At 70.1% G+C, this 57,671-nt stretch carries 40 protein-coding genes and 3 pseudogenes (1 of these 43 running past the window's edge); 31 read left to right on the plus strand and 12 right to left on the minus strand.

Features of this window, described 5'->3' with window-relative positions; genetic code table 11:
* Window positions 1-25: 25 nt before the first annotated feature.
* From ACGF2Y_RS31995 to ACGF2Y_RS32020, 6 genes and pseudogenes are all read left to right on the plus strand, one after another.
* Window positions 26-406, plus strand: a pseudogene (locus tag ACGF2Y_RS31995) (hypothetical protein); the annotation flags it as partial.
* A gap of 238 nt (window positions 407-644) precedes the next feature.
* Complete coding sequence (locus ACGF2Y_RS32000; RefSeq protein WP_392954724.1) at window positions 645-1,499, plus strand: site-specific integrase; 855 nt, start codon at window positions 645-647, stop codon at window positions 1,497-1,499.
* Window position 1,500: 1 nt separating this feature from the next.
* Complete coding sequence (locus ACGF2Y_RS32005) at window positions 1,501-2,808, plus strand: alpha/beta fold hydrolase (protein WP_392954726.1); 1,308 nt, start codon at window positions 1,501-1,503, stop codon at window positions 2,806-2,808.
* A gap of 12 nt (window positions 2,809-2,820) precedes the next feature.
* Complete coding sequence (locus ACGF2Y_RS32010) at window positions 2,821-3,474, plus strand: MBL fold metallo-hydrolase (RefSeq protein WP_392954728.1); 654 nt, start codon at window positions 2,821-2,823, stop codon at window positions 3,472-3,474.
* 42 nt (window positions 3,475-3,516) lie between these two features.
* Window positions 3,517-4,296 (plus strand): exodeoxyribonuclease III, encoded by a 780-nt coding sequence (locus tag ACGF2Y_RS32015; protein WP_392954730.1) that lies wholly within the window; start codon window positions 3,517-3,519, stop codon window positions 4,294-4,296.
* 143 nt (window positions 4,297-4,439) lie between these two features.
* Window positions 4,440-5,186 (plus strand): Clp protease N-terminal domain-containing protein, encoded by a 747-nt coding sequence (locus ACGF2Y_RS32020; RefSeq protein WP_392954731.1) that lies wholly within the window; start codon window positions 4,440-4,442, stop codon window positions 5,184-5,186.
* A 73-nt stretch (window positions 5,187-5,259) separates the two neighbouring features.
* Here the strand turns inward: ACGF2Y_RS32020 and ACGF2Y_RS32025 are convergent, their stop codons facing one another.
* Entirely contained in the window at window positions 5,260-6,039 is a 780-nt protein-coding gene (locus ACGF2Y_RS32025; protein WP_392954733.1) for an SDR family NAD(P)-dependent oxidoreductase, read from the minus strand.
* 157 nt (window positions 6,040-6,196) lie between these two features.
* Complete coding sequence (locus ACGF2Y_RS32030) at window positions 6,197-6,439, minus strand: hypothetical protein (protein WP_392954790.1); 243 nt, start codon at window positions 6,437-6,439, stop codon at window positions 6,197-6,199.
* A 96-nt stretch (window positions 6,440-6,535) separates the two neighbouring features.
* Between ACGF2Y_RS32030 and ACGF2Y_RS32035 the strand changes: the two are divergent.
* A pseudogene (locus ACGF2Y_RS32035) lies at window positions 6,536-7,473 on the plus strand (tyrosine-type recombinase/integrase); the annotation flags it as partial.
* Window positions 7,474-7,613: 140 nt separating this feature from the next.
* On the opposite strand, the gene ACGF2Y_RS32040 reads toward ACGF2Y_RS32035, so the two are convergent.
* Together ACGF2Y_RS32040 and ACGF2Y_RS32045 are read right to left on the minus strand one after the other, a co-directional pair.
* Window positions 7,614-7,913, minus strand: coding sequence for a hypothetical protein (locus ACGF2Y_RS32040; protein ID WP_093761213.1), 300 nt, complete (start codon window positions 7,911-7,913; stop codon window positions 7,614-7,616).
* A gap of 2 nt (window positions 7,914-7,915) precedes the next feature.
* Window positions 7,916-15,724, minus strand: a complete 7,809-nt coding sequence (locus tag ACGF2Y_RS32045; protein ID WP_392954735.1) for a ricin-type beta-trefoil lectin domain protein — start codon at window positions 15,722-15,724, stop codon at window positions 7,916-7,918.
* 544 nt (window positions 15,725-16,268) lie between these two features.
* Here ACGF2Y_RS32045 and ACGF2Y_RS32050 point away from each other — a divergent pair.
* From ACGF2Y_RS32050 to ACGF2Y_RS32075, 6 genes are all read left to right on the plus strand, one after another.
* Window positions 16,269-19,463: a DNRLRE domain-containing protein gene (locus tag ACGF2Y_RS32050; RefSeq protein ID WP_392954737.1), complete on the plus strand. Its 3,195-nt coding sequence runs from the start codon at window positions 16,269-16,271 to the stop codon at window positions 19,461-19,463.
* Window positions 19,464-19,590: 127 nt separating this feature from the next.
* Window positions 19,591-20,031, plus strand: coding sequence for a DUF6278 family protein (locus tag ACGF2Y_RS32055; protein ID WP_392954739.1), 441 nt, complete (start codon window positions 19,591-19,593; stop codon window positions 20,029-20,031).
* Window positions 20,032-20,177: 146 nt separating this feature from the next.
* Window positions 20,178-20,921, plus strand: coding sequence for an amino acid ABC transporter ATP-binding protein (locus tag ACGF2Y_RS32060; protein ID WP_392954741.1), 744 nt, complete (start codon window positions 20,178-20,180; stop codon window positions 20,919-20,921).
* A gap of 10 nt (window positions 20,922-20,931) precedes the next feature.
* Complete coding sequence (locus ACGF2Y_RS32065) at window positions 20,932-21,861, plus strand: glutamate ABC transporter substrate-binding protein (protein WP_392954743.1); 930 nt, start codon at window positions 20,932-20,934, stop codon at window positions 21,859-21,861.
* A gap of 16 nt (window positions 21,862-21,877) precedes the next feature.
* Window positions 21,878-22,522, plus strand: coding sequence for an amino acid ABC transporter permease (locus ACGF2Y_RS32070; protein ID WP_392954745.1), 645 nt, complete (start codon window positions 21,878-21,880; stop codon window positions 22,520-22,522).
* Window positions 22,519-23,406: an amino acid ABC transporter permease gene (locus tag ACGF2Y_RS32075; RefSeq protein WP_392954747.1), complete on the plus strand. Its 888-nt coding sequence runs from the start codon at window positions 22,519-22,521 to the stop codon at window positions 23,404-23,406. Before ACGF2Y_RS32070 ends, ACGF2Y_RS32075 begins: the two co-directional genes overlap by 4 nt.
* Before the next feature lie 32 nt (window positions 23,407-23,438).
* Here ACGF2Y_RS32075 and ACGF2Y_RS32080 read toward each other — a convergent pair whose 3' ends face one another.
* Window positions 23,439-25,046 (minus strand): CocE/NonD family hydrolase, encoded by a 1,608-nt coding sequence (locus ACGF2Y_RS32080; RefSeq protein ID WP_392954749.1) that lies wholly within the window; start codon window positions 25,044-25,046, stop codon window positions 23,439-23,441.
* Window positions 25,047-25,196: 150 nt separating this feature from the next.
* On the minus strand, window positions 25,197-26,408 hold the full coding sequence (locus ACGF2Y_RS32085) for an Ig-like domain-containing protein (RefSeq protein WP_392954751.1): 1,212 nt from the start codon (window positions 26,406-26,408) through the stop codon (window positions 25,197-25,199).
* A 163-nt stretch (window positions 26,409-26,571) separates the two neighbouring features.
* On the opposite strand from ACGF2Y_RS32085, the gene murJ reads away from it, so the two are divergent.
* Entirely contained in the window at window positions 26,572-28,209 is a 1,638-nt protein-coding gene (gene murJ, locus ACGF2Y_RS32090) for a murein biosynthesis integral membrane protein MurJ (RefSeq protein ID WP_392954787.1), read from the plus strand.
* 12 nt (window positions 28,210-28,221) lie between these two features.
* Here murJ and ACGF2Y_RS32095 read toward each other — a convergent pair whose 3' ends face one another.
* Window positions 28,222-28,965 (minus strand): hypothetical protein, encoded by a 744-nt coding sequence (locus ACGF2Y_RS32095; protein WP_392954752.1) that lies wholly within the window; start codon window positions 28,963-28,965, stop codon window positions 28,222-28,224.
* Window positions 28,966-29,070: 105 nt separating this feature from the next.
* Between ACGF2Y_RS32095 and ggt the strand changes: the two genes are divergently transcribed.
* Window positions 29,071-30,885: a gamma-glutamyltransferase gene (ggt, locus tag ACGF2Y_RS32100; RefSeq protein ID WP_392954754.1), complete on the plus strand. Its 1,815-nt coding sequence runs from the start codon at window positions 29,071-29,073 to the stop codon at window positions 30,883-30,885.
* A 131-nt stretch (window positions 30,886-31,016) separates the two neighbouring features.
* Window positions 31,017-31,769 carry a glycoside hydrolase family 75 protein gene (locus ACGF2Y_RS32105; protein WP_392954756.1) on the plus strand — a complete coding sequence of 251 codons (753 nt, stop codon included), beginning with the start codon at window positions 31,017-31,019 and terminating at the stop codon, window positions 31,767-31,769.
* Window positions 31,770-31,789: 20 nt separating this feature from the next.
* Here the strand turns inward: ACGF2Y_RS32105 and map are convergent, their stop codons facing one another.
* Window positions 31,790-32,557, minus strand: a complete 768-nt coding sequence (gene map, locus ACGF2Y_RS32110; protein ID WP_392954758.1) for a type I methionyl aminopeptidase — start codon at window positions 32,555-32,557, stop codon at window positions 31,790-31,792.
* A 73-nt stretch (window positions 32,558-32,630) separates the two neighbouring features.
* Here map and ACGF2Y_RS32115 point away from each other — a divergent pair, with 73 nt between their 5' ends.
* The 8 genes from ACGF2Y_RS32115 (at window position 32,631) to ACGF2Y_RS32150 (ending at window position 40,379) form a co-directional block, all read left to right on the plus strand.
* On the plus strand, window positions 32,631-32,900 hold the full coding sequence (locus ACGF2Y_RS32115) for a helix-turn-helix domain-containing protein (RefSeq protein WP_392954760.1): 270 nt from the start codon (window positions 32,631-32,633) through the stop codon (window positions 32,898-32,900).
* A gap of 95 nt (window positions 32,901-32,995) precedes the next feature.
* On the plus strand, window positions 32,996-33,376 hold the full coding sequence (locus ACGF2Y_RS32120; protein ID WP_392954762.1) for a PPOX class F420-dependent oxidoreductase: 381 nt from the start codon (window positions 32,996-32,998) through the stop codon (window positions 33,374-33,376).
* A 176-nt stretch (window positions 33,377-33,552) separates the two neighbouring features.
* Window positions 33,553-35,166, plus strand: coding sequence for a hypothetical protein (locus ACGF2Y_RS32125; protein WP_392954763.1), 1,614 nt, complete (start codon window positions 33,553-33,555; stop codon window positions 35,164-35,166).
* 198 nt (window positions 35,167-35,364) lie between these two features.
* A complete protein-coding gene (locus ACGF2Y_RS32130) occupies window positions 35,365-36,207 on the plus strand; it encodes a nitrilase-related carbon-nitrogen hydrolase (protein WP_097866744.1) in 843 nt (280 codons plus the stop codon).
* Window positions 36,204-37,487: an aspartate aminotransferase family protein gene (locus ACGF2Y_RS32135; protein WP_392954764.1), complete on the plus strand. Its 1,284-nt coding sequence runs from the start codon at window positions 36,204-36,206 to the stop codon at window positions 37,485-37,487. Before ACGF2Y_RS32130 ends, ACGF2Y_RS32135 begins: the two co-directional genes overlap by 4 nt.
* A gap of 99 nt (window positions 37,488-37,586) precedes the next feature.
* Window positions 37,587-37,925 carry a hypothetical protein gene (locus tag ACGF2Y_RS32140; RefSeq protein WP_392954766.1) on the plus strand — a complete coding sequence of 113 codons (339 nt, stop codon included), beginning with the start codon at window positions 37,587-37,589 and terminating at the stop codon, window positions 37,923-37,925.
* On the plus strand, window positions 37,922-39,313 hold the full coding sequence (gene hydA, locus ACGF2Y_RS32145) for a dihydropyrimidinase (protein WP_392954767.1): 1,392 nt from the start codon (window positions 37,922-37,924) through the stop codon (window positions 39,311-39,313). The genes ACGF2Y_RS32140 and hydA overlap by 4 nt, the downstream gene beginning before the upstream one ends.
* 52 nt (window positions 39,314-39,365) lie before the next feature.
* Window positions 39,366-40,379: a TIGR03842 family LLM class F420-dependent oxidoreductase gene (locus tag ACGF2Y_RS32150; protein WP_392954769.1), complete on the plus strand. Its 1,014-nt coding sequence runs from the start codon at window positions 39,366-39,368 to the stop codon at window positions 40,377-40,379.
* 33 nt (window positions 40,380-40,412) lie between these two features.
* On the opposite strand, the pseudogene ACGF2Y_RS32155 reads toward ACGF2Y_RS32150, so the two are convergent.
* Together ACGF2Y_RS32155 and ACGF2Y_RS32160 are read right to left on the minus strand one after the other, a co-directional pair.
* Window positions 40,413-40,610: pseudogene (locus ACGF2Y_RS32155) on the minus strand (ATP-binding cassette domain-containing protein); the annotation flags it as partial.
* A gap of 354 nt (window positions 40,611-40,964) precedes the next feature.
* Window positions 40,965-41,666, minus strand: a complete 702-nt coding sequence (locus tag ACGF2Y_RS32160) for a hypothetical protein (protein WP_392954771.1) — start codon at window positions 41,664-41,666, stop codon at window positions 40,965-40,967.
* A 292-nt stretch (window positions 41,667-41,958) separates the two neighbouring features.
* Between ACGF2Y_RS32160 and ACGF2Y_RS32165 the strand changes: the two genes are divergently transcribed.
* From ACGF2Y_RS32165 to ACGF2Y_RS32175, 3 genes are read left to right on the plus strand one after another with little or no spacing between them, the layout of a single operon-like run.
* A complete protein-coding gene (locus tag ACGF2Y_RS32165) occupies window positions 41,959-43,446 on the plus strand; it encodes a DUF4331 domain-containing protein (RefSeq protein WP_392954773.1) in 1,488 nt (495 codons plus the stop codon).
* A gap of 17 nt (window positions 43,447-43,463) precedes the next feature.
* Window positions 43,464-44,711, plus strand: coding sequence for a tetratricopeptide repeat protein (locus tag ACGF2Y_RS32170; protein WP_392954775.1), 1,248 nt, complete (start codon window positions 43,464-43,466; stop codon window positions 44,709-44,711).
* Window positions 44,712-44,714: 3 nt separating this feature from the next.
* Complete coding sequence (locus ACGF2Y_RS32175; protein WP_392954777.1) at window positions 44,715-46,766, plus strand: hypothetical protein; 2,052 nt, start codon at window positions 44,715-44,717, stop codon at window positions 46,764-46,766.
* A gap of 134 nt (window positions 46,767-46,900) precedes the next feature.
* On the opposite strand, the gene ACGF2Y_RS32180 is transcribed toward ACGF2Y_RS32175, so the two are convergent.
* Both ACGF2Y_RS32180 and ACGF2Y_RS32185 read right to left on the minus strand, forming a co-directional pair.
* Complete coding sequence (locus ACGF2Y_RS32180) at window positions 46,901-47,662, minus strand: NUDIX domain-containing protein (RefSeq protein ID WP_392954779.1); 762 nt, start codon at window positions 47,660-47,662, stop codon at window positions 46,901-46,903.
* Window positions 47,663-47,687: 25 nt separating this feature from the next.
* Window positions 47,688-49,676 carry an ABC transporter ATP-binding protein gene (locus ACGF2Y_RS32185; RefSeq protein WP_392954781.1) on the minus strand — a complete coding sequence of 663 codons (1,989 nt, stop codon included), beginning with the start codon at window positions 49,674-49,676 and terminating at the stop codon, window positions 47,688-47,690.
* 1,646 nt (window positions 49,677-51,322) lie between these two features.
* On the opposite strand from ACGF2Y_RS32185, the gene ACGF2Y_RS32190 reads away from it, so the two are divergent.
* The 4 genes from ACGF2Y_RS32190 to ACGF2Y_RS32205 all read left to right on the plus strand — a co-directional run.
* Window positions 51,323-52,102 carry a thioesterase II family protein gene (locus ACGF2Y_RS32190; RefSeq protein WP_392954783.1) on the plus strand — a complete coding sequence of 260 codons (780 nt, stop codon included), beginning with the start codon at window positions 51,323-51,325 and terminating at the stop codon, window positions 52,100-52,102.
* 682 nt (window positions 52,103-52,784) lie between these two features.
* Window positions 52,785-54,992, plus strand: coding sequence for a BTAD domain-containing putative transcriptional regulator (locus ACGF2Y_RS32195; protein ID WP_392954784.1), 2,208 nt, complete (start codon window positions 52,785-52,787; stop codon window positions 54,990-54,992).
* Between the two features lie 220 nt (window positions 54,993-55,212).
* Window positions 55,213-56,805 (plus strand): aspartate aminotransferase family protein, encoded by a 1,593-nt coding sequence (locus ACGF2Y_RS32200; protein WP_392954786.1) that lies wholly within the window; start codon window positions 55,213-55,215, stop codon window positions 56,803-56,805.
* A 302-nt stretch (window positions 56,806-57,107) separates the two neighbouring features.
* Window positions 57,108-57,671 carry part of the coding region annotated (locus tag ACGF2Y_RS32205) for a type I polyketide synthase (protein ID WP_392954789.1) on the plus strand (this coding region is incomplete at its 3' end). 1,118 nt of the annotated region lie beyond the right edge of the window, so 564 of the 1,682 annotated nt are shown.

Raw genomic sequence — 57,671 nt, forward strand, 5'->3', positions numbered from 1 at the left:
CAGCCCGCCCCCTTGTGGATACCGCATGACTCCGGTGATACCGCAGCCACCGGCCAGCCGTCACCCCCTACGACACTACGAGTTCAGCCTCAGTAGCCAAACCGGCGATCGTGACGACGATGGGAGATGCTCGCGTTCGGCCGGGCAGCACCGAGGCCCTGCGATAGAGGCGACGCCGTCGGACTGTGGCGCGTTGCTGCGCGGCTATGCACGGGGAGGCGGCGTGGCCCGTGCCCGTGCCCGTGCCAGTGCCAGTGCCAGTGCGAGCATTCCGTGGCTCTCAAGGAGTGTGAAAGTCGTGTCTGTTCCGATCAAGAAGCTTTCCCCCAACGCGAAGGGGCAGGTCCGGTACCGGTTTGTGGTCGATGTAGGAGCTCATCCCTCGACTGGGAAGCGGAGGCAGGTGACCCGCACTTTCGGCACTCTGAGGGAAGCGAAGGCCGAGTACGCGCACATCACGCACCGCCGCTACGAGGCAGCGGCCGTGCCGTTCGATGTCAGGACACTGGACGAGTGGCTCGATGAATGGCTGGCCAGGAAGGCGGAGGACTTGGAGGAGAGCACTGTCTACAGCTACACCATGACTCTGGCGCGTCTTCGGGGAATGCTCGGGCACATCCGGCTACAGGACCTTGCCGAGGACGATGTCGAGGTGGATGAAGTGGGCGCTGCGCGAGGGCCGGGCGCGAGGTGGCAAGGCGGGTACGGGGCTGGGGGTCGCCTCGGTCGAGATGTCACTGGCGCGGTTGAAGGAGGCGCTCGACCGGGCGGTGGCTCGGCGCCTCGTTGAGGTGAACGTCGCCCGGGTGGTGAAGGTCCCTCGCAACTATCGGAAGGCGGAGCGGCGGGCGAAGACCGTGATTCCGCCCTGGAACCTTCAGGAGGTGCGCGCCTTCGTGGACGCGGTCATGGACGACCGTCTGTGTGCCGTCTTTCTCCTGTCCCTGATGGGTCTGCGGCCGGCGGAGATCTGCGGAATGCGCTGGAGCGACGTCGAACTGGGCGGGGCCACCCTGACCGTCAAACGGACTCGAACGCTGATGGGCAACAAGGTCGTGGTCGAAAAGGATACGAAGACGCTTGCCGGGCAGCGCAAGCTCCCCCTTCCCAATCTGGTGGGGGAGGCCCTCGCCGATTTGAAGGCCACGCAGATAGCGGAGAAGCTCGCGGCGGGGGAGAGGCACGAGGACACCGGATACGTGCTCGTGGACGGGGTCGGCAGGGCACTCAACGGGCGGCAGTTGCGTGAGAGGGCGTACAAGGTCATGGCGGAGAACGGGCTGCGCCGGGTCCGTTTGTACGACGCCCGCGCGAGCTGTTTCACGTACCTGGCGAACAAGGGGGTGCCGGACCATCTGCTTGCCCGCTGGGCAGGTCACACCGACGTCCGCACGACCAAGCGCTGGTACGTGAAGCCGGATGTGGAGGATCTACGGCCGACGGCGGCTACGTGGGGAGAACTGGCGAGTGCCCCGGACCCGCCCACGAAGCGAATGTGAGATGTGGGAGCGTGAGCGGGTGAGTGAGAAGAACGTTGAAACCCTGAAATACCGCTTTGACGGGCCAGAAGACGCCCCGGTCCTCGTCATGGGGACCTCCCTCGGTGCTACATGGCACATGTGGGATCGCCAGATTCCCGAGCTGTCCCAGCACTGGCGGATCTTCCGCTACGACCTGCCCGGCCACGGCGGCGCGCCCGCCCACGCCGCCGCCTCCGTCGCCGAGCTGGGCGACCGGCTGCTCGCCACGCTGGACGGTCTCGGCGTCCAGCGCTTCGGCTACGCGGGCTGCTCGATCGGCGGCGCGATCGGCGCGGACCTGGCCCTGCGCCACCCGCACCGGGTGGCCTCGCTGGCGCTCGTCGCCTCCTCGCCCCGGTTCGGCACGGCCGACGAGTTCCGGCAGCGCGGCGTGATCGTCCGTACCAACGGCCTGGAGCCGATGGCCCGCACCGCGCCGGAGCGCTGGTTCACCCCCGGCTTCGCCGCCGCGCAGCCCGCCATCGTCGAGTGGGCCGTGCAGATGGTCCGCACCACCGACCCCGGCTGCTACATCGCCGCCTGCGAGGCGCTCGCGGCGTTCGACATCCGTGGCGCGCTGGGCCGGATCGGCGTTCCCACGCTGGTCCTGGTCGGGGCGGAGGACCAGGTCACCGGGCCCGCCGAGGCCCGCACGCTGGTCGCCGGGATACCGGACGCCCGGCTGGCGCTCGTCCCCGGCGCCTCGCACCTCGCCCCGGTCGAGCAGCCCGCCGCCGTCAGCGACCTGCTGCTGACGCATTTCTCCACCGCCTGGCAGCAGGACGCCTCGGCGGCGATCCCCGTGCTGCCCCTCGTCCCCGGGCCCGCGGCGCCAGCCGCCCCGCCCGCCCCGGCGGCCGAGATCGCCCCGGTCGCCGCCGCGCCCGAGATCCCCGCGCCGACGCCGGACGACCGGCACGAGCAGGGCTCGAAGGTACGCCGTGAAGTGCTCGGAGACGCCCATGTCGACGCGGTGAACGCCTCGGCCGACGGGTTCACCGGGGAGTTCCAGGAGCTGGTCACCCGGTACGCCTGGGGCGAGGTCTGGAGCCGGGACGGCCTCGATCGCCGTACCCGCAGTTGCGTCACGCTCACCGCGCTCGTCGCCTCCGGTCACCTGGAGGGCCTGGCCGCGCACACCCGTGCCGCCCTGCGCAACGGACTGACGCCCGCCGAGATCAAGGAAGTTCTGCTCCAGACCGCCGTCTACTGCGGCATCCCGGCCGCCGGAGCCGCCTTCGCCGTCGCGCAGAAGGTGATCCAGGAGGAAACCACGCCGCCCGCGTAGCAGGATGGAGCCATGAACGCATCGCCGCGGGCTCTCACCCTCACCAAGAAGACCCACTCCTGCGTACGGATCGAGAAGGAGGGGCGGGTCCTGGTCATCGACCCCGGAGGCTTCTCCGAGGACGACGCGGCGCTCGGCGCGGACGTCATGCTGGTGACGCACGAGCACCCGGACCACTTCAACGAGGCGCGGCTGCGGGCGGGCCTGGAGGCGAATCCGGCGGCCGAGGTCTGGACGCTGCGCAGCGTGGCCGAGCGGCTCTCGGCGGCCTTCCCGGGGCGGGTGCACACCGTCGGCGACGGGGACGCGTTCTCCGCCGCCGGATTCGACGTCACCGTGCACGGCGAACTGCACGCGGTGATCCACCCGGACATCCCGAGGATCACCAATGTCGGCTTCCTCGTCGACGGTTCGGTCTTCCACCCCGGCGACGCGCTCACCGTTCCCGAGCGCCCCGTGGACACGCTGCTGCTGCCGGTGATGGCCCCCTGGAGCAAGATCTCCGAGGTGATCGACTACGTACGCGAGGTCAAGCCGCGGCGCGCCATCGACGTCCACGACGCCCTGCTGACCGATCTGGCGCGGCCGATCTACGACAGCCAGATCGGGGCCCTGGGCGGCGCGGACCACGGCCGGCTGGCCCCGGGCGGCGTCACCGAGCTGTGAGCCCTCCGGCGACTGTCAGTGGGAGCCGCTAGGTTGGCTGCCATGCGCATCGCCACCTATAACGTCAATTCGATCACCGCCCGGCTGCCGAGGCTCCTGGCCTGGCTGGAGAGCAGCGGCACCGATGTGCTGTGCATCCAGGAGACCAAGTGCACGGCGGAGCAGTTCCCCGCCGAAGCCCTGCGCGAGGCGGGTTACGAATCCGCGGTCAATGCCACCGGCCGGTGGAACGGGGTCGCGCTGCTCTCCCGCGTCGGCCTCACCGATGTCGTCACCGGGCTGCCCGGCGGCCCGGAGTACGACGGGGTGGAGGAGCCCCGCGCGATCTCCGCGACCTGCGGCCCGGTGCGGCTCTGGTCGGTCTACGTGCCCAACGGCCGCGAGGTCGAGCACCCGCACTACGCGTACAAGCTGCGCTGGCTGGAGGCGCTGCGGAAGGCCGCGGCGGCGGACGCGGCGGGGTCCCTGCCCTTCGCGGTCCTGGGCGACTTCAATGTGGCCCCGACCGACGAGGACGTCTGGGACCCGGCGCTCTTCGTGGGGGCCACGCATGTGACGCCCGCCGAGCGCGCCGCCCTCGCGGCCCTGGAGGCGGAGGGCCTGAGCGAGGTGCCGCCCCGCCCTCTCAAGTACGACCGCGCCTACACCTTCTGGGACTACCGCGAGCTGCGGTTCCCCAAGAACAAGGGCATGCGGATCGACCTGACCTTCGGCAACGCCCCGTTCACCGCCGCAGTCAAGGACAGCTACGTGGACCGCGAGGAGCGCAAGGGCAAGGGCGCGTCCGACCATGCCCCAGTGGTCGTCGACCTCGATCTCTGAGCAGGACTCGCGAGAGCTGAGCCGGACTCACGGGCTCCGGGCAGGGACTCGCGATCTCTGAGCCGGGTTCCGCGAGGGGGCGGGCCGCGGTGGTGCGACAACCCGAGGTTGACACTCATGGGGTGTCAACTTAGGGTTGACGCATGACGCAGCCGCTTCCTGTCACCCCTTCCGTGCGCCTCGACGACCTGATCGAGGCCATCAAGAAGTCCAACGCAGACGCCCTGGAGCAGCTCTCCGGCGCGGTCATCGCCGCCGACCACCTCGGAGACGTGGCCGACCATCTGATCGGCCACTTCGTGGACCAGGCGCGGCGTTCCGGCGCCTCCTGGACGGACATCGGCCGGAGCATGGGGGTCACCCGCCAGGCGGCCCAGAAGCGCTTCGTCGCCAAGAAGACCGACGGGGCGTCCGACCTGGACCCGAGCCAGGGCTTCGGCCGCTTCACCCAGCGCGCCCGCAATGTCGTCGCGGCCGCCCACAACGAGGCCCAGGCCACCCGGCACGCCGAGATCCTCCCGGCCCACCTGGTGCTCGGCCTCCTCGCCGAGCCCGACGGCATCGCCGCCCGGGTCATCACCGGCCAGGGCGTGACACCGGACGCCGTCCGCACGGCGGCGACCGCCGCACTGCCGGCCGCCGCCGACGAGCTGCCCGAGCTGATCCCGTACGACCCGGACTCCCGCAAGGTCCTGGAGCTGACGTTCCGCGAGGCCCTGCGGCTCGGCCACAACTACGTCGGCACCGAGCACGTCCTGCTGGCCCTGCTGGAGTTCGAGGACGGCTCCGGCGTGCTGAACGGTCTGGGCGTCGCCAAGGAGGCGACGTCGACGGTGGTCGAATCCGCGGTGGCGGAAGCGGCCGCCGCTCTGTGGCCGCAGAATTCCTGACGACCTGTTCGGGAGAGGGCGCCGGGCTCCCGGTTTACCGGCTGCTCGGCGCCCGGTCGCTTCTGTTCGGTGCTCAGTGAACCGAGAACCCGCCGTCCACGAAGAGAGCCTGCCCGGTGACGTAAGCGGAGCAGCGCCCCGCGAGAAACACCGCGGCCCCCGCGAAGTCCTCCGCGAGGCCGTTGCGGCCGACCAGGGTCCGCGCGGCGAGCGATGCCACCTTCTCCGGGTCCGATGCGAGCCGTTCGTTGAGCGGTGTCAGCACGAACCCGGGCACCAGGGTGTTCACGGTGACGCCGTGCGGAGACCACGCCTCGGCCTGGGAGCGTGCCAGGGACTCCAGACCGCCCTTGGACACCCCGTACGCACCGCTGTTCACGAAGGCCCGGTGCGCCTGCTGCGAGCTGACGTGGATGATCCGCCCGTAACCACGCTCGGCCATGCCGGGCCCGAAGCGCTGCCCCAGCAGGAACGGCGCCTTCAGGTTCACCGCCATCGTGGTGTCCCACACGTCCTCGCCGAGCCCGGTCATCGGCGGGCGCAGGTTGATCCCGGCGCAGTTGACCAGGATGTCCGGCTCCCCGAAGGCGGCAACGACTCCGTCGGCCGCCGCTCTTACACCCTCGGCGCTCCCCAGATCAGCACTCACCCAGGCGGCCCGGCACCCATCGGCCTCCATCTCACCGACGGTCGTCTTCAGCTCGGCCTCCCGCCGAGCCACCACGACGACACTCGCCCCGGCCCGGGCAAGCGCCCCGGTGATGGCGCGCCCGATCCCGGAACTGCCCCCGGTCACGACGGCGACCCGGCCGGCCAGCGAGAACAGGTCCGACACATACGTATGCGTACTCATGTTCGCATCTTAGGGGGGTGGCTCTCCGTCCGTTCAGTTGCTACGACCCGAGACGGCCGTTCGCGGTCGTAACGCGGGAGGCGTCGAGCGTGTCGGACAGCGCTCTGCCCCGCTGGTGCACACCAGCGGGGCAGAGCGCTGTCCGGCCGCAATCGACTCAGCGAGACGGTGCGGGGGGCCAGGGCTCGAGACCGGGATCGGAATGGAGGCAGACCAAGGGGCGATTGGCGCAGATGGCCAGTTCCAGAGCCTCCTCGAAGGTGGCGCCCAACTCCCAGATCCAACCCATTCCGGTTGCGATCACTTTCCCTTCGGCCTCGACGAAGGCGCTCGAATAGCTGCGCCATCCCTCGATGGGGAAGTACGTTCCACCCAGCACATCCTCGACTTCAGCGGCCATGCCACGCTGGTCCGTTCCAGCCTTGATCGGATCGAAATCGAAGGGCTCGTCGTTGGTGAAGTTGGGGCCGACCCGGTTGACCGGCTCGATCGACAGCTCGGCATCAGGAAGCTCGCCCGGCTCACCACCCGCGACGTCCGCACCTTCCTCGACGGGCTCCGCACCATCTGCCAGTGCTGCGCCCAGAGGCGGGACTCCGTCCGGCGGTCCTGCTGCGCCATCGGCCAGTGCTGCGAAAGCGGCTCTCGCCGCTGACTGTGACGTACGTCCACGCTGTGCTCAAGTCCGCTCTGGAACACGCAGTCCGCGAGGACGAGCTGCCGCGCAACGTCGCCCGGAACGTCAAGACGACCACGCCACGCCCCAGGCGCTTCCAGCCCCTCACCACCGCCGAAGCCCGGCGACTCCTTCATGCGGCCAACGGCGACCTACTTCACGCCCTGTACGAACTCGCCCTGCGCACCGGACTCCGTAAGGGCGAACTCCTCGGCCTCCACTGGGAAGACCTCGCCCTCGACGACGGCACCGCCGCCATTCACCGCTCCCTCCAGCGGACCCGAAGCCAGGGCCTGGCCGTCCTGAACACCAAGACCCTGGCCTCCGAGCGGCGCATCGCCCTCCCCACCGAATGCCTCAGCTCCCTCAAGATCCACCAGGAACAGCAGCAGGAAGAGCGCCAGGCGGCCGGAACGAACTGGACGGACAACGGCCTCGTCTTCACCACCCCGAAAGGCAGGCCTCTCGACCCCACCAACCTCACCCGCCGCTTCCGCCACCTCCTCCACAACGCAGAACTCCGGACCATCCGCTTCCACGACCTCCGACACTCCACCGCCACCCTCCTCCTGGAATAGGGCATCGACCTCGTCGTCATCAAGGAACTCCTCGGCCACGCCCACATCGGCGTCACCGCCGGCGTCTACGCACACGTCCGACTCCGACTCCAGCGCCAAGCCATCGACACCCTGGGCACCATGCTCGGCCTGGCCAACGACGAACCTGACGACCCATCCGACGCAGCAGCCGTCCGCTGACGTTGCCGTCAGCGTTGCCGTCAAACGCCTAGAGAGCCCTGCCGGACTGCGTCCGGCAGGGCTCTCTGTTTTGACATTTTCCGCAGCACTTCCCCTTCACTGCCTGGTACTTACTTACAGGCCCGAAGAAGTGAAGTGACTTACGGAATCCCGAGAACGTTGGATACCGCTTCGTGCACCTGAGTTGCAATGCGAGTTAGCTGCTTAAGCTCATCCTCGCTCTTGGCGGCTCGCTCCAGTTGCCACTCGATGAACATGGGGGCGAACCAGATGAGTTGTACAAGTCTCGCTTCCACAGTCTCGCCGATCGGGGGAATCCGAGAAAGTAGCGCTACGTACGCTTCGCCAGCATCGAGATCAAATTCCCCAGACCGAAGCTTTCCGAGAAATCCAGACTCGTCATCCCATGCTTCGTCTAGAAGTTCCAGCAGGTCATCCATGTTCACCCTCCAGGCCAGTGTCCGACGATCGCTTCCGCCGGGATATTCTGCCAAACCAAAACTTCTGAGTCCTTCCTGGCGTAGGCGCTATGCCTCCTACTTGACGGGAACGGTCCAGAAGAGATATCCACGTAGCTATACGGAATGCGCCTCAGGTCGATCGCAACCACCCCATGACCTTGGTTGTACTTATCGAATGCAATGCCAGGGTTCTTGGTTGTCGAGATCCATGGCGTCAGCTTCTTTCCGGCAACATGCGACAGAGGACTGACCCCTGCATTGCCGGGAGCCCTAGCCGTCAATCCCATTGCAGGGTCATCATTCTCAGCCAGCGCACGGTAGACGACATTTCCGTCGGGATCCGGTCCATCGGGCCTGCTACCGCAGTTGTGAACCAGGACCGGAGTAGTGCGCGCCAGCACATAGTACGTGTGCGTGTTGCCAACCGTCAGGTTGTGAACCGTCGCGCCTGCGCTGGTCCAGCGTTCGACCGCGGTGATCTGGACCTGGGTGCCGGCGCCGGTGTGGAGCCACTGGCCCGACCGGAGGTCGGTGGCGTCGATCCACTCGCCGAGCTCGGGGACCCAGAATGGGTGCCCGTCGGTCGCCGTGACCTCGGAGGTCTTCGTGCCGCGGTCGCCGTCGGTGTCGATGGTGACCTTGACCAGGCGCTTGAGGCCTTCTCCCTTGATCTCGGCGGTGACCGTCTCCACCTGGGTCTCGCCCGTCTCCGGGTCGGTGGCCTTGACCTTGTCGCCGGCCTTCACGTCCTCGATCGGCTTTGCCGAACCGTCGGCCATGAGCACCTTGGTGCCAGGGGTGAAGCTGTTGTCGATGGGGCAGGAACCGCTGCCGCCGGCCTTGCCCGACCCTCCGCTACCGCTCGTTCCACCCTTGGAACGGGCCGAGCCACCGGAGGAGCCACCGGGTTTGGAAAGGCCCTTCCCTCCGCCCCCTGATGCCTTCTTGACGCTCGCGGCCGAGGAGACCTTCGGGGCCGCCTTCGCCTGCGCCTGCTTCTGGACCGGGTTACCAGTCTTTTTGGTGAGGTTGACCGCTTTATTGCTGGTGGTATTCGCTTTTTCGGCTGCGGCTTTCTTCTTGGCCGCTTGCGCGGCCTTTTTGGCCTTCTCGATCGCGGCCTTCTTGGCGTCGAGTGCTCTCTTCTCCGCCGCTTTCGCGGCCGCGAGGACGATCTTGGCCGCTTTCTGTGCCGTCCGCCATGCCTGGATTGCGGAGATCGTTCGACTGACCGCCTTCAGCACCCCCGGGATCTTGGTGAACTTACCAAAGGGAACCGCCCCGATGATGAGGTTTCCGCAGGCCCACATGTCACCGCCGAAGCAGTTCATCGCGTCGGTGATGCCGATGAAGTCCTTCAGCGCGCCCCAGGCCGCCGACAGGATCACCGAGCTGAGCGAGCGGCCCATGGTCGCCTGCGCCTGGGAGACCTGTGCGGCGCTGAGGCCCGCGCCGGCGAGGGCCGCGGCCGTCTCCGATGCGGTCAGTGCCACCGAGAGGCCCGAGGGGTCGGAGAGGGTGACCGGGTTGTTGTGGGCGTAGGCGTAGCCGTTGGACTGCAACGGGTCGGCCAGGTCCAGGACCGGGTCTGCGGAGAGGAAGCGGCCGACGACCGGGTCGTACAGGCGGGCTCCGAGTGGCGTGTAGCCGGAGGAGTCGTCGCGCGTCGCGCCCAGGAACCCGGCGTGGTTCTGCATGGTGGGCGTGGCCGCGCCGCGCTGGTTGCCGAACGGGTCCTGCTTGCGGACCCGGACCGACATCGTGTCGTTGAGGGCGACCTCCGCGTACGGGCTGCCCTGGTGGTCCGTGGCGATGGCGACCAGCCGCTCGGCTCCGGTGCCGTAGCTGTAGCGCAGGACCGAGCCGCCGGGGGCCGCGTAGGAACGCTGGGTGTTGACCAGCACGCCGCCCTTCTGGACGGTGACCTCGGAGTCGCCCAGGTGCAGAGTCGCCTGCTTCCCCTGGACGGTCAGGAGGCGGGTGCCGTCGGCCCCGTAGATGTGACGGGTCTCGTTCTGCGCCTCCCACTGCTGCGCGGCGGAGCCGCCGGCGCAGGCCGTCAGCACGATCGGAGTGCTGCTGGCCGTCGCCCCGTCCTTGACGGCGACGCACAGGCCGGACGCCGGGTGGGTGAGCTGCCCGGCCGCGTTGCGCTTCAGCTGCTGGGCGGCCGAACCGTCACACTTCTGCACCTGCAGGGCCGAGCCGGCCGTGTTGGCCGCCGGCTCCAGGCACCAGGCCTCGTGGACGCTCATAGCGCCCAGGTCGGCATCGCCCTGGTTCGGGGTGGCGGAGAAGTTCCACTTCTGTGCGCTCGTCGCGTTGCAGGAGTACAGCTGCACCGGCTGCCCGGCTGCCGCGACGCCCGACTTCAGGTCGAGGCACTTGTTCGCAAGACCGACGTAGTCGGTCTTGCCGCCGCTGCCCTGGCCGGTGATCCGCTCGACCTGGCCGTCGTAGGTCCAGGTCAGCTCCTGCTTGTCGCCCGTCCCCACGGAGGTGACGGACTTGGTCTCGCCGGTCAGCTCGTACAGCCGCTCCGCCTCGGCGGTGACCTGCGCGCCCTGCGGAGTGACGTACTTCTTCGTCAGCTTGGTGAGGGTGCGCGGCTGGCTTCCGTCGGCCTTGCCGTAGGTGTAGTCGGTGACGGCGTCCTTGGCGGTGTCGCCGGCGGGGTCCTTCTCGGACAGCTTCTTACGGTTGCCGAGCAGGTCGTACTCGTACTCCTGCCAGTATCCGGAACCGTCCGTGCCCGCCGTCGCGTTCGGTGTGCCGTCGGGACCGGCCGTGCCCGCGGCGCAGGAGTTCTGGTCCTTCGCGGTCCAGGCCTTCGTCAGCTGACCGAGCGGGTCGTACGTGAAGCACTGCCGCTCCTCGATACCGAGGGAGCGCTCGCGGATGGAGGTGACGCCGCCCGCGTTGTTGTACCAGTAGGAGCGGTGCGAGACGAGATTGCCGCCGACGACCGAGGTGTCGCCCTTCTGCTCCCGGTAGACCTGCTGGTCGGTGAGCTCGCCACCGGACTCGTCGTAATTCGACTGCGTCCACACCCGGTTGGGCTGCGCGCCGAGCGTGGAGCGCAGCAGCTGGCCGTAGGAGGAGTAGACCGCCTCGGCGCCGTACCAGTCCTTGCTGGACACGGAGAGCGGCAGGCCGTCCTTGTCGTAGCGGACGACGAGCTTCTCGGCGGCCAGGTTGCCCGTGGCGGGCAGCGAGGCCTCCTTCAGCTGGCCGGTGTCCGTGTATGTGTAGTCGTACCGGTAGGAGGAGTCGACGCCCCAGGTGTCCGCGATGCTCTGCGGCAGCGAGAGGGTGGTGGACGTGGGCTGGTAGTCGGACGTGAAGCCGCCGACCTTCAGCTCGTACGGCAGACCGTCCGTGTACCGCTTGACGGAGGAGGGCAGCCCCTTGCCTCCGGCGGCCTGGTCGTACGCGTACTCGCTGAGGAGGGTGCCGGTCTCGCCACCGAGCCTCTGCTTCTTGGGGCGGGACAGCTCGTCGTACTCGGTCCAGGTCGTGATGCCACGGGAGTTGGTGACTGTCTTGGGACGGTCACGGTCGTCGTAGGTGGTGGACGTGCTGCCGGAGTCGGGGTCGGTGGCGGTGTCCAGACGGCCCCGCCGGTCGTAGGTCCAGCTCCAGGGACGGTCGCGGTCGGCGGAGTGGTCCGCCTTCGACAGCTGGCCCTGCGCGTTGTAGGTGTAGCGCATCGAGGTGTACTCGTCGCGCGCCGTGTTGGTGAACGTGTCGATGCGGGCGGTACGGCCCAGCGCGTCCGAGAAGACCCGGTAGGAGGCCGAGCCCGACGGGTTGATCACCGTGGAGTGGTCGGCGGCGTACGTGTACTGCGTGGCCCTGGACGGCGTCTCCACGCCGCGCAGCAGCGGCATTTCCTTGAGGACGCGGCCGAGGCCGTCGTAGGTGTAGCGGGTGGCGTTGGGCACGGCCGTGTCGGCGAGCGGCGTGAACAGCTCACCGCCGGGCTTGCCCTCGGCGAAGTAGGCGTTGTTGGTCTGCCACACCTCGCCGGAGCTGTTGTACAGCGTGTCCGTGATCAGACGGCCGCCACCGGTGGCCTGCTCCTGGCTCTGGCGCTCGCGGCCCAGGCCGTCGTAGAGGGTGACCGAGCTCTCGACGCGGTCCTCGTGGCCGCGCATCGAGGTCGTTATGTACGGGGGCTTGCCCGCCGGAGTGGTGTACGTGGCGTGGAAGTCGGGCACGGCCGAGGCGGACGGCGTACGGCCGGGGCCCCACGCCTCCTTGAGGCGGCCCAGCGGGTCGTAGACCGAATGGCTGACATGTCCGTTGGCGTCGGTGGACTTGACGGTGGACGCGCGGCCAGGCTCCAGCTCGTCGATCTGCCGGTGCCCCAGGGAGTTCTCGGTGGTGACCTTGAACGCCTGCCCCGAGGGCGGGTCGTACGTCATCTTCGAGGTCTTCTGGTCCGGGTCGGTCTGGGTGATGACGCGGCCGACCTCGTCGAAGCCGGTGGTGCCCTCGCTCTGGAAGCCGGTGCCGTCGGCCTTCAGCGACCAGGTCTGCCAGGCGAGTCCGCGGGCGGACTCCGGGAGGGCGGCGCCGTACGCCTGGCCGTCGTAGGCGGTGCGTCCGGCGGAGCTCAGGGTGCTCAGGTCGGCGAAATCGGCGTTCGCGCAGGTGGTGGTGGACGACTTGACCTGCTTGGTCAGGCCGATGATGTTGGCCTTGTCCTGGTGCAGGTATTCCATGACCGAGCAGGACTCGTCGCCGGTCTTGCCGGTGTCGCCGAGGAACTCGACCTGGGTGGGCAGACCGTACTTCGCGTCGTACGCGGTCTTCGTCTCGATGACGCGTTCGGTGCGCTTGTCGTCGCCGGTGCCGGAGGACTTGGTGTAGGAGACCTGCCGCGGCTCGGTGACGCGCCAGGCGCGCAGTGCGCTGAGGCCGTCACCGCGTTCCCGCTTGGCGAGTTCAGTAGCTTTGGGGTAGGTGACGGAGCGGGTGAGCCAGTTGTCGTCGGCGTCGCCGACGTTGCTGTAGGTGAGCTCCTCCGCGATCCGGCCGGCGAAGGGTTCCTCGTCCTTGGCTATCTCGGCGCCGCTCATGTCCTTCACGGACACGTTGGCGCCCATGCCGCGGAAGTACCGGGTGACAGCCTTCGACCGCTTGCTGCCGATGGCCGCGTCGTCCGCGCCGGTGATGGTGCTCACCTGCTCGAAGCCGGCGAACTGGGAATAGGTGCGGGTGGACTTCTTGGTGAACTCCTGCTCGGCCAGGCGCCATCCGGCGTTCTTGTACGCGTAGGAGGTCAGCGTGGAGAACGCGCCGTCGACGTTGGGGAGTTCCTCGACCTCGCCCACGACGTACTTGTGGAACCAGTCGATGTCCTCCTTCGCCGGGTCCGGGTGCCAGTAGGCCGGATAGCAGAGGCGGTTGTTGGCCTTCAGCTCGGCCGTTTCGCTCTTGCCCGGGAGTCCGCTGCCCGTGGCGCACGAGCCTTCGGGCTGCTTGTAGGAGATGACGGTCTCGCCGCCGTACTCGCTGATCACACGGGATACGCGCAGCCGGGAGAAACCGGGGCGGGGGTCGCTCGCGCCGCGCATGACCCGGTTGGGCATGTCCTCGGCGTTGGACTCGAAGCGCACCGGGTTGAGGGTGACCTTCTCGTCGGTGGTGCCCTTGCGTCCGTAGCCGGTGCGGGTGATCGACTCCAGCCAGAGGGCCGTGTTGGCGCCGGTCTTGAGAGTCGGGAAGTTCTGATTGAGCTGGTACTCGTCCACCACCTGGCGGGCGGTGGTGTCCGTGCGCCGCTGCGCCGACGTGGTGATCTTGTCGAGGCGCTTACGGGAGAAGAAGGAGGGCGCCGCGTTCCAGCACATCTTGCCGGAGGTGCAGCGGAGGTCGGCCGGGGTGTCGTACCAGATGCGGAACTTGCCCGGGTCCTTGGCGGTGAAGTTCTCCTCGGTACAGGTGAGGGAGCCCTCCTTGAAGCACCGCTCCGCGACCGTGAAGTTGACGCGGGCCGGGGCCGGGGCGGAGAAGAGCTTCTCCTTGCGCTGGCCGTAGTCGATCCGGGTGAGGTAGCCGCCGCGGTGGTAGGAGACCGGTGCCTTGAAATTGAAGTTCTTGGCGTAGTGGTTGGTCTCGCGCGCCCACCACAGGGACATGGCGTTGCCGTGGGCGTCCTCGACGTAGTCGAGGGACCAGCGCCAGGCCTCGGTGCAGGAGGAGCCCGCGAAGTTGCCCGCCTTGTAGCAGGGTTCGCCCGGATGGTTGCCGAACACCGGCGCGGTCAGTACCGAGTTGGTGACCGGGTCGTCGTCATCGGTGGTGGTGGTGCCCTTGTCCGACCAGCCGGGCAGACGGTGGCGCCCGAAGTGGTGAGCGGTGCCGTCGCGGGTGGTGACGACCCAGTACTCGCCGTCCGCGTCGCCGTTCTTCAGGTCGGTGTTCTTCTTCAGCTCGACCTTGGAGCCGTCACCGTTGGCGGTGATCCAGACCTCGTCGGTCTCGTCCCAGACGAGTTCGGTGGTCATGCCGCCGAGCGACAGCGTCGCGTTCTGGGAACCCCAGCACAGGTCGCCCGTCCGGTGGGTGGCGTTGTTCGAGCCCGACTTCTTGGAGTCCTGGGTGCAGCCGGCGTAGGTCCGGGTGATCGCGCCGGCGCCGTACTCCCAGCCGTCGCCGATCCACGACGCCTGGTTGTTGGTGGCGGAGGTGCGGCCGTCCACGGACTGCGAGGAGTAGTTGAGGCCGATCTTGGGCGTCAGGCCGCCCCCGGTCTCCGGGGTCTGCACCTGGTACGAGTAGGTGAACGCGCCGGACGAGGAGCCCGCGGACCAGGAGCCCGAGGACAGCAGCGGCGTGGCCGTGTAGTCACCGGCCGCCGAGGCACCGGTGTCCAGCGCGCCCACGACGCGTGAGCCCGAAGAGGCCGCGGCACGCAGGGCGGCGGGGCGTACGGAGGATCTGCCCGCGTCGGCGGAGGCCCCGTCGGCGCGGGAACCGGCGGACGCGCCGTCCGCTTCGGCGGCGGAGGCGTCCGGCTCGCCGAGCAGCTGGCCCACGGGCACGGTGCCCGTGACGATGCGGCGGGTCGAGACGTCCTTGGCGGCCGTGGTGCGGGTCGGCGCCGCCTTGGCGGGCAGCAGCTCCACCTCGCTGGGCAGCGCCTCGAAGGTGTCCTCGCCGGGGGCGGGGGAGGACATCGTCTCCGTACCCTCACCGCCCTCGTCGGGGGCGCAGTCGCCGCTGCCGGGCGAGGTGTACACGCACTCGGGCAGCAGCATGAGGCCGAAGCGGTCTGCGGCCTGCGGGCCGTAGAGGTCGGCGAAGGCCGTGTAGTCGACGCTGAGCGCGACCTCGGCGGTCGGGTCGGCGGTGGCGGGCGGGGTGACCTGCATGATCAGCCCGGCGACGCCCGCGTCCTGGGAGGCCTCGGGCGCGGCGAGGGCCACACCCCACTGTCCGGCGAGGGCGGCCGCGTCGCCGCCCTCGGGGACGCCGAGGGCCACCGGCAGGTCGGCGACGGGCACGGTGGCGCCGGGTTCGAGGCCGGTCAGGTCGGCGCTGCCGCTGTCCTCCTGCCACGGGGTGACGGCCTGGGGCTCGTAGGGAACCACCGGAACCTCGTCGGCGGTGGTCAGGTTGGTCTCGGCGCTCTCGTCCTGACCGATCGGGTCGCTCTCCGGGAGGTCCGGCAGTTCGAGCTGCGTCTCCTCCCGGTTCATGCCGGGGCCGGGCACGGCCCACGCCTCGGCGGACAGGCTCGTCACCATCAATGTCGAAGACATCAACAGAACGATCGACATGCGGGCACGACGCCGCCGAGCTCGGCCTGACGATGTCAGGGCCGGTCGGCCACGTCCCCGCCAGGACAGCGGACCTGTAGCACGCATACGCGTCGACTCCCACCCGGGCGTGAATAAACAGAAAAATGGAACGAGGTGCGCGAGCACCGGGAAACACACGCCCGGTGAAAGGCGCATGGGTCGGCACTCTCCGACAGAGGCGCCCCGTTAATCAAGATCACGGAAGGTGACGACGGGGGTTCGGGAGTGAGTTGCCTCACAGGGCAAGATCCAGTAGACCGCCCTGCAGATCATCAGATCGGGCATATACCCCTGACTTTGGTTCTGTTCGGCCATAACACCCCGTCATAACCTGCCAATAGCGGTGATATCCGTTATCACTCTCCTCACTTTCCCCATACCTGTAACGAATTAATGAACTTCTCATGGTGGACGCTCCTCCCAGTCCCTGTGCGATCGTTCGGCGTCCTCTGCCCCGCGGTCCGCCGAACGGGGCTGTCTGTGTTGTCCCCCTTTCCGCCTGGCCCCACGGGAGTAGCCCGCAGTGTCCGCGCCTCGCCTCCTCAGCCCCTTCGTGCGTACGCGCACCAGGCTGACGTGCACCCTCGGCCTCCTGCTGGCCGCACTCACCGCCGCGCTGCTGCCCTGGTGGCTGCCCGGAACCGACCACCCGGCAACCGGCGGAGGCGGCACCGCCGTCGCCAAGCCGGCCTCCACCGGACCCCGCGACGAGAGCGCCGCCATGGCCGAGGCGCTCCGCCGCGGCAAGAAGGTCCTCGTCGACACCGCCACCACCGCCACCGCCCTGACCTGGGCGCTGCCCAACGGTCAGTGGCGCTCCCGGTTCCACGCGCTGCCCCAGCGTGCGAAGGACGAGCAGGGGCGCTGGGCGGCCATCGACACCACCTTGAAGCGGACGGGCGAGGCCGACGACGGGCTGAGCATCCGTCCCGCCAACGCCCCCGTCCCGGTGCGGTTCTCCGGCGGCAGCGCCGACGGCGCGCGTCAGGGTGAGGGCAGGGCGGAGCGCTCGCACGCACGGCTTCCGCTGCTCGGTCCTGCCGACCGCGCCCCCGCCGGCGAGCATGTCCTGGCCGAGGTGGAGGTCGGCGGCCACACCATCGCGTACACCTGGCCCGGTCCGCTGCCCGAGCCGGTGCTCGACGGTCCCCGCGCGCTCTACTCCGAGGTGCTGCCCGGTGTGGACCTGCTCCTCGTCGCCCGCGAGGAGGGCGGTTTCGGCCAGCTGCTCATCGTGAAGAACCGGGAGGCCGCCGCACAGTCGGCGGTCGCCAACTTCCTGACGTACGGGCTACGTTCGCAGACAGCTGTGTTCCGCCACGATGAGAGGACCGACGGGGTCCTGGTCCTCGACGCCGACACCGGCGATGAGATCACCGCGATCCCCACTCCCTTCGGCTGGGACTCCTCCGGCAAGGACCCCGAGACCCCGGACGCCACCGCCCGCACCGCCGTGGCCACCACCACCGATGTGCTGAACCTTTCCGGCCTGGGAGGCATCGAGCCCGGCGCGCGACAGAGCCCGCTTGCGACCCGCCTGGACGGTGAGGGCACCGGTAGTGCCCGGCTGCGGCTGGACATCGCCGGCAGTGGACTGCTCGCCGGCGAGGATGTCCGCTTCCCCGTCTTCCTGGACCCGACCATCAAGACCGGCTGGAAGGCGTGGACGACCGCCTACAAACCGCACCCCAACACCAGCTTCTACAACGGCACCAACTTCAACTCCGGTACCTCCGACGCCCGGGTCGGCTACGAGAAGGACACCGGGGGCACCGCTCGGGCCTTCTGGCGAATGGGCTACTCCAGCTCGCTCAAGGGCGCCGTCATCACCAGCGCGGCGTTCAAGGTCCTGAACAACTACGCCTGGTCGTGCACGAAGCGTGAGTACGAGCTCTCGCTGACCGGCGCCATCTCCTCGGGCACCACCTGGAACAAGCAGCCGAGCTGGAGAACTTCCCAGGGCAAGCGGTCCTTCGCCTTCGGCTACAGCTCCTCCTGCTCCGACGCGTATGTGAACTACAGCGTGAAGAACGCGGCTCAGCAGGCCGCCGACAAGGGGTGGTCGACCCTCACCCTCGGCATGAAGGCCGTCACCGAATCGGCCAAGGACTCCTACACCTGGCGAAAGTTCTCGGCGAAGTCCGCGGAACTGGAAGTCGTGTACAACCGCAAGCCCAATCAGCCGACAAGCGGTACGACCTCGCCCGGTGGCGCCTGTGTGCCCGGTCCGGGGGCCGGTCGTACCGTCGCGAAGACCAACATCGTCCTGGCAGCGACCGCCACCGACCCCGACGGCAACCTGAAGGGTCTGCGCTTCCGCTTCTGGAAGACAGGCGCGGCGGTCCCCGCCGGAACCCTCGTGACCAGTCTGAGCAGCGGCAGGGGCTCGCTGACCATTCCCTCCAGCAGCCTGGCCGACAAGACGACCTACTCATGGGACGTACGCTCCGAGGACTCGGCGGGCACCGTCTCCACCTTCTTCCCTGTGGGCACGGAACCCTGTCGTGTGACGATCGACGCCTCCGCGCCGCCGGCCCCCGACGTCACCAGCGACGTGTTCCCGGAGGCGACGTCCGACGGAGCGACCTGGGCGACGGTCAAGTTCGGCGGGACGGGTGCCATCACTTTCAAGGCCAGTGGTGCGACCAAGTTCAGCTACTCCTTCCAGGGTCTCAACACCAAGGAGGTGACGGCCTCTTCAGGCACCGCTACTGTGTCCGACCTGAAGCCCCCGCACTCCGGCCCCACCTATCTCCTGGTGTACGCCTACGACGCGGTCGGCAACCGCAGTGAACGCACCGACCACCACTTCTACGTGCCGCCACGCGACGCGGCCGACGGTCCCGGCGACACCGGAGGTGACGGACGGCCCGACCTGCTGATCGTCGACGCGTCCGGCAATCTGCGCACCTTCCCGGGCGACGTGGACGGTGAGATCTACGGCTCCCTCGCCGCCTCGTACACGACGGACGGCAAGCTCAACCCTTCTGGCCACTGGTACGACCCCGCCACCGGGAAAGCGGCCCTGATCGCCAAGCACTCGGACGCCTACCCCGGTGACGGTGTCACCGACCTGTTCGCCCGGACCCCCGACGGCGGCTTCTGGCTCTACCCGGGCGACGGCTACGGCAGCTTCAACGTCGACAAGCGGCTCCGGGTGCGGCTGCCGTCCAACACGCCGGACCCGGCGGCCTGGGATCAGATCAAGGCGGTCGGGGACGTGACCGGCGACAAGCTGCCTGAGCTGTTCGTGAGGACCGGGACGACGTTCTGGGCGCTCACCGGCTACACCGGTGCCGGCTTCCAGCAGGCGACCCGGATGAACGCCGACGCCTGGGCCATCCGCGAGATCGTCAACGTGGCGGACATCGACCTGGACGGCACGCCCGACCTGCTGTGGCGCAACCGCGACAACGGCAACATGTACGTCCGCCACGGGAAGCCGGGCACGGTCGCGGGCAGCGTGAACCTGGTGTCGCTCACCACGGCGGCCAACTCCCGGGACGGGGATGTCCCGTACGGGAACAACTGGACCGAGACGAACATCTCTGCGCTCGTCGGCGTCCCGGACCTGAACGGTGACCGGATCCCCGACATGTGGGCCCGCTTCGGGTCGGACGGGAAGACACGCGTTTATCACCCGTCGAAGACGAACACCAACGGTCCGGTGAAGATCGTCCTGTCCGTCGACTGGCGGACCGTCAAGGCATTCGCCTGAGCCTGAGAAAGGCGAGAGACCGGTGAGGGCGTCGTCCGCAAGGGCGGCGCCCTCACCGGCTTCCGGCATCCGCGGGAGCCCGCGCGCCCTGTGGTGCGGAAGTCGGCCGGGATGGGACCCTAGTGGTATGAACATCCCTTTCTTGGACAACTGGCGTAAGCGTCAGGGTGGTACGCAGGGAGGCGGGCTCGCCGCCGCCGTCGGGGCAGACCCCGACGGTGTGGCCGAGCTGCTCGCCGAATGTGAACTGCTGCGTGTCCGGGCGGGGCAGCACGGACTCGAACTCGACGACACCCCCGCCTCGTTGGCCGCGCTCGACCAGCTGCCGCCCCGCTGGCGCGACGACCCCGAGGAACTTCCCTGGCTCGGCAACGACGCCGGTCTCTATCTCGGCACGGTGATCGTGCGGACCGTCCCCGGTGCGGCCTGGGACATCTGGCCGAGCGGTCAGCCCGTGGTGCGGCTGGAGTCCGGGCGGGAGATCGACGTCGTCGCCGCCGGTCTCGACTGGGCGATGGCGGGCAGCCCGGAGCTTTCCCAGGTGTACGCGGAGTCCGCGGAGGGCTGAGCCCGGAGTCGGCCGGTCCTCCACCTCCCCGCCTTATCTAGATAAAAAGCCTTTTGCTCCATTCACGCGTGTCGGGTGCGAAGTCCCTTTTCGGGATGGATAGTTTGCGCTGACCTCGACACAGCGACAAGTGGGTAGGGCAGCGCATGGCCGTCGATCCGTTGATCGAACTGAGGGACGTCAACAAACATTTCGGAGAGTTGCACGTACTTCAGGACATCAATCTCACGGTCGGCCGGGGGGAGGTGGTGGTGGTCATCGGCCCCTCCGGCTCGGGGAAATCCACCCTGTGCCGGGCGATCAACCGGCTGGAGACGATCGAGTCCGGCAGCATCACGATCGACGGCAGACCTCTTCCCGCGGAGGGCAAGGGCCTGGCCCAGCTCCGTGCCGAAGTCGGCATGGTCTTCCAGTCGTTCAACCTCTTCGCCCACAAGACCGTGCTCGACAACGTCTCGCTGGCGCAGCTCAAGGTCCGCAGGCGCAAGAAGGACGAGGCCGACCGGCGCTCCCGCGAGCTGCTGGAACGGGTCGGCCTGGCCGCCCATGCCGACAAGTTCCCCGCCCAGCTCTCCGGCGGCCAGCAGCAGCGCGTGGCCATCGCCCGCGCCCTCGCCATGGACCCCAAGGCGCTCCTCTTCGACGAGCCCACCTCGGCGCTCGACCCGGAGATGATCAACGAGGTCCTGGAGGTCATGCAGCAGCTCGCCCGGGACGGCATGACCATGGTCGTGGTCACCCACGAGATGGGCTTCGCCCGCTCGGCGGCCAACCGCGTCGTGTTCATGTCCGACGGCTGCGTCGTCGAGGACCGCACCCCGGAGGACTTCTTCACGTCCCCGTCGAGCGACCGTGCGAAGGACTTCCTGTCCAAGATCCTCAAGCACTGAGGGGGTTTCCATGTTGCGCACGAGGAACACGTGTACGGGCAGGGCCGCCGCCCTCGCTGCCGGTCTGCTGCTCGCCGCACTCGCCGCGGGCTGCGGCAAGGACGGCAGCCCGCCGGTCAAAGGGCCCAAGCCCGAGGCCCTGCCGGTGTACCAGGTCGACACCGGCTTCGAACTGCCCGGCTCCCGCACCTGGACCAAGGCGAAGAGGCGCGGCCATCTGGTGGTCGGCGCCAAGGAGGACCAGCCGTACCTGGGGGAGAAGGACCCGGCGAGCGGGATCTACTTCGGCTTCGACATCGAGATCGCCCGGATGGTGGCGGCCTCGCTCGGCTTCGAACCGCAGACGATCCGCTTCCGCACGATCGCCTCCGCCAACCGCGAAACGGCCCTGCAGAACGGCCAGATCGACTACTACGTCGGCACCTACACCATCAACGACATGCGCAAGAAGCTCGTCGGCTTCGCCGGCCCGTACTACCTGGCGGGCCAGGGGCTGCTGGTGCGTGCCGACGAGGACGACATCAACGGGCCGCAGGACCTGGCGGGCAAGACCGTCTGTTCGGCGGCCGGCTCCACGCCCTACCAGCGCATCGCCGCCGACTATCCCGAGGCGACGCTCGTCGCGTACGACACGTACTCGATCTGCGTCGACAACCTCCTCACCCTCCAGGTCGACGCCGTCACCACCGACGACGCGATCCTGCTCGGCTTCGCGGCCAAGGCGCCCGACGAGCTGAAGGTCGTCGGCAAGTCCTTCTCCGAGGAGCCGTACGGCATCGGCGTACCGCGCGACGACAACGCGCTGCGCGACGCGCTCGACGACGCGCTGGAGGCCAACGAGCGGGACGGCAACTGGAACAAGGCGTACGAAGCGACGCTGGGTCTCTCCGGAGCACCCGCGCCGACCCCGCCTCCCATCGACCGCTACCCGGCGAACTGAGGGGACGGCCCCACCCATGGATGTACTGACAGAGAACTTCTCCCTCTACGGCAAGGGCTTCCTCGGCACCGTCGAGCTGACCGTCTACGCCTCCGCGCTGGCGCTCGTCCTCGGCTTCCTGATGGCGTCCTTCCGGGTCGCGCCCGTCGGCTCCTTCCGGGTGCTGGGCACGGTCTGGGTCACCGTGCTCCGCAACACCCCGCTGACGCTGCTGTTCTTCGCGGTCCTGCTCGGCCTGCCGCGGTTCGGGCTCGTCCTGCCGTTCCAGGTCTTCGCGGTGCTGGCGCTCGGCTGCTACACTTCCGCCTTCATCTGCGAGGTGCTGCGCTCCGGCATCAACACCGTGCCCAAGGGCCAGGGCGAGGCCGCCCGCAGCCTCGGCATGAACTTCGGCCAGACCCTGAGCACCGTGGTGCTGCCCCAGGCGTTCCGGTCGGTGATCTCGCCGGTCGGCTCGACCCTCATCGCGCTGGCGAAGAACTCCGCGATCGCCGGGGCGTTCAGCGTCACCGAACTCCTCGGCACCTACAAGACGCTCAACGAGCTGGGCTACAGCATCATCTGGTCCTTCATCTGGATCGCCGTCGGCTACCTGATCATCACCCTGACCATCAGCGCGGTGTTCAACGTGATGGAGAAGCGCTGGGGAGTGGCACGATGACCAAGACCCTCACCCGCAGGCCGTCGCTGCCCGCGGCCACCGCGCTCTACGACATCCCCGGACCGGTGACCCGCAAACGGCACCTGATGTACGGGATCGCCTCGACGGCGGTGATCGTGGCGCTGTTCGGCTGGATCGTCTACCTGCTCCTCGACACCGACCAGTTCACCTCCGAGAAGTGGACGCCCTTCGCGTACAAGGGCATCCAGGAACTGCTGCTGCGCGGGCTGGGCAACACCCTCAAGGCGTTCGCGTACGCCGCGGTCCTCTCGCTCGCCCTGGGCGCGCTCCTCGCGGTCGGCCGGCTCTCCGAACACCGGGTGCTGCGCTGGATCTCCACCCTGCTGGTCGAGTTCTTCCGGGCCATGCCGGTACTGGTGATGATCTTCTTCATCTTCGTGGCATTGAAGGTCCAGCCGCTGCCCGCCCTGGTCGCCGGGCTGACGCTCTACAACGGCTCCGTACTCGCCGAGGTCTTCCGCACCGGGATCAACTCCGTGGACCGGGGCCAGCGCGAGGCCGCGTACGCGCTCGGCATGCGCAAGACGCAGGTCACCACGTTCGTCCTGGCCCCCCAGGCCGTACGCGCGATGCTGCCGACCATCATCAGTCAGCTGGTGGTCGCGCTCAAGGACACCTCACTGGGCTATCTGATCACCTACGAGGAATTCCTCCACGCCGGAAAGCTGATCGCGTCGAATCTCGACTACGATCTTCCCTTCATCCCCGTCGTGATGGTGATCTCTCCGATCTACATCGGGATGTGCATGCTGCTCTCGTGGTTCGCCACCTGGGTGGCCCGTCGTCAGCGGCGCGATCCGAAGACGAAGGCGGTGGGGGTGGCCCCGGCCGAACGGGGGACGCTGCTGCCGGGAAGGCAGTAGTCGGGCCCTGCCCGCCCGGCAGCAGTCGGTGATCACTTCTCGCGCAGCGGGACCGAGAGATGACTCGGGTCCGTGCCGGGCGAGGAGAAGGTCAGCTGCGCGCCGGTCGGGTTGTGCTCGATGTACAGCGGATCGACGGTGTCGATCACCAGGGCGAGCCGGTGACCGGCCGGGACGTCGTAGGCCGTGGAGTACAGCTCCAGGTCGACGGGGAACGGCCGGCCCGGCGTCTGCCCGTGGAAGGTGTACGGAGCGTTGCTGACCAGTTTGCCGATACCGAGCGGCCCCACGTCGTAGAGATACGCGACGAGGGTGCCGCTCGGCTTCGTGCTGGTGACCGTGGTGTGCAGCGCGGAGGTGCCCCGGATCCGCTGCTCGGTGGCGTACCGCTCCGACTGCCACACGCTCGCGAAGGTGCGCGGCAGCAGGGGTACGGAGACCATCGGCGGCAGCTGGAGGAACTGGTCCAGCGCGTTGGACAGGATCGAGATGCCGCCGTTCGCACCGGAGTCGATATTCGCCCACACCTTCTTGGTGCCGTCCAGCGGGATCCGGTTCTTCACCGCGCCCACGGACTTCCAGTCCGGGTAGCCCTCGTACCCCTTGTGGTTGCGGGACTTGAGCTGAACGGGCTGCTCGGTGTCGATGCCGTTGCGCTCGCCCTTGAGGTAGCGGTCGAACCAGCGGCGGGTGCTCGTCCAGGTGTCGTTGGGCAGCCCGAGCAGACCGGTGGCCTCGGCGGTGGCGTGGTCGCCGGGGCGGAACTCCAGCCGCTTGGGGCCGGTGAGCTTGTCGTAGAACGAGGCGTACTGATTGGGCGGGAAGAGCGTGTCGCCCCAGGCGTTGCCCATCATGATCGCCGCGCCGTTGGCGTTGATCCGGTCCAGATACGTCGAGGGGGAGCGCTTCTTCCCCCAGGCGATCAGCTCCGGCTCCTTGTCCAGGTCGGAGCTGAGGAAGTCCTTGAGCGTCCGCGTCAGTTCGTCGCTGGGGCGTCCGGTGACCAGGCCCAGACCGCCGAGCAGGGCGGCGGCCTGTACGTGCTGGGTGCGGCCGCTGTAGATCGAGTCGATCAGGTCGGCCCAGCCGCTGAGCGCGGCGACCACCTTGATGCGCGGGTCGTGCCCGGCCGCCAGCAGACTGATGCCCGCGCCGTAGGAGACACCGCCCATGCCGATGCGGTCCGGGTCGGCGGAGGTGTGCTCCAGCGCCCAGTCGATGACGGCGGAGGCGTCCGCGATGTCCGGCGGGCCGGCCACCTCGATCTTCCCGCCCGAGAGCCAGAAGCCGCGCGAGGTGTAACTCACCACGACATAACCGGAGTCGGCGAGCTTCTGGGCCTGTGCCAGATACTCGATCTGCGGCATGGCCCAGCTCGTCGGGAAGACGATCAGCGGATGCTTCGCCCCGGCCGAGGCCCCGGCGGGGGCTCCCGCCGGGGTGAAGACATTGCCCTTGAGCGTGATGCCGCCGGAACCGGGGATGTCGTGGAACGTCAGGCCCTCGGCCGTCGTGCTCGCGGGCGCGACGGCGGGGGCGGCGGTCGCCGCCGGGGCGGCGCCGAGCGCGCCCCCGGCGAACAGGACGACGGCGGTGGTGATCGAAGCGGTGGTGCGCAGTGCCGGTTTCGGACGTGCCACGGGGTCACTCCTCACGCGTGTCAGTGCAAAGTGACCCGACGGTAACCCCGGTTGTTTACTGCTGGTAACCACCCGGTGTGTTGCGTGAGGGTAACGATTGTTGGACGTGGCGTCAGTAGCGTGTTCCGGGCCCGAGCGGGCGCCGCCGGGTCACTTCAGGGCGCTCTTGGCCGACCAGTCGGCCCACGAGAGGTTCCACGCGCCGTACCCGTTGCCCTCGGCGACCGTGCCCTTGGCCTCCGTGCCGGTCATCTCGAACGGGTCGCCCACCCGCACCTGCCCGTACAGGGCGGCGGCGTTGGCGTCGCTCATCCCGACGCAGCCCGAACTCCGGTTGGCCTGGCCGAAATAGCCCGCGTTCCACGGGGCCGCGTGCACGTACATCCCCGACCAGGTCAGCCGCATCGAGTAGTCGACCATCTTGTCGTAGGCGTCGCCGAGGCCCACCGTCTCGGAGCGCATGTTGATGGTGCCCTCCTTCGACATCAGGACCGCCGTGCCCCGCCAGGAGGCCTTCTCGCCCCCCGGGGTGCCCGCCGACATCGGGATGTCCAGAACCTGCTTCCCGTCCCGGTGCAGGGAGATCCGGTGCCGGTCGAGGTCGACCTCGACCACCTGGGCCGCGCCGATCGTGAACGTCGTCGAGTAGTCGCGGACGAACCAGCCGCCGGCCGTACCCGTGTCGACGCCGTTCAGCTGCGCGTCCAGGGTCACCTTCGTGCCGGGCTTCCAGTACTCCTTGGGCCGCCAGTCGACGCGGTCCTTGCCCGAGTAGTCCTGGAGCCAGCCCCAGGAGCCCTCGGTGTCGTTGGACGTCGAGACCTTCAGGGCCTTCTCGACGGCCGCCTTGTCCTTCACGGGGTGGTCGAAGACGACGGACAGCGGCTGCGCGATGCCCACGGTCGTGTTCTTTCCCGGCGCCAGGAGAAGCTTGTTGACCTTCTCGGCCTCGGCGGTGGCGAACGCCGCCCGGTCGCTGCCGCCGTCCGCGTCCTGCACCTCCACCGTGTACGCGGTGCCCGGCGCGGCGACCCGCTCGGATATCCAGGTCCGGCCGTCGGCGGATATCTTCCCGGCCAGCGCACCGCCCTCGCCGGCCGTCACCGACACGGCCTTCAGCTTCCCCTGCGCCAGCGTCACCTTCACCGGCTCGCCGGGCGTCGCCGCCTTGCCCGTGAGATTCACCGAGATGCTGGTCTCAGGCTTCTCGTCGTTCCCGCCCGATGCGACGGCGGAGCTCGAAGCGCCGCCCGAGCACGCGGTGAGCGCGGCGGCGAGCAGCGCGGCGGATCCGGTCAGGGCGAGCTGGGACCGGCGGCCGGCCGGGGCGGAGCGACGGATGCGCGGGCGTGCGGAACTCAACGGAAAAACCTCCAGGGCAGATGCACTCGGTAAGGGAGAGGCGTTTTCCCTCATGTCCGGTTCCGTCCGTTCCCGGAAAACCCGGACCGGGGCGCCCCCTCGGTCCCCAAGTACGCTCCACCGTCGGCCAGCACCTCGGACCCATGGGAGACCAGCAGTGAGCATGATCGTCGACAGCACCACCGGCCCCCCGGCCCGGTCCGCCTCGGTGCTGCGCAGCGGGGCCGTGATGGCGGCCGGCTCCGTCGTCTCGCGTGCCACCGGTTTCGTCCGCTCGGCCGTCGTCGTCGCCGCACTCGGCACCGGCCTGACCGCCGACGGCTACGCGGTCGCCAACACCGTGCCCAACATCCTGTACATCCTGCTCATCGGCGGCGCGCTCAACGCGGTCTTCGTGCCCGAACTGGTCCGGGCCGCCAAGGAGCACGCCGACGGGGGAGCGGCGTACACCGACCGACTGCTCACCCTGTGCGCCGTCGCTCTGCTCGCGCTCACCGCGCTCGCCGTGGCGGCGGCGCCCCTCATCGTCGGGCTCTACACGGACTACGACGACCGCCAGGCCGAACTGACCGTGGCCCTCGCCCGCTACTGCCTGCCGCAGATCCTCTTCTACGGGCTCTTCACCCTGCTCGGCCAGGTCCTCGGAGCCCGCGGCAGGTTCGGCGCGATGATGTGGACCCCGGTCCTCAACAACCTGGTGATCATCGGGGTGTTCGGGCTCTACATCGGCGTCGCCGCGAACTCCGACGGCACCCTCTCCGCGATGGACGCCCACCTTCTCGGCTGGGGCACCACCGCCGGCATAGCCGTCCAGACCCTCGCCCTGATCCCCGCCCTGCGCGCCGCCCGGTTCCGCTGGCGGCCCCGGTTCGACTGGCGCGGCAGCGGACTGACCCGGCCGATGCGCGCGGCCGGCTGGCTGGTGCTGCTGGTCCTCACCAACCAGCTCGCCTACTGGGTCGTCACCCGGCTCTCCACCGCCACCGGGCAGCACGCCGTCGACCAGGGCGTCGCGGGCGGGGCGGGCTACACCGCGTACAGCTACGCCTATCAGCTCTGGGTCGTCCCGCAGGGCATCATCACGGTCTCGCTGGTCACCGCGCTGATGCCCCGGATGAGCCGGGCCGCGGCCGACGGCGACCTCGCGGGGCTGCGGCGCGACCTCGCGTACGCCCTGCGCACCAGCGCCGCCGTCGTGGTGCCCGCCGCCACCGCCCTGCTGGTGCTCGCGCCGTGGGTGATCGGCTCCGTCTTCGGTTACGGGCGCGCCACCGACGCCGACGTCACGGTGATGGCCGGGATGATGGCCGCGTTCGCCCCCGGGCTGATCGCCTTCTCCGGGCAGTACGTCCTCTCCCGCGGCTTCTACGCGATGAGCGACACCCGCACCCCCTTTCTCCTCAACCTGGTGATCGTCGCCGTCCAGGCGGGCCTCTCGGTCGCCGCGTACCTGCTGCTGCCGGCGCGCTGGGCGGTGACCGGGATGGCCGGGGCGAGCACGGTGGCCTTCTTCGCCGGATTCGCCGTCACCGGGTACGTCCTGTCCCGCCGGCTCCCGGGGGCCGGGTCCCTGCTGCGGTCGCCGACCCTCGGTACGCACGTCCGCCTGATCGCCGCCTGCCTGGCCGCCGGTGCGCCGGCGTACGGCGCGGCACGCGCCGCGGAGGGCGCCGGGGACGTGGCGGCCGCCGGCGCCGGGGTCCTCACGCTGCTGCTCGGGGTGGTGCTGCTGGCCCGGCCGTTCAGGATCGGCGAGATCACCGCGATGGTGGCGGCCGGCCGGGCGCGGCTGCGCCGCTGAGGGCGGGTCCGGTCAGCCGGCCGCCCGGTGCGAGGCGGGCGTGCTGGGCACGGGGGCCTGGGCCTCGCGTGTCACATCGCCGACGAGCTCGACCACATCGGGGCCGTACGCCTGGGAGTTGACGACCTTCAGCAGCAGGCAGAACGACTTGTCGCCGTGCTTGCGGCGCAGCTTCTCGTGGTTGCGGGCGACATAACGGGTGGCCGCCTGGTTGGTGATGGCCCGCTGACCGCAGAACAGGAAGACCGGGCGGGCATCCTGACCACCCGTCAGCCGCGCGAGCAGGACGTACTCCGAGGTCCCCGGCTCCAGCCGGTAGCGCTCGGAGCCGATCTGGAACGCCACCCGGTCCGGGCCCGGGTCCTGCTCGACGTTGATCCGTACCCCGGGCAGCAGGGTCCGCAGATGCGCCGCCATCCGCTGGTTGGACGTCGGACCGCCGACGCAGAACTCCGTACGCTCCCCGAACCCCTGCTGGGCCGTGTCGTGCGTGACGATCTGCGCGTGTGCCGCGCAGTCCTTGATGAGCGCGGAGAGTTCGAGCAGGGCGAAGGCGTCGTAGCGGTGCACCGACCCCTCGGCGCCCGCGTAGCGGTTGACGACCAGCAGACACGCGGAGTTCGCCGGCAGCCCGAAGAATGCCTGCTTGCGGCGGAGCCCCCACCGCCAGAGACAGGTCCGGGCGAGCCAGCCCAGCGAGGCGCTGATCCCGGCGGCTAGCACGCCCAGCACGATGTTGCGCACGTCGTCCGTCATAGGCGCGCATGGTACCGGTCATTCGGGTAACCGTTCGAGGCGGTCCTGACGGTCCGGGTTCCCCGGGGCTACCCTGCGGCGGAGATCCGTTGACCGGAGGTACGTATGCGCCGTTCCGTCGCTCGGAGCACCTCGCTGTTGGCCGTCCTCGCCGTGGTCGCCTCCTTGGGGGCCGCCGCCCCGGAGGCCTCGGCTCCATCCGCCGCCCCGCGTCCCGCGCCGCCCAAGTCCCCGGTGGCGGTGGGCCACGGGGGAGCGGTGGCGAGCGTCGACCGGGACGCCTCGGCCGCCGGGATCGAGGTGCTGCGCAAGGGCGGCAACGCGGTGGACGCGGCCGTGGCCACCGCGGCGGCGCTCGGTGTGACGGAACCGTATTCGGCGGGCATCGGCGGCGGCTACCTCGTCCACTACGACGCCGAGAAGCGCACCGTGCGGACCATCGACGGCCGCGAGACGGCACCCCGCAGCGCGGACGCCTCCCTGTTCCTGGAGAACGGCACGCCGATCCCCTTCGAGGAGGGCATGACCAGCGGCCTCGGCGTCGGCACGCCCGGCACCCCGGCCACCTGGGAGCGGGCGCTCGACGCATGGGGCTCCAAGTCGCTGCGTACGCTGCTGAAACCGGCCGAGCGCCTGGCCCGGCACGGCTTCGTCGTGGATGACACCTTCCGCTCGCAGACCGCCTCCAACCAGGCCCGATTCGCCGACTTCCCGGCCTCCGCGAAGCTGTTCCTGCCCGGTGGCGAACTCCCCGTCGTCGGCTCGGTGTTCAAGAACCCCGACCTGGCCCGTACGTACGAGAAGCTCAGCCGCAGGGGCGTCGGAGAGCTGTACCGGGGCGAGTTGGCCGACGACATCGTGCGCACCGTGCGCAGGCCGCCCGTCGACCCGGACGCCACCCGTGTGGTGCGGCCCGGCGATCTGACCCGGGGCGATCTCGCGTCCTACCGGACCCTGCGCCAGGACCCGGCCAAGGTCCGCTACCGGGGCCTGGACGTCTACGGCATGGCCCCCTCCTCGTCCGGCGGCACCAGCGTCGGCGAGGCCCTCAACATCCTGGAGTCCACCGACCTTTCCCGGGCGGACCGGGGCCGGTATCTGCACCGGTTCATCGAGGCGAGCCGGATCGCGTTCGCCGACCGGGGCCGCTGGGTCGGCGACCCCGCTTTCGAGGACGTCCCCACCAAGGAACTGCTGAGCCAGCGGTTCGCCGATGCGCGGGAGTGCCTGATCCGGGACGACAAGGCGCTGACCAGCCCGCTGCCGCCGGGCGACCCGCGCGACCCCGAGCGGTGCGGCAGCGGCGGCGCCCCGGCCCCGGCCACGTACGAGGGTGAGAACACCACCCACCTGACGACGGCCGACAGGTGGGGCAACGTCGTCGCCTACACCCTGACGATCGAGTCCACCGGAGGCAGCGGCATCACCGTGCCCGGCCGCGGCTTCCTGCTCAACAACGAGCTGACCGACTTCTCCTTCGCTCCCGCCGACCCGGCCGTGCACGACCCGAACCTCCCGGGACCGGGCAAGCGCCCGCGCTCGTCGATCTCCCCGACCATCGTGCTCCGGCACGGCAAGCCCGTGCTCGCCCTCGGCTCCCCGGGCGGAGCCACGATCATCACGACCGTGCTCCAGACGCTGACCGGACACCTGGACCGGGGACTCCCGCTGGTCGACGCGATCGCCGCGCCGCGCGCCAGCCAGCGCAACACGCCGACGACGCAGATCGAGCCGGACCTGTGGAACAGCCCGGTCCGCGCCGAGCTGGAGAAGCTCGGCCACGTCTTCAGGCGGACCCCGGAGATCGGAGCCGCCACCGGCGTACAGCGGCTGCCCGGCGGCCGCTGGCTGGCGGCGGCGGAAAAGGTGCGCCGGGGCGGCGGCTCGGCCATGGTGGTGCACCCGGGCGGCGGTCACTGAGCCGGCCGGACGAAGCAGGGGCGGCGGGGCCGGTGGCGCGCGACACAGCGCGCGGTGCCGGCCCTGCGGCCTTGTGGCGCAACCGGGGGCCCGTACGGGCCCCCGGTCTACGGAAAGGGTCCTTCCGCACCATGCGCACCCGCATGCTCGCCCTGACATCCGCCGCCTGCGGCGCCGTGCTCCTCGCAGCGGCGGCCCTGCCCGCCTCCGCCACCGGCCCCGGGACGGGCCCCGGCACCGGGACCGGCCAGGAGCCGCCGGAAGCGGCCGAGGCGACCGCCCCCGGAGTGGACGAGAGGGAGGCGACCGCCGCCGAACTCCTGGCCGAGGTCCGCGCCTGCGCCCGGATCTCGAAAGGCGCCTACCGCACGGACAGCGGCAGCGCCAAGGCCACGGTCCCCGTCTGCGGCACCACGGACGCCGTCTTCTGGACGGCGGACATGGACATCGACTGCGACGGCCGCCGGACGAAGGCCTGCAACCGGAAGACCGACCCCTACTTCCTGCCGGAGACCGCGTTCCAGAGCTCCCGGGGAGAACCCCTGGACTCGGCCGCGCTCCCCTATGTGGTCGTACCCGCCCCGAGCAAGGTGTGGGACTACCGGAAATCGGGGCTGAGCGGCGGCAGTGTCGTAGCCGTCGTGTACCGGGACCGGGTGCGGTACGGCGTGATCGGCGACACCGGTCCCACAGGCATCATCGGGGAGGCGTCGTACGCCATGGCGAAGGCCCTGGGCATCGATCCCGACCCCTCGACCGGAGGCGCCGGGTCCGACGTCACGTACATCGCGTTCAAGAACTCCCGCGTCTCCCCGATCGAGAGCCGCGCGCTGGCGCGGAGCCGGGGAGCGGCACTGGCCGCGGAGTTCGTCGGGCGCTCATAGAAGGGCTGCCCGTACGGCGGTCACAGCGCGGTCAGGATGCGCGGGCCGTCGTTCGTGATCGCCACGGTGTGCTCGGCGTGCGAGGCCCGGCTGCCGTCGGTCGTCCGCAGCGTCCAGCCGTCCTCGTCGTGGCGGAACTCGTCGCCGCCACCGCCGATCAGCATGGGCTCGATCGCCAGGACCATCCCGTGCCGCAGTGGCATACCGTGTCCCGGCCGCCCCTCGTTCGGCACGGACGGGTCCTCGTGCATGGACCGGCCGATCCCGTGGCCGCCGTAGCCCTCCAGGATGCCGTAGCCCGCCGTGCGGCAGACCGTGCCGATCGCGTGGGCGATGTCGCCGATCCGGTTGCCCACCACGGCCGCGCCGATCCCGGCCTCCAGGGCCTGGTTCGCGGTGGCGATGAGCCGGGTGTCGGCGGGGCGGGCCTCGCCCACGATGAAGCTGATCGCCGAGTCACCGGCCCAGCCGTCGAGGAGGGCACCCGTGTCGACGCTGACCAGGTCCCCGTCCCGCAGCGGCTCGGCCGAGGGGATGCCGTGCACGACCGCGTCGTTGACCGAGACGCAGATGACGGCCGGGAAGGGGGTGGGCGCGAAGTGCGGCTTGTAGTTCAGGAACGGCGAGGAGGCTCCGGCCCTGCCGAGCACCTCGCGGGCCGCCTCGTCCAGTTGGCGGGGCGTCACGCCGACCGCCGCCACCTCCCGCGCACGGGTCAGGATCTGCGCGACGACCCGGCCGGCCTCGCGCATCGCTTCGATATGTGTGTCCGTCTTGATGTGCACCATGCCCATTACTATACCGGTAGAAGCGGTATAGTAATGACGGTATAGAAATGGCATTCCGTAGTACGATGGCCGCATGGTCCGTACCCCTCTGACACCCGAAGAGCGCCTGCGCGGCGAACGTCTCGGCGCACTGCTCCGCCAGGCGCGCGGCGAGCGCAGCATGGCCGCCGTCGCCGCGAGCGCCGGAATCTCCGCGGAGACCCTCCGGAAGATCGAGACCGGTCGCGCCCCCACCCCCGCCTTCTTCACCGTGGCCGCCCTCGCCGGTGCGCTGGGCCTCTCCATGGACGAGATCCTCGGCCGCTGCGCGCTGGAACCGGCGGCGGCGCCGCTGATCGCGTAGGGCCGGGGGAGGAGTGGGCGTCCCCGCTCGGCGGGAGGCGGTGTGCCGGCGACCCTGACCGGCGGGACGCCCCCTGGTGCGCGTAGGGTCGCGCCGTGACTCTCCAGGACTTCGCACGCAGCGAATACGTCAGCCTGACCACGTACCGGAAGAACGGCACACCCGTCGCCACACCCGTCTGGGCCGCCGCCGAGGGTGACGCGCTGTACATCTGGACCCGCTCCGACTCGTGGAAGGTCAAGCGGCTGCGCAACAACGACAAGGTCGTCGTCACCGTCTGCGACGTACGCGGCAGGATCGCCGAAGGAGCCCCCAGCGCGGAGGGTACGGCGAAGCTCCTCGACGAGGACGGCACCCGCGCGGCGCGCAAGCTGCTGGCCCGCAAGTACACCTGGAAGTTCTGGCTCGTCGACTGGCCGGCGACGATCGCCCGGCTCGGCAAGCGCCCGCACACCGGGATTGCCGTCACCTTCTGAGCCCGGTCACTGTCACCCCCACCCTCACCGTCGCCGGAGCGTGAAGGGGGCGCACGGCCGGGGGTCGCGCTCCCGCCGCAGCGTGCCCGAAAGCTGCGCGTAGCAGTCCCGTAACACGCCTGCGGTCGAATGCCTCCGGACTGGAAGGCTCCGGTCGACAGTTGGCGAGGGCGACGATGACGGTGCATCAGCAGGCTTACGAAGTAGGGGCGTTCGCACATTACCTGCGGGATCTGGTGGCGCGCCTGGACCCCGGACGCGGATGGTACGGGGTCTTCGCCCGGCGCGACCCGGCGGGCATGCGGTCCTGCGTCGACGGAGTGGAGATCCCGCCGTGGGACGTGGTGGAGTCGCTGCTCGCGGACCTCGCCGCGCTGCACGGCGCCCGGTTCGCCGAGCAGGTGTCGGTCCGGGCGGCCGCGCTCTACTCGGCGTCCGCCGCCGCCCATGACCGGCGGCCCGGCGGACGACAGGAGCTCGTCCACCGGCTGGAGTTGATGGTCCGCGAGCAGCACCGGGCGGCGGAACGCCTGCGCGGAGGCGAACCCGGTGGCCCGGACCCGGCCGAACCGGAGGCGCTGGCCTGGGCCCGCGACGACCACGAACGGGCCACCGCCCGGTGTGCCGAGCTCCGCAAGCGGCTGGCGGCCGTGACGGTGCCCGAGGGGTGGTTCCGGGGGGAGGAGGAGGGCGGCGACGGGGCGCCGGCCGGGTCTGCTGAGTCCGCCGCGACCGCCGCGACCGCCGAGTTTGCCGGGTCCGCCGAGTCCGCTTGGTCGGCCAGCTCCCCCGCGACCGCCCCGACCGCCGCGCCCCCCGCGTCCGCCAGGGTTCCGCAGCCGCGTGCCGAGGTCCGGGGCGCGGCGGCCGGGGACCCGCACCCCGGGTGGCCCGCAGGCGTCGGCGGACCCGGGTCCGACGCCCCCGCCCCGGACGCGCCTGCCTACGGCACCCCCGCCCCCGGCACCTCCGCCTATGACGCCCCCGCCCACGATGCCCCCATCCCCGACGCCCCCGCCCCCCGGCGCAAGAAGCCGCGGGGTGCCCGGTTCGCCGGTCTGGAGGTTGACGAGGGGGAGGCCGGCTACGCCCCTTCGCCGCTGCCGGGGCCGTCCGCGGCGCCGCGCGGGGGCGCGCCCGCCCTCCGCGGTGCCCGGTTCGGCGGCGGCGCGGGCGATGAGGGCGGAGGGGATCGGGAGGGCCGGGACCGGGCCGGGCGGGACCGTGCGCCGGACGCCCTGCCGGATCCGGCCGCCGGGCAGGCCGTCGCCGGGGCCGTCGCCCGACTGGTCCGGCTGCGTACCGAAGGCCGCACCGGCGAGGCGCATGTGGTGCTCTGCGAGGTCGCGGCCTGGCCCGCGCCCCGGCTGCCGGTGCTCGCGGTCGCCCTGTACCGCGCCGGGCTCGCCGCCGACTGGACCACCCTGCTCTGGGAGGTGTCCTCGCTGCCGCCCGCCGGGTTCGCCGCCGCGGCCGGTGCGCTGGCCGCCGCCGGGCGCGAGGCGGACTGCGGGCTGCTGCTGCGCCAGGGCGTCGCCCGGCCCGCCGCCGAGGTCGCCGAGTCGGTGCTCGCCCTGGACCGCGCCGGCCGGGAACGGGAGGCGCGGGACCTGCTCGGCGCCTTCGTCCGCGTACGCACTCCGCAGGAGGCCGCCGAGCTCGCCGGGACCGGCGGGACCGGCGGACCCCGGCTGCTGTCGCTCCTCCTGGCGGCGGCCCGCGAGGTGTCGGTGGAACGGGAATGGGACCTGGTGCACGCGCTGCGGGTGGCGGGCGTGCCGGGGGTCTGAGCTTCCGCGGGCGACGCTGTCCGACCGGTACCGTTTCCGCTGTGGACCGCTCGGGTGCGAAACATGATCGACTCCGCCGGTTCACGGCGATGGTCTTGCCCCGCCGGGCGGAGGGGCTTACGTTCTCCATCCATGCACCGATCTACGTGCGTAGAGAACGCGTAGAGGCTCTCTGACGCCGCGTCGAAGGAGCAGCTCATGTCCCACGTCGTACGCGCCGCACTCGTCCAGGCGACCTGGACCGGCGACACCGAATCCATGATCGCCAAGCACGAGGAACACGCGCGCGAGGCCGCCCGGCAGGGGGCGAAGATCATCGGTTTCCAGGAGGTGTTCAACGCCCCCTACTTCTGCCAGGTCCAGGAGCCCGAGCACTACCGCTGGGCCGAGCCGGTGCCCGACGGGCCGACCGTCCGCCGCATGCGGGACCTGGCCCGCGAGACCGGCATGGTCGTCGTCGTCCCGGTCTTCGAGATCGAGCAGAGCGGGTTCTACTACAACACCGCTGCCGTGATCGACGCCGACGGCTCGTATCTCGGCAAGTACCGCAAGCACCACATCCCGCAGGTCAAGGGATTCTGGGAGAAGTACTACTTCAAACCCGGCAACGCCGGCTGGCCGGTCTTCGACACCGCCGTCGGCAAGGTCGGCGTCTACATCTGCTACGACCGGCACTTCCCCGAGGGCTGGCGTCAACTCGGACTCGGCGGAGCCCAGTTGGTGTACAACCCTTCGGCCACCTCGCGCGGGCTCTCCAGCCACCTCTGGCAGTTGGAGCAGCCGGCCTCCGCCGTGGCCAACGAGTACTTCGTCGCCGCGATCAACCGCGTCGGCCAGGAGGAGTACGGCGACAACGACTTCTACGGCACCAGCTACTTCGTCGACCCCCGCGGTCAGTTCGTCGGAGACGTCGCCAGCGACAAGGAGGAGGAACTCCTCGTCCGTGACCTGGACTTCGACCTGATCGAGGAGGTCCGTCAGCAGTGGGCCTTCTACCGGGACCGAAGGCCCGACGCCTACGACGGGCTGGTGGAGCCGTGAGCGGACTGTACGAGCGCCATCTCGCCGTCAGCCCGCAGTGGCTGGCCCTCTACTACCGCCATCCCCTGGAACTCACCCACGGCGAGGGCCGCCACGTCTGGGACGCCGAGGGCAACCGCTACCTGGACTTCTTCGGCGGCATCCTCACCACGATGACCGCCCACGCCCTGCCCGAGGTGACCAAGGCGGTCGCCGAACAGGCCGGGCGGATCATCCACTCCTCCACCCTCTACCTCAACCGGCCGATGGTGGAGATGGCCGAGCGGATCGCCGCGCTCTCCGGCATCCCCGACGCCCGGGTCTTCTTCACCACCTCCGGCACCGAGGCCAACGACACCGCGCTGCTGCTCGCCACCGCCCACCGCCGGTCCAACCAGATCCTCGCGATGCGCAACAGCTACCACGGCCGGTCGTTCTCGACGGTCTCGGTCACCGGCAACCAGGCCTGGTCGCCCACGAGTCTGTCCCCGCTCCAGACGCTGTACGTCCACGGCGGCGTCCGCAGCCGGGGACCGTACGCCGAGCTGAGCGACGAGCGGTTCGTCCAGGCGTGCGTCGCCGACCTGGAGGACCTCCTCGGCCACACCCGCCGGCCCGCCGCGCTGATCGCCGAGCCCATCCAGGGCGTCGGCGGCTTCACCTCCCCGCCGGACGGACTGTTCGCCGCGTTCCGGGAGGTCCTGGACCGGCACGGGGTGCTGTGGATCTCGGACGAGGTGCAGACCGGCTGGGGCCGTACCGGTGAGCACTTCTGGGGCTGGCAGGCGCACGCCGAGAACGGCCCGCCGGACATCCTCACCTTCGCCAAGGGCATCGGCAACGGCATGTCGGTCGGGGGAGTGGTGGCCCGCGCCGAGGTGATGAACTGCCTCGACGCCAACTCCATCTCCACGTTCGGCGGTTCGCCGATCACCATGGCCGCGTCGCTCGCCAACCTCTCGTACGTTCTGGAACACGACCTCCAGGGCAACGCCCGGCGCGTCGGCGGGCTCCTCATCGAACGGCTGCGGGGCATCGCCGCCGCTTCCCCCGCCGTACGCGAGGTGCGCGGCCGGGGCCTGATGATCGGCATCGAGCTGGTGAAGCCCGGCACCGACGAGGCCGACCCGGACGCGGCCGCGGCCGTCCTCGAAGCGGCGCGCGCGGGCGGGCTGCTCATCGGCAAGGGCGGCGGCCACAGCACCAGCGTCCTCAGGATCGCGCCACCGCTGACCCTGACGGTCGCCGAGGCCGAGGAAGGCGCGGCGATCCTCGCGGACGCCCTGCACGCGGCGGGCTGACCCGCGCCCGGCGGGGCCCGTACGTACACGAATCGCGCGGGGCCGCCCCGGCCGTACGCCCAGAGGGCCGGCGGGGCGCCCCGCAGTCAGGAGGTACCCATGAGCCGCACGGTCATCCATGGTGATCCGGTCATCCACGGTGATCCGGTCATCACCGCGTCCGACGAGATCCACGCCGACGTGCTCGCCGAGGGCGGCCGCATCGCCGCACTCGCCGCCCAGAACGTGGGCCGCTCGCCGCGCGCAGGGTTCGACGCCCGGTGTGTCAAGGCCGATGGGCACTTCTCGCGGAGTGGGCCGTGTGTCGTGCGAGGTGTGCGAGGTGGCGGCGTGAGGGGGCCGGTGGGCCGGGGCGTGGCCCCTGCCCGTGTCGGTGGCCCGGTCGGTGTCGGTCGTGGCCCGGTCGGTGGCCGGCGTGAAGGGAAGGCTGGGAAATGACTCGGACTCTGATTACCGGTGGTCTTGTGATCACGGCCGCGGACGAGGTGCATGCGGATGTGCTGATCGCGCACGGCCGGGTGGTGGCGCTGGCAGCACCGGGTACGCAGGAGTGGACGGCGGACCGGGTGATCGACGCGTCGCAGAAGTACGTGATCCCGGGCGGGGTCGACGCGCACACGCATATGGAGCTGCCGTTCGGCGGCACGTTCGCGTCGGACACGTTCGAGACGGGGACGCGGGCGGCGGCTTGGGGCGGCACGACGACGATCGTCGACTTCGCGGTGCAGTCGAAGGGACAGGCGCTCCGGGCCGGTCTGGACGCCTGGATGGAGAAAGCGGACGGGAACTGCGCGATCGATTACGCGTTCCACATGATTATGTCGGACGTGAACGAGGCGACGCTGCGGGAGATGCCGAAGCTGGTCGAGATCGGTGTTTCCTCGTTCAAATTGTTTATGGCGTATCCGGGTGTCTTCTATTCGGACGACGGCCAGATCCTGCGGGCCATGCAGGTGGCCGGCGACACGGGCGGGCTGATCATGATGCACGCCGAGAACGGCATCGCGATCGACGTCCTCGTCGAACAGGCTCTCGCCCGGGGCGAGACCGATCCCCGGTACCACGGGGAGGTCCGCAAGGCGTTGCTGGAGGCGGAGGCAACGCACCGGGCGATCCAGCTGGCCCGGGTGGCGGGCTCCCCGCTGTACGTCGTACACGTGTCCGCGGAGGAGGCGGTGGCGGAGCTGGCGGCCGCGAGGGACCTGGGCCTGCCGGTCTTCGGCGAGACCTGCCCGCAGTACCTCTTCCTGTCGACGGACAACCTGGCGGAGCCGGACTTCGCGGGCGCCAAGTACGTATGCTCGACGCCGCTGCGGCCGAAGGAGCACCAGGCGGCGTTGTGGCGGGGCCTGCGTACGGATGACCTCCAGGTGGTGTCGACGGACCACTGCCCGTTCTGCTTCACCGGCCAGAAGGAGCTGGGCCGGGGCGACTTCTCGAAGATCCCCAACGGGCTGCCGGGGGTGGAGAACCGCATGGACCTCCTCCACCAGGCGGTGGTGGACGGGCACATCTCCCGGCGCCGCTGGATCGAGATCGCGTGCGCGAGTCCGGCCCGGATGTTCGGCCTCTACCCGCGAAAGGGCACCATCGCGCCCGGCTCGGACGCGGACGTCGTCATCTACGACCCGCATGCCACACAGGTGCTGTCGGCCGGGACCCACCACATGAACGTCGACTACTCGGCGTACGAGGGGAGGACGGTGACCGGCCAGGTCGAGACCGTCCTGTCGCGGGGCGAGGTGGTGGTGGATCAGCGGAAGTACGCGGGTCACGCGGGGCACGGGGCGTTCCTGCCGCGCGGCCTCTGTCAGTACCTGGGCTGAGCGCCCGGGGTCTCGTCCCGTCCTCTACCGACTCGAAACATGGAGGTTCCGCGTGGACTTCGGACTCGTCCTGCAGACCGACCCGCCCGCCTCGCAGGTCGTCGGACTGATGCGCCGGGCGGAGCGCAACGGTTTCCGCTACGGCTGGACCTTCGACTCCGCCGTGCTGTGGCAGGAGCCCTTCGTCATCTACAGCCAGATCCTCGAACACACCACCAAGCTCCGTGTCGGCCCGATGGTGACCAACCCGGGGACGCGCACGTGGGAGGTGACGGCCTCCACCTTCGCGACCCTGAACGACATGTTCGGCAACCGGACCGTCTGCGGCATCGGCCGCGGCGACTCCGCCATGCGCGTCGCCGGCCGCAGTCCCAACACCCTCGCCCGTCTCGGCGAGGCCATCGACGTGATCCGCGACCTCGCTGAGGGCCGTGAGACCGAGGTCGACGGCAAACCGATCCGCATCCCCTGGATCAAGAACGGGAAGCTGCCGGTGTGGATGGCGGCGTACGGTCCCAAGGCCCTCGCGCTGGCCGGGCGGAAGGCGGACGGCTTCATCCTCCAGCTCGCCGACCCGTTCCTCACAGAATGGATGATCAAGGCCGTCCGGCAGGCTGCCACCGACGCGGGCCGCGACCCCGACGCCCTCACCATCTGCGTCGCGGCCCCCGCGTACGTCACCGCGGACGACTCCCCGCAGGCACTGGCCCACGCCCGGGACCAGTGCCGCTGGTTCGGCGGCATGGTCGGCAATCACGTCGCCGACCTGGTGGAGAAGTACGGCGAGCACTCGGGAATGGTTCCGGAGGAGCTCACCGCGTACATCAAGGACCGGCACGGCTACGACTACGGCCACCACGGCCGCACCGACAACCCCGATACCGCCTTCGTCCCCGATGAGATCGTGGACCGCTTCTGCCTCCTGGGCCCCGCCGAGGCGCATGTCGAGAAGCTCCGCCAGCTGCGCGACCTCGGCGTGGACCAGTTCGCCGTATACGACATGCACGACAACCGCGAGGGCACCATCGACGCCTACGGCTCCGACATCATCCCTTCGTTCGGCTGAGCGCGCCGGGCCCGCTGCTCGCGGGACTCCGGAATGCACCGCAGAGCGGACAGTACGGTGGCCAGGCCGATGGGCTGCCAGGTCCCAGAAGCGTTGGTAGGTGTCCCGGTCGAACCCTTGGCAGGGCTCGTCCAGCAGCAGGACCTGCGGGTCGTGCATGAGGGCGAGGGTGAGGTTCAGCTTCTTCCGGGTGCCGCCGCCGAGGACGCCGGCGCGTTCGTCGGCGTCCTCCCGCAAGCATCGTGGCGCCATGGACGCACGGGGCTTCGCTCAACGTCCCGCGGGGCGGAAAGGTCACGCTGACCTATGCAAGATCGCATGCGGCCAAAAGCCGTCATCCGCAAGGTCAAGTCGTACGGGACACTCGTAACGGGCACCGCCTGGCGAGCAGCAGCAGCAGCAGCAACGGGACCGGACAGAGCCTCCCTGTCCGGTCCCGGTTTTCGCCCCCGGCCTTCGTCTTCGCCTCGGCCGGGGCGGTCGGGGTCGAGCGGCTGTGGATACGGGGTACGGGGAACCAGCCGGTCTCCGCCGTCCGGCCGGGGCCAGAGGTGCGGGCTCGACCGGTAGGTAGTGCGCGGGGTGTCAGGGGAAGGTCGGGAATGCCGCCGACTTCGACTTGCCCGGGATGTAGTCGAAGTTGGGCGTGAGCGTGCCCCAGAGGCTGCCGACTCGCGGGGGCGTGGCTCCGGTGACCGAGGTGAAGAGGTCGGCGAGGTCCTGGGAGACGTAGCCCCGCACGTTCTTGACACGGAAGCCGGTGGGGCTCGGGCGGGCACCGATCATGGCCTCGGTGTAGACGGAGTCGGCGACCATGATCTCCTCGGAGTGCGCCTGGCCGTCGACCGCGACGCCCGCGGAGTAGCCGGGCGTCGGCATGACGCGGATGTATGAAGGCGTCAGGGTGATCGTCCTGCCCGAGCGGGCGTGGTGGAACTCGATGCCGCCGGGGTAGAAGATGCGGCCCTTGGTGTCGAGGCCGTCGCCGGCGGTGGTACCGATCAGCATGCTGAAGCCCCGGTCGTCGTCGTCCATCACGAACGGGCTGACGGCCGACAGGGTGACGCCCTCGCGCTCCATCCAGGCCAGCATCTCGTCACTCATCGCCACGTGAGCATCGCCCCACGGGGAGATGTAGGCACCCGGCAGCGGCTCGGCGGCGGCTGCCGTCCTGGTGGAGTCGGCCGACTGCTGAGGGGCCGCTCCGGCCGACGCGAGGCCGAGCGGGACGGAGAGCGCGGCCACCGCGGCAAGGACGGTGAGGTGGCGCAGTGCGTGCATACGCATGGATCGTTTCCAGTCTGTAAGTGGTGAGGAGGGCGTCTTGGCGCATCCCGAGCGGGGCCAACAGTGTTGTTGAAGGCCCGAGTTCGATGACGGTCGCCGACGCGGTCGAAGATCGACTTCGCAGTGAGTATGTCCATCGATGCATCGCTTTGCGACGACGAAGGCCGCTGGTTAGGCCATTCGGGGGGAAAGAGTCACGCGAGGAGTGGCATGTCCCGCGGGACGGTCACTCCAAGATCACCTGCGCTGTTGGCTGGGAGAACCCCCCACACCCACAGCCCTGGAGACACGCGTGCCGGGAACCTTCACAACGTCCGGATCCAGCTCACTGCCCCGTAGGCGGCCCGCAGTTCTGGCCGCCACCGCCCTCGCGCTCACCGCTGCTGCCCTGGCCGGGCAGTTCACGGGCACCAGCGAGGCGGGCGGACACATCGACGCCCCCTCGACCGTGCTCGACTCCCCGACCGACCTGACCGACGTGTACGCCTTCACCAGCCCGGACGACACCGAGATGGTCACGCTCATCGCGAACGTCCGCCCCTTCCAGGTGCCCGGTACCGCGGCCAACGCGCTGGTGGACTTCCCGTTCGCGACCGGTGCCCGGTACGAGATCCACACGGATGCCGACGGTGACGGGGCCTCCGACACCACCTATCGCTGGACGTTCCGTGACGAGGACCGCCGGCCTTTCGGGGCAGGGCCGAAGGTCGGTCCCCTGCCGGTGAGTTCGCTCGACGACCGTTCGCTGGGGGTACGGCAGAAGTACACCCTGGAGAAGGTCACCGCGGGCGGCTCCGTCCAGACGCTGCTGAAGGACGCGATCGCCTCTCCCACCCACACCGGCCGGGCCCTGATGCCCGATTACGGCGCGTTGCGGAAGCAGGCGATCCGTCAACTGCCCGGTGGTGGCCGGACCGTGGCCACGCAGGCGGCGGAGTCGTTCAAGGTGGACACCCAGGTCTTCGGTCTGTACACGGTCGGCACCAGCGGACCGGTACCTGGGTGGCTGCCCGATGCCCAGCCGCTCTCGGCACTGAACGTGAACAGCCTGGTCCTGCAGGTACCCAAGAGCGAGGTCGCCCTGAACGGTGACCCGAAGCGCAACCCGGTCGTCGGCGTGTGGGCGTCCGTCTCCCGGCAGGGCGCCAACCTGGAGCGCGGTCTTGCGGAGCAGGCGCCCGTCTTCCGGCAGGTCTCCCGGCAGGGCACCCCGCACATGGCGTTCGCCCTGTTCGGCTCCACCATCGGGCTGGCCGAGCCGGGCGGCCCCGAGGACCGGTACCAGGCCCGCCTGCCGAAGGACGACCACCTGGAGGGCGACTTCCTGGCCGCCACCCTCGACCCCGTACCTCCGCACCGGATCGAGAAGGCACAGGGCCGCAAAGCACCGGCGGCCCCGCGCCACGACATCCAGGCCCTGTTCATGAAGGGCATCGGCAAGGACAACGGAGCCATGTTCGGCTTCGACCTCAACACCCACACGATGAACGCCGACGCCGACCCCAAGCGCATCGTGCCCGCCGAGCAACTGCGCCTGAACCTTCAAACCCCCGTCACTTCCGGCCCGAAGTCGCACCGTGTCCTCGACGGGGATCTCCAGGGCTTCCCCAACGGGCGGCGGCTCAACGACAACATCGACGGGCCGCTGATCCGGATGCTGGAGGGCGAGCCCGCCGGGCCGTCTGCGGCGGGGCTGCTCCCGAAGCCGGTCGTCAGCCTGGAGCCCGCCGACGCCCAGAGCGTCTTCCCGTACCTCAACCTCCCGCACGCCGGCCCGTGAGGCGTCTGATCGGTGCCGTGGGCGGAGCGGTGGCCGTGGCCGGGTGTGTGGTTGGGCTTCTGCAACTCGGTCTTGGCACCGCCTCCCCGCCGCAACCCGCCGCCGCGCCTGCGGGCGCCCACGGCACGCACGTCAGCCCCATCGACGCCGCCCGTGAGGCGACCGAGGCGTACCCCGACGACCCGGCCGTCTGGGCCGGCCTGGCGCGAGCCGAGATCGAACAGGCCCGCACCACTCTCGACGCCGGCCGGCTCGCCGCCGCCGACAAGGCGCTGCGGCGCTCCCTCGCCCTCGACGGTGCCGGCAACTACGGGGCCGTGACGGGTCAGGGGCTGCTCGCCAACGCCAGACATGAATTCGCCGAGGGGCGCGCGTACGGACTGCGCGCCACCCGGATGGCACCCGACCGGCCTGACGGGTACGCGGTACTGGCCGACGCCGAGATCCAGCTCGGGAACTACCCCCAGGCGCGGGCGGCCGTACAGCGGATGCTCGACATCGCCCCGGCCACCGCCGCGTACAGCAGAGCCGCCTACGACCTGGAGACCGACGGGAGGCCCGAGGACGCGGCCATCGCGCTCCAACGAGCCCTGGACAGTGCGGTCACACCGGACGAGCGGGGCTTCGTGGAGGCCCGCCTGGGCGACCTGGCCTGGTCCCTCGGCAGGGTGGACCAGGCGGAACGGCACTACCGGCGCGCCCTGGCCGCCGTGCCGGACCATCCCTACGGGCAGGCCGGCATCGCCCGGGTGACCGCCGCACGCGGGCATGCCGGCAAGGCACTTGAGCTGTACGCGCGGCTCGTCGGGCGGACGCCCATGCCGCAGTTCCTGCTGGAGTCACTCGAGCTGCGACGCGCGACCGGGAACTCCTCCCGACCGGGCAGCGAGCGAGCCGCCCTGTCGGCGCAGGTACAGATGGCCCGAGCGGACGGCGGTCCGGTCGACCCGCATCTCATCCTCTACGCGGCTGATCACGGCGACCCGAAGGTCGCGGTGGAGCTCGGACGCAGAGCGTGGAGGCACGCCCGGAGCGTCATCGTCGCCGACGCGCTCGGGTGGGCGCTGCACCGCACAGGGCAGGACACCGAGGCCCTCGCCCACGCACGCCGGGCTGCCGCCACCGGCTGGAAGAACGCGCTGTTCCTCCATCACCTCGGCACGATCGAGCAGGCACTCGCCATGCCCGAGGGATCCCGCCATCGGAGCGAAGCCGTCGCCCTGAACCCGCATCTCTCCCTTCACCGTCCCGACGCAGGCAGGTAGTCGATGAAGTTCGCATGCCGTGCGGCGGTCGTCGCGGCGCCTCTGCTGGTGCTGTCCGGCCTGACCGCGTCACCGACGGCCCACGCTCACCCGCTGGGCAACTTCAGCGTCAACCACTACGACGGACTGCGCCTGTCCCACGACCGCATCGAGGACACCGCCGTCGTCGACACGGCGGAGATCCCCACAGCGCAGGACGAGGAAGCCACCGACACCGACCAGGACGGCACGATCTCACCCGCCGAAGCGGAAGACCGGGCGGTCCAGCGGTGCGCCCGACTCGCCGGCCGCAGCAAGGTCTCGGTGAACGGCGAGTACGTCACCTGGAAGGTGACCCGCTCCACCCTGACGTACGCGAAGGGGGCCGCAGGACTTCCCGTCGCGAGGCTGACCTGCACCCTGCGGGCCGACGCCGACCTCTCCCGGCCCACCACCGTCTCCTTCGCCTCGGGAGCTGATGCGGCACGGACCGGTTGGAAGGAGATCACCGCCGTCCCGGGCGACGGTGTAGGGCTGGCCGAATCGTCGGTTCCGTCGAAGAGCCCGAGCGACACGCTGCGCCACTACCCGCGGGACGGGGGCGAACGGCCGCTCGGTGTCGTCCAAGCGGAGCTGCGGACAGAGGCCGCGGCGGGCGGGGCCGCCGCTCCTGGAGCCCCTGGGCCGCCGACGCCGGGCGAGGCCGCGGCAGCCCAGGCTCTGGATCAGAGCACCGTGCTCTTTCCGGCACTGGAGCACCGCCTCATGAGCTTGACCGCCGGCCGTGACCTCACTCTCCCCGTGGGTCTCCTCGCCGTCCTGCTCACCCTCCTCCTGGGCGCGGGTCACGCGGCACTGCCCGGCCACGCCAAACTCGCCGTCGCCGCCTGCCTGGCCCGCAGGGAAGGCGGCGTCCGTGCGGCGCTCGCGGTCGGAACGACGGTCACGGCCACCCACACCGCCGGGGTCCTGGCCATGGGCCTGATCCTCACCGCGGGCGGCGGATTCCTCGGGGAGCGACTGCTCGGGTGGTTGGGGGCGATCAGTGGTGCGGTGATCGCGGTGCTGGGGGTGGTGTTGGTGGTGACGGCGGTACGGGCCTTGCGGACGGGGCGGCCCGCCGCACACTGGCACCACGGCCACGGCCACGGCCACGGCCACGGCCACGGACATGAGCATGGCCATGGGCACAGCCATGGCCATGGGCAGGGCCACGGCCACACGCACGAGCCCGACTCCCGTGAAGGGAAGAGGCAGCGCCGCACCGGCTTGCCCGCGCTTCTCGGCGTAGGGCTCGCGGCCGGTCTGGTGCCCAGTCCATCGGCCCTCGTCGTCCTGCTGGGGGCCATCGCACTGAGCCGGACCTTCTTCGGCGTCCTGCTGGTCGTCGGGTACGGCCTCGGTATGGCCCTCACCCTGACCGCCGCCGGTCTGCTGCTCTCCGGCAGCGGAAGCCGACTCGCCGCTCTGAGTGAACGCTGCCTGCCCTCCGTGCGCCGCTACACCCGCTACGCGACCTTCCTCACGGCTTGCGCCGTTCTCGCTGTAGGCACCCAGCCTCGCGCTGCGAAGCCTTATCACCTTGTGAAACCGAAACCTCACATCGTTGGCCCGCTGTCCACCGAGGACCGACTGCGCAGGCCCCCAGCCGGGGGCCTGCGCAGTCGGTCGAGTGCGGCCGGATCAGCGGTCGAAACCCGGGGTGAGGGCGGCCAGGCCGAGCTCAGGCTCACCGGCCTGGGCAAGGCGGTCCCAGTCGCCCTTGGGACGGGTGCTGGAGCCGGGGCGCGCCTCGCCGGAGTCGCCGTCAGCCCATGTCGGCGGTGGGGTGAGGAGGGTGGGGGAGGCGTCAGTGACAACGAGGGCGGTGGCACGTGCCGTGAGGGTCTTCATGGCAGTCGCAACGGCGTTCCGGTTATCTCGGTTGTGTTTCATCGAGTGATGTCCGCCGAGGTCAGAGACATCGAAGGTTTCCGCTGCCCTACGGAGGCGGTGGGATCGTCGGCCTCGTGGTCATCAGGACAGCAGGGCGCAGCCGTTGCCGCCGGTTCCGCCTCTGCCACCGAAGCTGGTTGAGGTGGTGCTTCGTTCGCCGTTCGTGCCTCCGCTGACTCCCTTGCCGCCGTGGGCAGCGCCGCCGCCGGACCCGGCTCCCCCCCCAGGCCGGCGGCGGGGGGAGCCGCCTCGCCCGACCTGCCCGAGCGTTCCGACTACCTCGCAGCCTCGCCGACTTCAACGGGACCACATGCCCCGCGGGCCCGCGACGCCTGTGAAGCCCGCGACCATCGGCCTGCCCCAGTCCGGCCCAGGCCTGCCGCACGGGGAGCCGCTCCGGGACGGGGGCGCGGTTGAGGGGGCTGTCCCACATCGGGCGGTAGCGGACGTGGACGCCATGGCGATCCAGCGGGCGGGACGTCGAGGATGTGCCGGCCGTCGGCGAGGTGGGCGGTGGCGGTGTTCCCGAGCCGGGCATGGTAGGCGGCGAGCATGATCTGACCGTCCACGGGGCGTAGCCGCTGCACCGCGTCCCGGGTTTCGAGGAAGGCGTACTCGGACAGCTCCTCCCGGGGCAGACGGATCGCCTTCGCCTGGTCGGGGGCGAGGGGTCCGCCGTCGAAGACGTACCGGATCTCTCCGGGGCAGGGTGTACCGGGCCTGATGTCTGGGTGGTGCTGTGAGAGGGAGTGGACGGCGAGCACGCCCGAGAGGGTCAGTTCGGGCAGGCCCAGTTCCTCGGTGATCTCGCGTCGGCAGGCGGTGTGCGGGTGTTCGCCGGGTTCGACGACTCCTCCGGGCAGCAGCCACCGGTCGTCCTCGCGGTAGGTCGGGTGGACCAGCAGGACGCGGCCGGCCTGGTCGGTGATGATCGCGGCGGCGCCGAGCCACACCGCGTGCCGGGTTGTGGTGTACCGCGCTGCCGGCAGGACGGACTGCGAGGCACCTCGTGCCGGCGGGGGGAGGGAGGAGGACATGGACGCTGCGTTTCGGTGGGGCGGGTCATGCCTTGTCCGTGACGCTGGGCGAAGCAGGCCCGGGGATGTTCGGGGTCGGGGCGTACTGGGCGGCCTGGGTGTCGAACATGGCGGCGTACCGCCCTCCTGCGGCCATGAGGTCGTCGTGGGTGCCGTGTTCGGCGAGGCGCCCTTGGCGGAGGACATAGATGTGGTCGGCGTGGCGGACGCCGGACATGCGGTGGGTGACCAGGACGACGGCCCGGTGCGGTGCGGCCAGGCGACGGATACGGTCGAAGGCGGCGATCTCCGCTTCCGGGTCGAGGGCGGAGGTGGGTTCGTCGACGATGAGGACGCTGTCCTGCTGCGATGTCGAGCTGCGCCAGTGGGTACGGGCCAGGCCCACCTTCTGCCATTCCCCGCCGGAGAGTTCGATGGCTCCGCGGAACATGCGGCCGAGCATGCTGTCCAGCCCGTTGGGGAGTTTGGCGGTGACGGGCCCGGCTCCGGCGTAGTCGACGGATTGCCGCAGGTCGTGGGCCGAGGCGTCGTGGTCGGGACGGCCGATGCGGATGTTCATCGCGGCTGTGACGGGCCAGCGTTGGAAGTCCTGGGTGAGCAGGGAGACGCGGCGGAAGACCTGGGTGCGTTCGAGCCCGGAGATGTCGGCCTCGCCCCACTTCACGGTGCCGTCGTGAGGGAGCAGGAGACCGGAAAGGATCTTCATCAAGGTGCTCTTGCCGGAGCCGTTCTCGCCCACGACGGCGGTGACCGACCCCATGGGGAAGGTGAGCGTGACGTTGTCCAGGGCCGGTGCGTCGCGGTCGGGGTACCGGTAGGTGACGTGTTCCAGGGAGACCTGCTTGACCTGGTCAGGGACGGGGTTGCCGGTCCGGGGGATGGCGCGTCGGGCGGCTTCGACCAGGAACTGTCCGTGGTCCTTGACGTAGAGGGACTCTTCGTGCAGCTGGTTGATGTTCATGACCAGGGCGCCGAGGCTCGCCGACCCGGTCCGTACCGCGATCACTGCGGTGCCGGCGATGGCGAGGCTCATGTGCCCGGCCATGATCAGCCAGATCATCGTTCCGTAGGTGGCGGCCATCGCGAGTCCGGACAGTGCGGAGGCGACCCATTCGGTGACGGCCTTGCTGGAGGCCAAACGCTCCTGCTCCGCCTCTGCGCCGGCGGCCATGTGCCGGTACCGGTCGAGGAGGAAGGGACCGACGGCGTGGATGCGCACCTCCTGTGAGGCGCTGCGTTCGGTGAGGAGGTTGCCGATGAGGCGGCTGGCCCGCAGGTGTTCGATCCAGCTCATCATCGACACGTAGCGTTCCTGTGCCACCCGCATGGCGCCCCATCCGCGGGGTGCGGCGATGACCAGCAGCATGGGCAGCAGCGCTGGATGCAGGACGGTGAGCACACTGGCCGTGGCGATCAGCGAGATGCTGCTGTTCAGCGCGGAGACGCAGGCGCCGATCATGCGGCGCGCGGAGGCGGGCCCGTACTGGGCGATGTCGATCAGACGCCGGAAGTCCGGGTCGTCGATGGTTTCGAGTTCGACGGTGGTTGCCGCGGCCAGATACTGCGTGGTGGCGATCCGCTCGACCTTTGGCTCCAGGCGGCCGGCACGAGATGTCGACCAGCCGGCCAGGGCGGAGTTGACGACGGCGACGCATGCGGCGGCGAGCAGGCCCGGCAGCAGGGCGTGCAGGCGCTCGACAGCGTCTCCGCCCCCCAACAGCGCGTGCATGACCGCGTTGATGGCAAGCAGGCCGACCGCGGTGGCGATGCCCTGGCCGAGTTCGCTGATCGCCACCGCCACGAGCGCACGGCGATCCGCGCTCCAGGCCATCCGCAGGGCGGCGCCGACAAGTCCGGGCATCTGGAGCAGAGCTGATCGCATGGTCAAGTCCAGTCCCGCGTGCTCGTGTTGGGACCAGCCCATGTCGTAGCGCAACGGCCCGCCGAAGAGCTCGCGTTCCGCATCGGATACCTGGGGCTCGGCCATGCGGACCTTGCCGAAGAACCGCTTCACTCGTTGCCTCCCTGCGTGGGCCAGTCCGGAGCCCGTAGGACGGGCCGTGGGTGATCATGTGGAAGATGGCGGTGGTGTACGGGTGGCAGTCCGGCGGGGGCTTCTCCACCGGCTCCCAGAACAATCCCTCGTGCTTGTCGGGCTCGGCGTTGTGCGGCTCGGCCGCCCGGGGCTGGACGACGAGGACGGCGGCGATCCGGTCCGCGCCGTCGCCCGGTTCGTCGGCTCTGAGATGGCTGCCCACGACGGTGAGTCGTTCCGGTGCGAGGGCCGGGGCCGGCTCGCGACCTACGTGCAGGGCTGCGCCGTTCGAGCGGAGCAGGATTTGGGTCACGTCAGCGATCAGCAGGTGAGGTGTGCCGTTCACGTACGGCCCTCCTGCCGTAGACGTTCGACAATGCGCCGGCCGCGCGCGGTCACGAGAGGGGCGCCGTGCCGGGGACCGTAGGGGGAGGGAGAACGAGCGGAGCCCGTCATGCCAGGTACCTCGTATCCGGTCGTGATCCGTCGGAGAGCAGGGCGGCGCGCCGGAGGAGGTGAAGGCCGGCGTGCGAGGAGGCAGCGGGGTTTTCGAACACAGGATGAACGAGCGCAGGGCGGCGTACGGGACGCATGGGGCTCCTCCAGGCGAGATGCGGACAGGTGCTCGGGTAACGGCGGCGCTGCTGTCGCCGTAACGGGGGGAGGCGGGCGAAATCTAGAACCTGATTTCGAATACCGGGCCCTCCCCTTCTGTGGCCGGGTGGGGTGGGCTGTAATGCTGTGTTCGATCACTCATGTGGGTTGCGGTACCTCCTGCGGGGGATTGCCGGGGGCCGCCCGGTCGGTCATGGGGTGGCGAGGTCCGGGCGGAGGGCGATGGCGTCGCGAAGGAAGCTGCGCTGGAAGTGGAGGAGCCCCCAGCGCGGGGCCGAGTCGGCGCAGGTCCCCGACAGGGCCGTGGCCGACCGGGTTCTCGGGTGGTGCGGACGAAGCGGGCGTCCTCGGGGTGGAAGCGGATCTGCGCGTACGGGTGGCAGCCGCCGCCGGGGTGTTCAGGCAGGTAGCACAGCGACACCTGGCCGGGGGTGCGGCCTGGTGCCGGCCAGGCCGCGCGGGCGGGGGCCGACGATGGCGTCGTAAGAACTCCGTGCGGCCGGTGCGGTGGTGGGAGGGGCCGCGACCCGGCAGCGGCCGCAGCGGGTACAGGCGCAGGTACTCGCGATGCGTGGCCCTGCGGGTCCGGCCCGCCGGACGTGAGATCCGCAAGGCCACGGCCGCCACCGCGCTTCCGGTCCGCCGGCTGCCTGCCGAATGGCCCGCCGACAGGGACGAGCCCGCGCAGTTCTGGCTCTCCAGCCCGCCCGAGGCCACCCCCGCCGCGCGCCCCCGTGCGCACCGCGAAGCTCAGCCGGCGCATCGGGAACGACGACCGCGAGATGAAACAGCCCCTGGTTCCGGCCTGCTTCGAGGGCCGAACCCGGCCGGGCCGGCCGGTGCGGTGGGCCCGAGCGGGGGCGTCCCGCTCGGGCCAGAGGCCGCCGCACCGGCCGGCCAGCGGCTTTGTCCGGTGCTTGTCCGCCCGTTGAGCACGAGCCACGAGGATGGGCGCGATGCGGTTCAGGCCCCGCGAGGGGCGGCTGCGGACAACGGATCGGGGATGCGGCGTGGGCAGCGAGTGGTTGCGTGGATTCGGGTCGCCCGGCGGGAACGCGCGCCACGCGGAACGGCCGACGCTGCTGTGCTTCCCGCACGCCGGCGGCGCAGCCAGCACCTATACGTCCCTGTCGCGCGCTCTCGCCTCCGAGGTCGAGGTCCTCGCCGTGCAGTACCCCGGACGCCAGGACCGTAGGAGGCAGGGGCCGCTCACCAGCATCGACGCTCTCGCCGACGCTCTCACCGAGGTCGTCCGGAGCGAGCTCCACGGCCCCTTCGCCTTCTTCGGGCACAGCATGGGGGCCGTGATCGCCTACGAGACCGCCCGTCGGCTGAGTGAGCGTCGGGCGAGCACTCCCGTGCGTATGTTCCTCTCCGCCAGAGGAGCACCGGGCGTCGTGCCGAACCCGCGCGACCGCATCGCCACCGATGCCGAACTTCTCGCCGCGGTGCGGCGGCTCGGCGGCACCGCCACGGCCCTTCTGGACGATCCGGAAGTGCGCGAGATGGTGATGCCCGCACTCCGGGCCGACTACCGCGCGCTCGCCACGTACGTATGGCGGCCGGGTGAACCCCTCGCCATGCCGTTCACCGTGATGGCCGGTGACAGCGACCCGGTCGTCACCGTCGCCGAAGCGTCCGCCTGGCGGGACTTCACCACGGCGGACACCACGATCGACGTGTTTCCCGGCGGGCACTTCTACCTCGACGGGCAACTGCTCGACGTGGCACGGGCCGTGGTCGACGGTCTGGTGGACGTCATCCCCTCGTCGGCGACCCTCGCCTCCTGAGCGATCGGCCGCGTCGCGGCGGCGGCAGGCGCGGCGGTCCGAGCCCGGCGGCCGGCCGCGTGTGCCGCCGTTCAGCCGGTTGAGCCTGCCCGGCGAGAGCCCGCCGCGCCGGCGGCTTCCGACACATGCGAGGTGACGTCGCCCTCGCCCGTCGCTCATCAGCCGTCGTTCGTCGCCCCTCGTTCGTCGCCCGTCGCCCGTCGCCCGTCGCTCGTCACCCCTCGCCCGTCGTCCCCCGCTGCTCGGCGCGAGCACCAGCCCCCGTGCGCGATCTCGCCCACGCCGGAGCCCTGCCCGGCGACTCGCCGACGCCTGAACCGGGCCCGGGAACCGGCCTGCCCGGACACACAGCACCCCGCGCCGCATCCCTCATCCGGGTCGACGGCGCAGCAGCGCGGTCAGGTCCGACCGGTCCGAGCTGATACGGTGCGCCGGCCGCTCGCCTCGGTCAGACGCCCTGGGCACGCGGCCCGGTCCGCTGCAGGACGCGATCACCCTCCATGTCGGCTTTGTTCGGCCCTTGCACGAGATTTGTGTGGGCTTGGATCGCCGTCCCGCACCCTGGTGAAGGGATCTTGGCCTTGCCCGAGGGCGCCGCGCGAGCCGCGCGGCCGTCGCAAGGAGTGGGCCAAGGACATGCGGCGAGCGGGGGGGATCTATGCAGTTCCGATTGTTGGGGCCCATGGAAGTACTCGACAACACCAGGCCCGTGGGCCTCGGAGGCACCAAACAGCGCGCGACTCTCGCGTATCTGCTTCTGCACGCGAACAAGGTCGTGGCCACCAGTCAGCTGATGAACGCTCTGTGGGGAGAGAGCGACGCCCCGATGACAGCGCGCAAGATCCTTCAGAACGCCGTCTACGGGCTGCGCAGCGTCATGCCCTCCACACCCGGCACGGAGGGCATGGGAGGCGCGGCGCTGCTGACACAGCCGCCCGGCTACACGATGAGGGTCGACCCGGAGCGGCTGGACCTTCACCGGTTCCAGACGTGGGCCGGTCAGGGCCGGAGCAGACTGGCCGAGGGGGCGCCCGAGGCGGCCGTGCCGCTGCTGCGGGACGCTTTGGCGTTGTGGCGCGGGCCCGCCCTGGCCGATCTGGTCGAGAGCGGGGTGCGATGGCCCGAACTGACCGCGATCGAGAACACCCGACTCGACGCGATGGAGGACTGCTTCGAGGCCCAGTTGGCCTGCGGGCGGCACCACGAGATTCTGACGGAGCTGGAGACCATGGTCCAGGCCGAGCCGCTGCGGGAACGCTCCTGCGGCCAGCTGATGCTCGCCCTGTACCGGTGCGGACGGCAGGCCGACGCGCTCACCGTCTACAGCCGGGTCCGTTCGGTACTCGTCGAGGACCTGGGCCTTGAGCCGGGCCGGGGTCTGCAGCGGCTGCAGCAGTCGATCCTCACCCAGGACCCCGGGCTGGCACCTCCTCACGCACCTGTCCGCGACCTGCCGGCCGCTCCCCACACCGGTGGTGCGCGGACGCGGATCTCGTCGGCCTCGTCGTCCGGAAGCCTCGACTCCTCCGCGGCGTACTCGCGGCCACCGGCACCCGTGCCCAGGGGCGAGCCTCGCGGGACGGACGACGAAGCGGCGGCGGTGGACCAGCGCACCCAAGCCGACCGCCGGCTGGTCAGCATCGTCTGTGTACGCATCCGGCTGGCCCCGTCCCTCGGCAGCGGAGCCGTGCAGAAGCTCGACGACCTCCTGGACGGTGCGGCCCTGCTCGTACGGGAGCAGATCGAGCGGTTCGGCGGGACCGTCATGGCCTCCATCGGATCGGTGACCATGGCCCTCTTCAGGCTTGACGGCCCGGACGCCTGCTCTCCCGACCAGGCGGTCCTGGCGGCCCTGGCGATCCGCGACGTTCTCGACGCCTCGGACGGATCGGGGTCGGTCCCGGACGAGTCGATGGTGCACGCGACGGTCACCATGGGAGAGGTTCTGCTGCGTAGGCGGGGGCGTGAGGAGACGCCCACCGTGATCGGAGCGGTTCTCGACCAGGCCCAGGCGACTCTCGCCGACGTGCCCTCGGGCGAGGTCTGGGTGAGTCCGGAGATCCGGGCCGCCAGCCGGCAGACCGTGGTCTATCGCCGCTGTGAGACGTCCGGCACGGCGTGGCAGGCGCTGGGCGTACCGTCCACCGACATCACGGACACCGAGCAGGCCATCGAACTCGACGTCCTGTGCGGCCTCATGAATCGCACGCTCCACCGGGCATCACCCCATCTGGTCACCGTTCTCGGAGAGGCCGGCACGGGAAAGAGCAGGCTTCTGGATGAGTTCACACGCTGGCTCGCCGGTCAGCCCGACGCGCCGCACGTCCTCTCCGTCTGCACCCCCAGGAATTCCGGCGAACTCCCGCTCGCCGTGGCCGGCCGGCTCCTGTCGATGTACTGCGGTGTCCGTCCGGGTGACGGTGAAGAGGCGGCGCTGGCGGCCCTGGAGCGGGAGGTCCGGGCCCTGTACCCCTCCGACCAGACGGCGCGACTGAGGCTGAGCCGGCTTCGGTGTCTCGTCGCCTTCGCGGGCGTCGAGGTTCACTTCGGGGAGATGTGCCCGGGGGAAGTGCTGGACGCGTGGCGGGAGTTCATGCAGGAAGCGGCGCAGCGACGCCCTCTTGTCCTGTGCATCGACGACCTGCACCACGCCCCCGACATGACCCTGGACGTCATCGAGGAACTGGCCGAGTCCACCGGTGCGGGGAGGCTGTTCGTGGTCGCCTGCGCCGGACCCGAGCTGTTGGCCCGGCGGCCGTCCTGGTCCGGCGGGAGGCGGCGTACGACCACGGTCACCCTGGACCGGCCCGAGCGCATCAGCAACGAGCAACTGGTGGAATTCCTGCTCTCGGTGTCGCGCAGCGAAGGGTCGCAGAGCTTCAGCGAATAGAGAGACCGCGTCGGACAGAATTCCGCTTCCTCGTGGATGACTTCTCCTTGCCCACCGTCGGGTAATCGGCCGACCACCCCCCGTCGTGGTGGCTCGGATGACTTGCTCGTGACCGGCAAGGGAAGCAGGCGTAACAGGATGGGTCCTGGATATCCCCCGTATCAGGGTCGTAACTCGACCCGTTCAGGAAATCTCTTACGCGTTCGACGAGGAGCTGCACATGAATTCGGTATCGGAACGGTCTGAACTCGCGGAGCCGCATATGCGCGCACTGCTGGCCACCGCAGGGCTCGACGTGGAATACGTGCGCGGCGAGGCGAACACGCTGTACCGCCGGGTCGGGGACGGGAGCGAGGCGCCCGTTCTCGACTTCGCGGGCGGGTACGGATCGCTGATGTTCGGGCACAACCACCCGCAGATCGTGGCCAGAGCACGGCAGCTCCTGGACGAGAAGTCCCCGATCCACGCGCAGTTCTCGTCCCATCCCTACGCCAACCGGCTCGCCGAGGAGCTGAACCGGATCATCCACCGGGAGCTCGGCACCGACGAGCCCTATTACGCGACCTTCGCCAACAGCGGTGCCGAGGCGATAGAAGCCGCGGTCAAGCACGCCGAGCTGGACCGCGTGATGCGCCTGACCACGACGCTCGACGAGATCGCCACCGGCATCGAGAAGGTCCGGGCGGCGGCGGAAGAAGAAGGCACGGCGAACGTCGGTGACCCGGTGCTGGAGCGCCTCGGGATCGTCCGCTCCGGGAGCCGGCGGGCCACGGTCGACAGCGTGATCGCCGAGGTGGTCCGCAGGAACGAGGAGCAGAGCGCGAGGGTTCCGGTCCTCCTCGCCCTGGAGGGCGGCTTCCACGGAAAGCTGATGGGCAGCGTCCAGCTGACCCACAACGAGGGCTACCGGTCCCCGTTCGCGGCGCTCGGCGCGCACGCCCGCTTCGTGGACCGGAACCGGCCGGATGTTCTCCGGGAGATCCTCGCGGACGAGCGGGGCACACTTCTGGGGCTGATCCTGGACGACGGTGAGGTGCGGCTCGCCGAGCACGCCCACCCCGCGTTCTGCGCCTTCCTGATCGAACCGCTGCAGGGGGAGGGCGGCATCCATCCGCTCCCGCCCGCGTTCGCCCGCGAGATCCAGGAGTTCTCCCGGGAGGCGGACTGCCCCCTGGTCATCGACGAGATCCAGAGCGGCATGGGCCGCACCGGCGCCCTCCTCGCCAGCTCCCGGCTGGGCCTGCGCGGCGACTACTACGCCCTTGCCAAGTCTCTGGGCGGCGGTATCGCCAAGGCGGCCGTGATGCTGGTGCGCACCGCTCGCTACCGCCCCCAGTTCGAGCTGGTGCACAGCTCGACCTTCGCCAAGGACAGCTTCTCGTGCCAGGTGGCGCTGAAGGTCCTGGAGCTGCTGGAGGCCGACGGAGGCCGCGCCTACCGCCTGGCCGAGGAGCGCGGCGCGGCTTTGGAGACGATGCTCGACAAGGTGCGCGCCGCCTTTCCCGATGTCGTCAAGGAAGTGCGGGGCAAGGGCCTGATGCTGGGCTTCGAGTTCGAGGACCAGTCCGGCGCGCGGGACGACGTGATCCGGGACGCGGCCGGCTCCGGACTGTTCGGATACGTCATCGCCGGACACCTCCTGCATGCCCACGCCATTCGTACCTTCCCCACCGCGAGCGCGGTGAACACCCTGCGCTTCGAGCCCTCGATCCTGATCACGGACGAGGAGATCGGCCGCCTGGAACGGGCTCTCACCGACGTGTGCGGGATTCTGCGAGAGCAGGCGTCCCATCGCTTGGCCATTCCTGCCTGACGCCGTGCGGGACGTCGCATTCGCCTGACGATTACTGCCCCGTGGCCGGACGTTGGGGTGATGCGGCGTCCGCCCGGAGTAGCGTCGGGTTTCCCGTTTTCCCGCGCGCTCTTCCCCCACCTTCTTTCCCGCACCCCCTCACCGCACCCCTTCCCGCACCCTCTTTTCCACGACGGCGCGACGGTTATTCCCGGTTCGACGGGGCCGTACGGCCCGAGGTGCCGGTCACATCCTCTTGTTCGGCCCGTCGGCCACATTCCTGGCTCATGAGGAATCCATTGATGAAAGGTCAGCCGAAGTTCATGATGAGTGAGCATGCTCCGACATCAGACGCCACGGACATCGAGCGGGGCGAGCCGGTCGCCGTCATCGGGATGTCCTGCCGGTTCCCCGGGGCGGACGGCCCCGCCCCGTTCTGGGAGCTTCTCCGCAGCGGCACCGACGCCATCACCGATGCACCGGCCGACCGCTGGGGCGAGGGGGCCCCGGCCGCCGTGACCCGAGGCGGATTCCTCGACGCCGTGGGGGACTTCGACGCCGCCTTCTTCGCCATCTCGCCGCGCGAGGCCGCCGCGATGGACCCGCAGCAGCGGCTCGTGCTGGAACTGGCCTGGGAGGCGTTGGAGGACGCGGGTGTCCTGCCGGGCTCACTGCGCGGCAGCAGGACAGCCGTGTTCGTGGGAACCCTGCGCGACGACTACACCAATCTGCTGTACCAGCACGGAGCCGGAGCGCTCACCCAGCACACGATGACGGGCGTGAACCGCGGTGTCATAGCGAACCGGGTGTCGCATCTGCTCGGGCTGCACGGGCCGAGCCTGACCGTCGACTCCGCCCAGTCCTCCTCGCTCGTCGCCGTGCACCTG

It is taken from the genome of Streptomyces sp. NPDC048142, assembly GCF_043202835.1.
GTDB lineage: Bacteria > Actinomycetota > Actinomycetes > Streptomycetales > Streptomycetaceae > Streptomyces.

What these genes read in the sequence shown, in the direction of transcription:
- ACGF2Y_RS32125 (WP_392954763.1), top strand. Translation starts at nt 33,553, where the DNA reads ATGACGGTGCATCAGCAGGCTTACGAAGTAGGGGCGTTCGCACATTAC.
- ACGF2Y_RS32020 (WP_392954731.1), top strand. Translation starts at nt 4,440, where the DNA reads ATGACGCAGCCGCTTCCTGTCACCCCTTCCGTGCGCCTCGACGACCTG.
- hydA (WP_392954767.1), top strand. Translation starts at nt 37,922, where the DNA reads ATGACTCGGACTCTGATTACCGGTGGTCTTGTGATCACGGCCGCGGAC.
- ACGF2Y_RS32195 (WP_392954784.1), top strand. Translation starts at nt 52,785, where the DNA reads ATGGAAGTACTCGACAACACCAGGCCCGTGGGCCTCGGAGGCACCAAA.
- ACGF2Y_RS32200 (WP_392954786.1), top strand. Translation starts at nt 55,213, where the DNA reads ATGAATTCGGTATCGGAACGGTCTGAACTCGCGGAGCCGCATATGCGC.
- ggt (WP_392954754.1), top strand. Translation starts at nt 29,071, where the DNA reads ATGCGCCGTTCCGTCGCTCGGAGCACCTCGCTGTTGGCCGTCCTCGCC.
- ACGF2Y_RS32030 (WP_392954790.1), bottom strand. Translation starts at nt 6,439, where the DNA reads ATGGCCGCTGAAGTCGAGGATGTGCTGGGTGGAACGTACTTCCCCATC.
- ACGF2Y_RS32065 (WP_392954743.1), top strand. Translation starts at nt 20,932, where the DNA reads ATGTTGCGCACGAGGAACACGTGTACGGGCAGGGCCGCCGCCCTCGCT.
- ACGF2Y_RS32180 (WP_392954779.1), bottom strand. Translation starts at nt 47,662, where the DNA reads ATGTCCTCCTCCCTCCCCCCGCCGGCACGAGGTGCCTCGCAGTCCGTC.
- map (WP_392954758.1), bottom strand. Translation starts at nt 32,557, where the DNA reads ATGGTGCACATCAAGACGGACACACATATCGAAGCGATGCGCGAGGCC.
- ACGF2Y_RS32040 (WP_093761213.1), bottom strand. Translation starts at nt 7,913, where the DNA reads ATGGATGACCTGCTGGAACTTCTAGACGAAGCATGGGATGACGAGTCT.
- ACGF2Y_RS32095 (WP_392954752.1), bottom strand. Translation starts at nt 28,965, where the DNA reads ATGACGGACGACGTGCGCAACATCGTGCTGGGCGTGCTAGCCGCCGGG.
- ACGF2Y_RS32115 (WP_392954760.1), top strand. Translation starts at nt 32,631, where the DNA reads ATGGTCCGTACCCCTCTGACACCCGAAGAGCGCCTGCGCGGCGAACGT.
- ACGF2Y_RS32175 (WP_392954777.1), top strand. Translation starts at nt 44,715, where the DNA reads ATGAAGTTCGCATGCCGTGCGGCGGTCGTCGCGGCGCCTCTGCTGGTG.
- ACGF2Y_RS32160 (WP_392954771.1), bottom strand. Translation starts at nt 41,666, where the DNA reads ATGCGTATGCACGCACTGCGCCACCTCACCGTCCTTGCCGCGGTGGCC.
- ACGF2Y_RS32055 (WP_392954739.1), top strand. Translation starts at nt 19,591, where the DNA reads ATGAACATCCCTTTCTTGGACAACTGGCGTAAGCGTCAGGGTGGTACG.
- ACGF2Y_RS32060 (WP_392954741.1), top strand. Translation starts at nt 20,178, where the DNA reads ATGGCCGTCGATCCGTTGATCGAACTGAGGGACGTCAACAAACATTTC.
- ACGF2Y_RS32130 (WP_097866744.1), top strand. Translation starts at nt 35,365, where the DNA reads ATGTCCCACGTCGTACGCGCCGCACTCGTCCAGGCGACCTGGACCGGC.
- ACGF2Y_RS32045 (WP_392954735.1), bottom strand. Translation starts at nt 15,724, where the DNA reads ATGTCGATCGTTCTGTTGATGTCTTCGACATTGATGGTGACGAGCCTG.
- ACGF2Y_RS32025 (WP_392954733.1), bottom strand. Translation starts at nt 6,039, where the DNA reads ATGAGTACGCATACGTATGTGTCGGACCTGTTCTCGCTGGCCGGCCGG.
- ACGF2Y_RS32015 (WP_392954730.1), top strand. Translation starts at nt 3,517, where the DNA reads ATGCGCATCGCCACCTATAACGTCAATTCGATCACCGCCCGGCTGCCG.
- murJ (WP_392954787.1), top strand. Translation starts at nt 26,572, where the DNA reads ATGATCGTCGACAGCACCACCGGCCCCCCGGCCCGGTCCGCCTCGGTG.
- ACGF2Y_RS32010 (WP_392954728.1), top strand. Translation starts at nt 2,821, where the DNA reads ATGAACGCATCGCCGCGGGCTCTCACCCTCACCAAGAAGACCCACTCC.
- ACGF2Y_RS32070 (WP_392954745.1), top strand. Translation starts at nt 21,878, where the DNA reads ATGGATGTACTGACAGAGAACTTCTCCCTCTACGGCAAGGGCTTCCTC.
- ACGF2Y_RS32140 (WP_392954766.1), top strand. Translation starts at nt 37,587, where the DNA reads ATGAGCCGCACGGTCATCCATGGTGATCCGGTCATCCACGGTGATCCG.
- ACGF2Y_RS32075 (WP_392954747.1), top strand. Translation starts at nt 22,519, where the DNA reads ATGACCAAGACCCTCACCCGCAGGCCGTCGCTGCCCGCGGCCACCGCG.
- ACGF2Y_RS32105 (WP_392954756.1), top strand. Translation starts at nt 31,017, where the DNA reads ATGCGCACCCGCATGCTCGCCCTGACATCCGCCGCCTGCGGCGCCGTG.
- ACGF2Y_RS32005 (WP_392954726.1), top strand. Translation starts at nt 1,501, where the DNA reads ATGTGGGAGCGTGAGCGGGTGAGTGAGAAGAACGTTGAAACCCTGAAA.
- ACGF2Y_RS32000 (WP_392954724.1), top strand. Translation starts at nt 645, where the DNA reads ATGTCGAGGTGGATGAAGTGGGCGCTGCGCGAGGGCCGGGCGCGAGGT.